Origin of the sequence: Scytonema sp. PRP1, assembly GCF_036697665.2 — a bacterium.
Classification (GTDB): Bacteria; Cyanobacteriota; Cyanobacteriia; order Cyanobacteriales; family Nostocaceae; genus Kalymmatonema; species Kalymmatonema gypsitolerans.
This window is the reverse complement of the sequence record NZ_JBAHYJ020000016.1, coordinates 57,672-107,862: the sequence shown is the minus strand read 5'-3', so window position 1 is coordinate 107,862 and position 50,191 is coordinate 57,672. Positions and strand designations below refer to the sequence as shown.

Below are 50,191 nucleotides of genomic sequence, written 5' to 3'. Positions count from 1 at the left end.
GAAAATGGTTTAGTTCCTGCACCTCGCTTTTTGAGACAAGCGGAACAAACAATCAAACATTTGAGTAAAAGGAAGCGTCGTAAACGTTCACCAAATTTCAAAAAGAAAGTAAAAGCTTCTAGAAGATGGAAAAAATTTCAAAAACTGGTTAGTAAGTTAAATCGTAAAGTTGCTAACCAAAGACAGAATTTTGTCCACCAGGAAACGACACGGATAATTAGCAGTAACAGCACGGTAGTAACTGAAAAACTAGAAGTTCAAAAAATGAGTGCCAAAGCTAAAAAAGGCAAGCGTAAAAAGCAAAAATCTGGTCTAAATAAATCGATTCTTGATGTTGGAATGGGGATGATAAAAGAATCTCTAAAAGCTAAATTATCAGATATTGGCGGCTTGTTTGTTGAGGTTCCTACTCGTAAAGTGAAACCATCTCAAACTTGCCCTAAATGTGGACATCAAGAAAAGAAGAGTTTAGCCCAAAGAACTCACGTTTGCAATAACTGCGGATATACTCAACAGCGTGATATCGCATCCGCAGAAGTAATGTTGCTTTGGCATTTCAACAATCTACAGGGGTTAGGAACTAGCCTCTTAGACGTAGATGATTCTGGCTCTACTTCAGGCACTCGTAAACGAAAGTCTGCGGGAAGTATGAAGCAACTAGGTCGTGTGAAACGTCAAAAATCTACCCTTACCGGACTGGATGTAGAAACCAGTCCTTCAACGAAGTAAGGGCTGGTAGTTCATGGAAAACATATCACTTACAAACAAGGATTGAGAAACGAGGTTGTTGCGGAGGGCGATTGCGCGTACCCAAAGGAAGCAGCTTCTAACCCTGACGGCGATCGCAGAACAATATGTGGCAAGAGAACGAGAAAAGAAAGGATTTATTGAAAAAATCCTTTTTGTGCTTACCAATAACTATAATTCTCTATTCGGCTCCTCAAATAAAGACAAAGCCTCTAAAATTCTAGATCAAGCGCTTCAAGTTGCTCAGTCAATGGCACCAAAACGTGCGACGCAGTGAATGAGTTCCTACTGCAAGTTATCGGGTAAGGAGGTCGTTGCCGAGGCCTCCGCCAAGTAAGAAGGTAGCGTTACCGACTGGATCAAACGCCGCTCAGATCATAGAGGAGCGAACTGTGAGTCATGAGTGTGATAAAAATTCTATTTTTGGTAATAACGGGTCAGAAACAATACCCACCCCACTAAAACCCCAGCGTTTGAGCAAACCTCCTATTTGAGAACCTGGAACAGATTCTATAGAAAAGCGATTTGCTACAGATGCAGCATGAGTGTTGAGGTAGCTGAGGGCATCAAAGTTTTCGCGAAACAATAATAAATAACCCAAAGCCTCCCGGTTGGGAAGAGCCGCGAGATAACGACCATCAGCTTTTGACCGCACCAGATAATAAACTTCGGAAAACATAGTTATTAATCATGAGTCATTAGTTATTGGTTTGGTACAAATGACAAAGGACGGTCAACAGGAGTGCGCCGTCCCTTGCATCTAGTTCGTTAATTAAGATTTTCTAAGCGAATGCGAGGATCACTCGCCTTAAGCAACAAGTCTGCTATCAAATTACCAACACTGAGCAGTACGGCGCTGATGACCAAACTTGCCATCACTAAATACAAATCTTGAGCCTGCACCGCTTGTAAAGTCAATCTCCCTAAACCGGGCCAGTTGAAGAAAAATTCTGCAATAAACGCACCACCCAATAAACCTGCTAACTCGAAACCTAACAAAGTCATCAAGGGGTTGATTGCATTGCGCAGAGCATGAACATAAATAACACGGTTTTCGGGCAGCCCTTTAGCACGAGCTGTTTGGATATAATCTTGGCGCAGCACATCCAATAATTCTCCCCGAGTGATGCGCTGTAAGCCAGCAAAGCTCGTGACACTCAAAGCAATAGTCGGTAGAATCATGTGCCAGCCAATATCGAGGATTTTACCAAACCAGTTGAGTTCGGCATGATTGATGCTGGTCATATCACCCACTGGGACGAGGGGCGAGAGGTTTTGAGCCAAAATGAGCAGCAATAAGGCAGTGATAAAACTGGGAAAGCCTTGTCCTGCGTAACTAATTACCTGCAAAACGCGGTCAACCCACTGGTTTTGTTTCACAGCCGCGACTATGCCCAAGGGGATGGCGATCGCCCACGTTACAATTAGAGAAGACACTGCCAACAACAAAGTTGCGGGTACCCGTTCCCACAACAGCGACGACACCGATCGTTGGTAAACAAAACTGGTGCCAAAGTCCCCCTGAGTGAGAATTCGCCACAGCCAAAGTCCAAATTGCTCAAGCCAAGACTTATCCAGACCAAACTGTCGTCTGAGTTCCTCAATTCTTTCTGGAGAAATCTTGGGGTTTTGCCGTAACGTATCTACATAATCCCCTGGAGCAAGTTGAATAATCACAAACGACAACGCCGACGCCAACAACAAAGTCAACAGCGCCTGCAACAGCCGTTTCATCACATAAATAAAAGTCTCACTTGTAACTAACTTTAAAAGCCAATCACGACCTGCATCCAAGGAAATTCGTGTAGTAGTCATTTGTGTGTCCTTTGTCATTAGTCATTCGTCCTTAGCCAAATGACTAATGACTATTGACTAGTATTCTAAAAGCGCGACGATGGGCACATCTGGCAGATGTTTCCGCCCTTGTAAATCCCGTAGCTCGATGATAAACCCAAAACCCTCAAGTTTGCAGCCAATTTTTTGGACTAGCTTTGCGGTTGCACCGGCAGTTCCACCTGTAGCTATCAAGTCGTCTACAATTAAAACTCGGCTACCTGGGTGCAAAGCGTCTTGGTGAATTTCCAAACGATCAGTACCGTACTCTAGTGCGTACTCAATTGAGTGAACTGCTGCTGGTAACTTACCAGGTTTACGGACAGGAATAAAACCAGCTCCTAATAGACAAGCAAGCGGTGCGCCAACAATAAAGCCCCGTGACTCTATTCCCACCACAAACTCTGGTCTCAGTCCAGTAGCTTCTATTTTTTGTGCAAACAGGTCAATCGTGTAGCGCAGTCCCTCTGGATCGCGCAGCAGCGTAGTGATATCGCGGAATAAAATTCCCGGTTTAGGAAAATCTGGAATGTCACGAATCAGAGACTTCAAATCCATAAAATAGAAAAAAGTTTTAGTACTGTGCAGTACAAGCTACAACCCTATTCGCCCGATTGCAAGCTCCTGGTTAAACAAGGCGCACCTTCCCGGAAAAATCGTACACTAAAATGTCATACGCTTGGTATTAGCCCTCAATAAACGTTATCCGTTGACAATGAGAGCAAATCTACAAGCCAACGATGTAATGATACTAACGACTGAGGTTCAGAGAAATGATGCTTTAAAAACTTTGATTCAAGGCAATACGGAAACAATCGTCTTGGAAGAGTAAGTAATGTATATATCAGCCAGACTTGCCGATCATGCCGTCAGTCTCATTCTTGACTGGTTGTCTATTTTAAATTAGTTTTACTTAGTTTGTTGCAGCCGTATAAGGTATTTATAATGAATGTTTCTGCTAGTGTCACGCAATTTAACAGTCCAACCCCCCAGTCTTTGCCGATGATTCTGGACTCTTTACCCGAACCGGCGATTGAGGGACAGGGATGTCCCCCTAAAGCCCGGTTGCAAATTGACCTCATTTTACTGGCAATTGAAGCATTAGAGCTTGGTGGCTCTGAAGCGATGTTGTCATTTGCTGAAGAGTTAGATCTTAAAGGAATTGTTAAAGATCGAGTAAATTTATGGCGAATGCGTAGCACTAACCCCATACGACGAGCACACCTGCGCCGCCCGCTGTCTATCATGGAAGCAAAAGCCTTAGTGGTCATTGCTTGCTACATCGCGCGGCGGTTAACAGTTGTTATTCGCCAATTGCTAATGATATATCAACAAATGGTTGAAAAACAGATTCCTTTGGAACAGAATTTGCGTCTATCTAACTATCTAGAACGGTTTAGAACTCATTTTAAGAGCCGAATGAATCTCCGGCGTTCTGGTGGTGTATTGGCATTAAATTCTGATGAAAAATTAGATGAGCTAGCTATAAGTTTGTTGGGACAATTACTATTCTGTACCGGCACAGCTGGAATGCAGCGGTTCTGGATTAGTCTTTTTGACGGTGAAGTGGAATGAATATTCAACGTAAGTATAGTTTACCTAATTGCACACTACTGTTGGAGGGTTTAAGTGATGCCTCAAGGGCGGCACATTTTCAGGAACTGCGCCCAGAGTTATCCATATTGGTAAATGCAGAATGCTATTTATCTGGCAATAGTAAACCAGTGGTAGGAGGGCGAGAATTTTTTGAAAGTTTGGTAAGAGCAGTGAGTGCGTATGCCCAAGAATTTTTGAGTACTGTGCCACACCCTCAAGCGCACAACTTTGAGTCCGAGTTAGTGCACTTCCAGAAAATCGACAGCAACCGACACAGGGTGATTATACATTCAGATACTGCATCACACTCAGTCGGGTCTAACCCCAATAATGGAAAGCAGCCGATACAACTTGATTTGAACACAGTGCAGCTGTTCGATTTGGTGGAAGCAATAGACCAATTTTTTGCAGATAGCCAAACTTTACCAGAGTTAACACTGCAATTACAACCAGTTGCCAGACGTCATGGCGGTGTCAATCAGGCGTTAGTCAAGCAGGCGGTGCCAGCGAGTGTGGGAGTGACGAGTTTGGCCGCCGCCGCCGTTGCTTTTACCATGATTCCAGTCCCGCAAGTGCGTCCGCCTCAACCACAGGCACAGAACGATGCAAATACAACCACCAATGTCAATAGTCCGGCAACGCCTGCACTTACCCCCACACCGACTCCTAATGAACAGATGGGCGCAAATGCCACATTGACGCCCACAGCAACTGCCCCAACTACGGCAAATTCCATTCTTACCCCTACGACATCTGCCTCAGTTGCACCAACTCCCACACCCGGAGCAGCGCCTGTTGTAAGGGATTTCGAAGCCCTTTTAAATACAGTTCCTGAAATTACTGATGCATCTCAACTGCGTGCATTGAACCGCGAAGTTTATAACCAAATTAATCCAAAGTGGGTTGAGCGCTCAGGATTGAATCAGGATTTGGTCTTTCGCTTGGGTGTGGCTCCGGATGGTGCGATTGTTGGATATAAAGCGGTAGATAAAGGGACGAATGATGCAGTGGAGAAAACTCCCTTACCAAGTCTACTTCAGAACCCGGCAAATCCTGCTTCGGGAACTAATGAAGCGATCGCCCAAAACACAGCGCCGCAAGCGCCTATCGCCCAATTTAAAGTCGTCTTTACGAACACAGGGGTGCTACAGGTTAGCCCTTGGCGAGGATACCCTAAAACACCAGATGTTGTCGGGACAAAAATCACAGACCCTAACGCAGTTAAGGATTTAAACCAGAAACTATATAATACCATCCGCCAAAATTGGACTACTTCTCCTTCTTTTGCGCGAGATTTGAAATATCGAGTGGCGGTCAACAAAGATGGCGTCATCGCTGACTATGAACCACTTAACCAAGGTGCCGTTGACTATTTTCGGGGAACACCTCTTCCTAAGATGTTCCAAGATGTCTACGGTTCATATCTAGCCCCTGCAAATAACAAAGAACCTCTGGCACACTACCAAGTGGTATTCAAGCCGAACGGCACGCTAGAGGTTATACCTTGGCGGGGATATCGTTAAAAAGGCAAAAGGGAAAAGTAAAAAGCTAAAAGAATTCCTTACTTTTTTCTTTTTACTTTTTACCAAGTCGCGCCCAGAATGCCCACACCACAATAGTAATGAATTGGTGATGCAACGCCAGAACCCTAGGTCGGCAGACCCTCCTGCAGTACTGCCTCATGAATCGGCGCTTTGTAAGTGTTTGGGGACTGGCGACGGTTGTTGGGGAAAAATTTCCTTTCTTTGAAAGGGGCAATGTTTCCCCGGACATAATTTTTCGCGTCTTACCTAATCCCCAGTCCCTAATCCCCAATCCCCTTCACTTACCGCGTAATTTTACCCATATAATTTCCCCATAATTGAGCAGCTTGAGCGCTACTTCCAGATGTGGGGGAATTGTTGTCGTTTCCCAGCCAAATACCAGTGACCAGTCTTTTACTGGGAACAAAGCCAATAAACCATAAGTCAACGTTTTTATCTGTTGTACCGGTTTTTCCTGCTTCCCCTAGTCCTATGGCAGCACTGCGACCAGTACCGCTTGTAACTACGCCGCGCAGTAATCGAGTCATTGTATCAGCTATGTTCGTTGGCAGGACTCGTTTATTAGCCTCTGCGTCTTGGTCATAAGAGTAAATCACGCGGCAAGTTTTAGGGTCATTCTGGTCACGGCACTCACTGCTATCTAAAATCCGGCTAATTGCATGAGGGCGATTCCATACACCGCCATTGCCAATAGCGCCAAATGCACCGGTCATCTCCATAACATTCACCACACTTTGACCCAGCACCAAGCCAGGAACTGGATCTAGCTTTGACCTCACCCCTAACTGTCGCGCCATTCCCACAACTTTATCCAGCCCGACTTCATGAGCAACCCTCAAAGCAATCGGGTTTTCAGATAAGGCAAGCCCCCTGGCAATGTCTAAACTACCAGCGCCAGTACGACAAGGTTTGTAGGTAAAGCCTTGCCAACGATAAGGGGCACAGGAATAAGACTTTTCCGGTGAAATTCCTTGCTCGAGAGCAGCTGCGTAAGCAAAAATTTTGAAGGTGGAACCTGGTTGTCTTTTTGCCTGAACAGCACGATTGAACTGGCTTGTTCTATAATCGGTGCCTCCTACCATTGCCAGGATTGCTCCATTGCTCGAATCTAGGGTAAGCATCGCTCCTTGGGAAAAATTAAAAGATGACTTACCAGTGCGGACATGATTACGCAATGCTACTTCTGCTTGTGCTTGAATGGCTGGATCGAGTTGGGTTTCAATGATAAAGTTCCCTTCTGTTGCCAGTTCCTTTCCCAGAATCTTTTCTAGTTCTTGGAAGACATAACTATAAAAATAAGGAGCAATTGTTTTTGCTTGCCGTTCGCAGACTTTGGGGCTAATTTCGATGGGCGATCGCCTAGAGCGGTTATACTCATCTTGTTTGATTTTGCCCATTTCCAGCATCCGCTTCAGTACGCGATTGCGGTATTCAATCGTTCTGAGGTTATTTTGGCTATCTCCTCGTGTACAATAATCGAAGCCGTTGGGAGCAGGTAAAATTGCCACTAATGTTGCAGCTTCAGACAGTGTCAATTCTTTTGCTGACTTGTCAAAGTAATAGCGAGCAGCATCTTCAAACCCTGAAGTATCAGCTCCTAAGAAAACCCGATTTAAATAAGTCAGCAAGATGTCATCTTTGCTGTAAAACGTTTCTAATTTCAGGGCAACCATCGCTTCTCGGAATTTGCGACCAAGCGAGTCTTGCCTGCCTACATAATCGCGGAACAAACTCCTCGCAACTTGCTGGGTGACTGTACTCGCCCCTTGTTGGACGTCACCACTTTGCGTGTTAATGAACACGGCTCGCAAAATCCCCAAGGGGTCAACTCCAAAGTGCCAGTAATAACGACTATCTTCTGAGGCAACGACTGCCGTTGGCAAGTAAGGACCAAACTCCTGCAACCGCTTCATATCTATATGAGCAGTCGTCCGAGGTTCGCGTAACTTCGTGGTGGCATCACGAGCATAAATTACCACGGGTGCTTGCGTTGGTCCGGGTAGGGGTTTGACATCAAATTTGAGCCATTCCACGCCAATGACGAGCGCCATCAGAGTTGTGAGTCCACCGACACCGTAACCAGCCCAAGTTCCTGCTGTTACATACCAAGGCGGTGGATCGACATATTGCAGTCTGACTGAGGCGGCGAGTTCTGGAGGTCCGAGGGTGAGAATATCGCCATGACGCAATTCCAAAGAAGTGATCCGACGCTTACCCCGATAAATGCCATTTGTAGAGTTTTCATCTTTAATGACAAAAATCGGTTGTCTTTGACTAGAATCCCGCGCTAAAGACAAATGAATTTGGCTAACAACTGGGTTGCGGACAACAATATCGCAGGATTTGGAACTGCGACCGATTATGTAGCGATCGCCCAACAACGGATACACCTCCGCCTTATCCGCCCCCGCATCCTGCACCCAAAGTTCTGGTACTTTGGCATTTGGTTTGAGCGCCAGTTTGGAAAAATCGACTCTAGCTTGAATTGTTTGTACTGCTTGAGTTATCTGACCAAGCAAAGTTTGTGGCTTTTGAGGCGGTTGGGGGAACTCATCGGCTATTCACACCACGTTTATTGGTAAGGAATCGGAGGCACTATAATCTCGCTGCTTGTATTCGACCATTGTACTCATAAGCCTATGAGGACGTTGGCTGCACCGAATTGTTCCCGATTCAATTTGACACTAAGATATATATATAATTTGACTTATGTTGTTAATTTTGTCACATCTTTATATATTGCTAGGATTTTGTCTTCTTTCCTTGTAGCCTTTGTCTAGTCTTTGTTTCATCTATTTAAGAAATGTAAACTTGCTACTTTTCATTTTGTATTTCTATTAACTAGCACTCGATAAATAAAACAGATAAAATTTCCCGTTTTAACACATAAGCACATTTTAAAGCAAAAATACAGATCTTCATTTAGGATGATTTTCTAGAAGCTAATGTTTTGGTTTAATAAGCGGAAGTATTCCGTTGAGGTGTGGAGGTTAAGTAATATGAACGGAAAATATCTAACCCTTATCGGTACAGCCTTGACTCTGGCTTTAACCAGCAACGTTGCTCTTGCCGAGTCAAGCAAATTCGAGACTGCTCAATCAGGTGGTCAACCAGGTGGTGAATCCACTCGCTCACCCGGAGAAGTCAAACTTTCACCAAGGGTAGACAAAAAAAAGTTTTGCACGGATTTCCCGCTTAACTCCCGTTGTCAAGGTGAAGCAGCATCTACACCAAGCTCTTCCGGTAGCAGTTCTGAAACACAAAAGCAACCTGCTGATGGCACCGTTCCTGGCAGCACAGCTATACCAGGCAAAGGACCAGCTGATACTGGCACCACAGGCAACCCTGACGGCAGCATTGACGTTACCCCGCCTCCTGGTGGCAACCCTAGCGTCCCCGGTAGTGGAAGTCAACAACAGACCCTACCTGGTGGTGCAGGCGATACTCAAACGACTCCATCAGGCGGTACAACAGGTGCTCCTGACAGCAACCCAGGCGGCACAGCTGTACCAGGTACAGCGCCCGCTGATCCTGGCACCACAGGCATCCCTGGCAGCGGTTCTACTGAAATTGCCCCGCCTCCTGGTGGCAACCCTGCTAACCCTGGCAGCAGTACTGATCCTACTGCTCCTGGCAGCAGCACTACCGATCCAACTTTATCTCCCTCTCAAGGTGGTTCAGGCTCTGGCACGACGCCTAACTCAGGTGGATCGAGGTAGTCGTCTCAACACTAGATTGGGCGTAATTTGACACTAGTTTGCGTCAGAAAATTGATACCCTTAGGCTAAAAGTCTGAGGATAGATAAAAAAGTCCGCCTGTGCGGACTTTTCATTTTTTAGCCTACGTTCACCGTAAGTTTTCAGCCACCCTTCCTTATAAGTCCTTGGGACAGGCTAGGCTAAGTACAGCATTTCATTAATTCGTAACGTTTTTAAAGGCACACAAGCGCTCTCGGTAAACGCAGCGAAAAGTTCTGCAGGAGGGTTTCCCAACCTAGGAAACTTTTCAAGACAAAGGTACGTAGAGTATTCGTTCTAATTTTCGCTATAAACTTATGCAATTATGTACTAAGGGAGTACCAAAAAATAAATTTTCCATTATGTAGGGTGGGTTAAGCGTACGACAATTAAGGTTTTACATGATAACTAAAGTGCGGCGTAACCCACCATTATTTGCGTCACTACAAATTGGAGATTTTTTTTAATTGCAAGTCCGTAATAAAGCAATAGGGTTCAGATAAAACCAAAAGCCTGACCATGACGGCGATGTAGAGACGTAGCATGCATCACTACACATCACCAAATTTCACCAAAAATCCTTAACAGCAACCGTATTGCCTAATAAAGTAGGGAATGAAACAGCCCTGCTACTAGGGAAGGGGGAAAATCAAGGTTCCTCTCTCCTAGAAAGAGAGAGGAATGGAAGCGAGGTTTTCCACAAATTGCGTGAAAAGTAACCGGAGTAGCCAGGCTTTTTTTCGTCAGGTCATCGTACTTCTACCTTTTACTTTTTATCGTCACCTGCGATTTGAAGTGGGAGTCTTTTGAAAGGTAGCAATGAGCAGGCAAACAATACCGATATTAATGAAGACATCTGCTAAATTAAAGACTGGAAAGTTAATCACTCGAAAATCAAGAAAATCAACGACGTAGCCCAGAACAAATCGGTCGATGCCATTACCGATCGCTCCACCTAAAATAAAGCCATAGCCTAGTTGCTCCCAAATATGTAACACCGGACCAAACGATGCCAGTGCTATTAATGCTAAACTCACTCCCAAAGATAGCCAGCGCAACCACTCTACTTTCCCTGCTAACAGACTAAAAGCTGCACCAGTGTTGGTAACGTAGGTGAAGTGAAATACCCCCGGTAGTAGTGCTTGTGTTTGTCCCAAGCTAAAAGTTTGCACCACCCAGTATTTTGTGAGTTGGTCTAAGAAAAAACCTAACAAGGCAGCAATCCAGAACAGGAGATTTTTTAAACGCATGGCGAATTTGTCATTTGTCATTTGTGAGCCAGCGCTGTAACGCCAGAAGTTCTGCAGGCAGTCAGACCAGTACCGCAGTTTCTTACGGAGGGAAACCCTCCTCAGAACTGCTCGCTGCAGGAGGGTTTCCCAGAGCAGGTAACTGGCGTTGGCGCAGCCTCTCCAAAGGAGATATCCGAAGGGGTTTCCCAACAAGCGGAAATTTCGCTTAAGGTTTCCAACAAAGGTGGCGATTGGCGTAAGTGCGAAGGCGCTCTAGAGGAGATACCCGAAGGGTCATTTGTCATTTGCGCACACCACAAAGGACACACCACTAAAAACTCATCGCTAGTAAAACATTAGGTGGCGCAGCACATATGCTATTACAACGACAGCGCAAACTACCGATAGTTGTCCAGGCAGTGCCAACCAGGAGTATGTGAGCATTGCTTCTTGCATCAGAGACAGAGTTTCTGTTCCTTTCCATTGAAAAACATAGCTGATAATCAAATAAGTAATACCGCACAAGTGGACAGTTAACAAGCCACAAAAACAACTAAAGGCGAGAGTTTCTAGCCGAGGTCTCGCTTGAAAGGCAAAAAACCCACAAATCCAAGCTCCAGGGATAAAACCAAGCAAATAACCAAACTGGGACAGCTTCACATAACCAATGCCGCCACCGTCAGCAAACACAGGTAACAAAGTTAATCCCATCACTAAATATGCAATTTGCGAGAGCGCACCAGCATTCTTGCCCCCTAAACAACCAACGAGTAGCACCCCACCAATTTGATAGGTGACACCCACAGACAAAGTATGAATTCCATGCTGGCTCCAATTCCAAGGTAAGGTGGTGACATAGGCTTCTAGGAATGTACCACCCATCGTTAGCAGTAAGCCAATCATAGACCATAGTAATTGATTGGATGCGGCTAGCATTTACAAGGCACTCATGCAAAGGACTCTCGTACAAAAGTGTAAATAATAGTATTATTTTATTTCTTAATCTCTAATTGGAAAATAAGTAGCTAGGCAGGAATAAACAGAACTCTATTACAAAATATAAATATGGTCGAAACTCTTAGCAATCAACGCCACAGGACTTGGGGAAAACCCACCGCAATGCCTCCTAAGGACAAATGACTCAGGACAACCCTTTCCAATGACGTTTTTTCTTACCGACCCATTTATTTATATAATATGCACTTGGCAAACTTGACCCTCAAATTGTATAAAGCCTTCCTAAATAGTGAAGGAACTTGTGTTGTTGTCTGGTACGTACTTTTTTTCTGTCATATTCTGTTGAAATTTCAGCCGGATTGCTATTTTATAAATTTAAACAAGTTAAAAATGCTAATTTGAACACACCTAGTTATAGAATTGTTGTACTTTTTCATCCCTAAATAGGATGAACTTGATACATTACCATGGTTGTATAATATGTTTTATTAAAACATATGTACTAATGTATTATTTGTTTTCCGAATGAACTGATTGCAGTTACAAACTTTTGCCTAGAAAAGAATATTAAATTTTGCAATCCTAAAGTTAGATACAGTAGTCATTCCAAAGTCGTAATTCCATTTGTGTTAACCTGTTCTTTACTCTACAGCTGTATAGTATATACGCTTAGCAGGAAAATCACCAAAACGACACATCCATGCTTTTTCGTTCCCCTGTAACTAATCTTTCTCGTTTAACAAAAACAATTTCAGTAGTAGCACTGAGTACTACTTTGGCGGCTTGCGGTGGACAGCAAGCGCAAAACGGTGCTACCACTGGCGAATCCTCTCCTGGTGGTGCTACTAATACAACGGCTACTGCTCCAGGCAAACTAGACCTAGGTGGAAATGTAAGATTGAATGGGGCTGGTGCCACCTTCCCTGCACCGCTGTACCAAACTTGGTTCCAGGCTTTAAACCAGAAATATCCCAATCTCCAAGTCAACTATCAACCAGTTGGTAGCGGTGCTGGTATTGAGCAATTTACCAAAGGTCTTGTAGACTTTGGTGCCAGCGACGTTGCTATGACGGATGAAGAAATCCAAAAGGTCCAAAATGGTGTACTTTTGCTACCTATGACTGCGGGTAGCATTGTGCTGGCTTACAACCTGCCTGGTGTAGAGGGACTAAAGCTTCCACGGGATGTTTATAGTGGTATCTTCTTAGGCACAATTAAGTCTTGGAACGACCCGAAAATTGCTGCTGCTAACCCTGGTGCCAAGCTTCCCAACACGCCAATTACAACTGTGCATCGTTCTGAAGGTAGTGGCACCACGGGTGTATTTACGCAACACCTAAGTGCAATTAATCCAGAATGGAAGTCTAAAGTAGGCAGTGGTAAAACTGTCAACTGGCCTGCGGGAGTTGCTGCTAAGGGCAATGATGGTGTTACCGCCCAAATACAACAAACTCAAGGCTCACTTGGTTACGTCGAGTACGCTTACGCCAAAAATAGTAAACTCAATTTTGCTACTTTGGAAAATAAATCTAAGCAATTTGTTGCACCTAGCGATGAATCAGCAGCTAAAACCCTCGAAGCAGTAACCTTACCAGAAAATCTCCGTGCCTTCATTGCAGACCCAGAAGGTAACGATTCCTATCCGATTGTCACCTACACTTGGATTCTGGCTAACAAGAAATATGCTGATGCGACAAAAGCCAAAGCAGTAGAAGCCATGATTGAGTACGGCTTGACAGAAGGTCAAAAAATTGCTCCACAACTAGGCTACGTTCCTCTCCCTGCAAGCGTGGTTCAAAAAGTGACAACGGCTGCCGATACAATCAGCCCAGATTATAAAATTAGTGGGGGTGGCAGTGCTACTGGTGCCAGCGCTAGCAAATAGCACGCTTAGCTTTTTGAATGCCGTACACAGATGAATTTTGAATTTTGAATTTCTTGGTGTGGTTCGCTCCCACTTCTTCTGTCATTAATGGGTCTCGTCATGACTACACAAGCCCAGATTCCAATAGTTAAACCACCTTCTCAAGCAGAAAAGTCACTGGATCGTGGCTTTATTTGGCTGACTCGAATTTTTGCATTGGCGATTGCTGCCATCCTAGTATGGATAGCCGTTCAGGTTACCATTCAGGCATGGCCTGCTATCCAAAAGTATGGTGCTAGCTTTTTAGTTAACAGCACTTGGAACCCTGTAACAAGTGAATACGGGGCGCTACCGCAAATTTACGGCACTTTAGTGAGTGCTTTTATTGGTTTGTTGATAGCTGTACCAATTGGCGTTGGCACAGCTGTGTTGCTAAGCGAAAATTTCCTACCATCAAAAGTGCGGTTAGTGCTGGTTTTCTTGGTAGAACTGCTAGCAGCCATTCCTAGCATTGTGTATGGAATATGGGGATTTTTTGTTTTAGTTCCCCCGTTAACAAGCGTGGGAAAATTTCTCAATTCTTCCTTGGGCTTTTTGCCAATTTTTAGCACCGTTCCCGCAGGACCAAATATGTTGGCGGCTGGAGTCATCTTAGCCATTATGACTTTGCCCATCATCACAGCCATCTCTCGCGATGCGCTGATTTCCCTACCCCCTACTTTGCGTCAAGCAGCTCTGGGACTGGGAGCCACCCGTTGGGAGACAATTTTGAAGGTTCTCATCCCAGCTGCCTTTTCTGGCATTGTGAGTGCTGTGATGCTGGGACTCGGGCGGGCGATGGGAGAAACAATGGCTGTAACGATATTAATTGGAAACTCCAATAACGTTAACGCCTCGCTGTTTGCACCAGGCAATACGATTTCTTCTTTGTTGGCTAGTCAATTTTCAGAAGCCGGCGGACTGCAAATTGCAGCTTTAATGTACGCAGCGTTAATTCTGTTTGTTTTAACTTTTATTGTCAACATTTTGGCAGAGTTGATAGTACTACGAGTCAAGCGACTGTAGCATTTGGGTGTGTTAAAATATGACTTCTAGTTTTTCAGAGCAATCCTCTGGTGGATCCGGACGCAACAGTCTGGCTTACTCTCGCTCGTCTTCCCGGACGTTGTTTAACACGGTGATGACGGTTTTAGCATTTGTATGCGGGATATTGTCTCTTTTGCCGTTGCTGGCAGTGCTGATTTACGTCCTCTTGCGAGGCTTCAGCAGTTTTAATTTGAACATATTTACCCAATTACCACCGCCGCCGTTCGTACCGGGAGGAGGTTTTGGTCATGCCATTGTCGGAACAATAATAGTAGTAGCACTTGCTGCACTATTTAGCATTCCCTTTGGAGTTTTGGCAGCAATTTATTTGACAGAGTTTAGCTCTGGGAAAATATCTCGCTGGGTTCGGTTTGCTACCAATATTTTGAGCGGAGTTCCCTCGATTATTGCTGGAGTATTTGCTTATGCAGTTGTGGTCGTGACCACTGGTACATTCTCAGCTGTGGCTGGAGGAGTCGCTCTGGCAATTTTGATGTTGCCCATTATAGTGCGAACCACTGACGAATCCTTGCAATTAGTCTCACAAGATTTGCGCCAAGCCGCTACGGGGTTAGGAGCAACTAAGTTTCAAACAGTCTCCCAAGTGGTGTTACCAGCAGCTGTACCAGCAATTGTCACTGGGGTCACTTTGGCGATCGCTCGTGCGTCTGGAGAAACCGCACCTTTACTGTTTACGGCTTTAGCGTCTCAGTACTGGCCCAGTAGCTTATTCGCACCCACACCTTCTCTTGCTGTTTTTGTTTATAACTATGGCACTTCGCCGTATGCAAATTTGCAGTCACTTGCTTGGGCGGCGGCTTTGATTTTGGTGTTGTTAGTTCTGCTGACAAATATCATTGCCCGTTGGGCAACGAGTCGCACACTTAAATAAGAAAAGCAAGCTCGAACATTTAACTAAATTCAAGACAACAACCTTACTATTTATGACTACCGACACTAGAACCGGGAATCAAACGGATACCGTTTTTCGTACAGAGGGACTGAACGTATATTACGGAAATTTCTTGGCAGTACGCGATATTTGGCTGAATGTCCCTAGAAATAAAGTAGTAGCCTTTATTGGTCCTTCTGGATGTGGTAAGAGTACCTTGCTGCGCTGCTACAACCGCCTCAACGATCTCATTGAAAGTTTTCGAGCAGAAGGAAAAGTTTTTTACCAGGGTGAAGATTTGTACGCATCTCACATTGACCCCGTGGAAGTGCGTCGTCGGATTGGAATGGTGTTTCAAAAACCGAACCCTTTTCCAAAGTCAATTTATGACAATATCACCTTTGGTCCTAGGCTGAACAGCTACAAAGGTGATATGGATGAACTGGTAGAGCGATCGCTCAGACAAGCGGCTTTATGGGATGAAGTCAAAGATAAACTGCGGCAAAGTGGCTTGTCCCTCTCTGGTGGACAACAACAGCGCTTGTGTATTGCTCGGGCGATCGCAGTTCAGCCTGAAGTTATTTTAATGGATGAACCTTGTTCTGCTCTTGACCCTATCTCCACCCTCCGGGTTGAAGAACTGATTCACCAACTCAAAGAGCAATACACAATTATTATCGTGACTCACAATATGCAACAAGCTTCGCGGGTGTCTGATTTGACTGCCTTTTTTAACGTGCAAACGTCAGAAAAAGGAGGTCGTACCGGTTATCTTGTGGAGTTTGACCGCACAGAAGCAATTTTCCAGAATCCCAAACAGGAAGCTACTAAGGAATACGTCAGCGGTAAATTTGGTTGAAGATTTTATATTCCTATTCCTTTTGTCGCAATAAGTCGCAATAATTTAACAATGCAACATAAAGCTCTTCTGGTTTCTAGGCTTCACCTGGGAACTCTTTTTATATACTATCTTTTCTTCAAATAAAGCGGGCGGCGGGAATCGAACCCGCATTAATAGCTTGGAAGGCTATAGTTTTACCACTAAACTACGCCCGCAAATTTCCAACCCTAATAACGTAACATAATTCTAGCGAAAAATCAAGCTAGCGACGATTAATTCTTACACGTACAGGTAGATTGCTCAGTCGTGGGTTTTGCTTGCCAGTTGCAGGGTCTTTATCGGTTGCGGGGACAAATTTTTGACCTTGGAAAATTTCATCCGCATATTTCTGGTATTGACTTCTTTGCGCTAGCGGTATCTGTTCATCTACTTTAATGAAGATTAAGTTGCCTTTTTCATCAATTGTTAGCCATACTAAAAAATATACAGGCTGAACATCGCCTCCTGCGTCAGATAAAACGATATTTAATTCTTTTTGCCTGCTGTTGTCTTCAGGTTGAGCTAGGTTTTCTGGTATATCCCTCTTTAATTTATCAGCTTCTATATCCCAAGTCGCTACTCCTATTCCTGTGCCATTTTCCTCATTCAAAGGTGGCGACTGTTCTGGTTGTACTGGTGGAGCGATATCTTCTAATGGCGTTTCCTTTCCAACAGCGACTTCACCATCTGGTTTGGGAAGACTACTAGGTGTCTGTTGCGCTTCCTGTCTTTGGGGTGAGGAATCAGTAGCAGTTAAATCTGTGGGGTTATTCTGCGGATTTAAAGCCTGGTTTTGCTCGTCTAATTGTTGATTTGCTTCATTTTGAGTGTCTGTACTTGTACTGTCAGCAGTGTTAGGCTGTGGAGTTGGTTCTGGTTGTTGTGCTTGGGGAGTGACTTCTGGAGTCGGCTGTGGAGTTGGTTCTGGTTGTTGTGTTTGGGGAGTGACTTCTGAAGTCGGCTGTGGAGTTGGTTCTGGTTGTTGTGTTTGGGGAGTGAATTCTGGAGTCGGCTGTGGAGTTGGCTGTAGTTGATTTTGCTCAGGAGGCTGGGGTGAGGGTGCTGGTTCAGATGTTGGATCTTGTTGAGGCTTAGATTGTGTTTCTTGCTCGACAACCCGTTGTTGTGAAGATTGTTGGGTTGTTGTATCCTCTGCTTTAGGTTGAGAAGTCGTCGCTTTTTTGGTGTTATCGAAAGCGATCGCTCCTTCGGGTGTTGTGCGCAGCGCAATCGCGTTGCTATCTTCTACAGTAGAAGTCTTGGGAGTTAAATTCTCTTGAGGGGCTGGCTTTGATGATCTCGCTACAGATGACTTTCCTGTTGTGGAGGATCTTTTTGATGACACTGGCTTTGCTTTTGATGGCGCTTTTCCTCCTGACGAAATCTCCACAAAGTCTACTGGGATAGGATTTGAAGAACTTCGTTGCGACAGGCTATAGGAATTCGAGCGTAGCAACCAGAATAGCAGCAAGTGCAGGGTAACAGAAATTGCGGCTACAGAAATCCACAAACCAGGTGGATCGGTGTGTCGCCTCGATGCTTTATCTGGAATAGGAGTTTTATCAGCAACCGATTGTGCCATATTAAGCCATCTAAATCTCCGAGGTACTGTGACCATAAGCGCTAGCTTTGGTCGTAGGGGGATAGGAGGGTAATTGAGTGGGACTCGATGTCCCCAAAATTACCAAACCAGTATTTCGGGCAAGAATTCGACATTTTGAATCAGCAAATCTTCCTAGTCTTGACCAATTTGCATCGCTCAAAGAAAGATTCTTACCTGTATATCCTGAGCAGTATCCAATCACTTTCTTTATCTCTCCTTTGGATTTCGTTGAGTACTCAATCAAATCCCCTTTTCTAGCCTTAAATGGCGTAGTAGAGCCGCCGTAACGCTCCCTGATTCCGCCCTTGCCTGGTACGGCATCGTGTAAACGCCGTCGTGTAATTCGGGGTTTGGAAATAACCTTAAACACCGCATCCGTAATAGCTACTTCCCCCACCCAAATACACCCACGAGTATTAGCGGTGTAAAACGGTTTGTATTGGACAAAACGAGTAGCAGCAATAGCTACAGCATCAACAGCGTGAGTTTCTGGAGCTTGCAACGCCTTGTCTGATTTGTTCTTCATTAGCTGAAGATATTCACGAACTTGAGATGTTCCGTTCCCATCTTTGTGCCAACCTTCAATTGTGACAACGGTTGCGATGCTAGATAGCTGTTCAATCATCCATCCTTGACCTACCATTACTGGCGAGAAACCCTTACCCGATTTAGCGCCTTTGCGTCCGGATGTTTTATCTACATCGGCTCTAACTTTTTCTACCCTAATTTCTGAAATTGGGTAAATACGAGCAAGCTCAGAAATAACTCGTATTTCTAGCTGACGATTTGAGCGAATGGATGGGGCTAGCTTGGTTTTCTTGCGGTTAGAAAAACGCTTTTGGCGATGGTTCCTTAGTTTGAAAGCTTTGCTACGATTAATTCGTCTTCCCCTACGTCCGCGCCGAAGCATAGAACGGTAGAGCATTTTCTCTTTTATGCCAGCAATAGCTGTGCCTTGTTTTGGGATAAAGCCCATCACGACAATATGCGACATAAACAGCGTATATTTAGCTGACTGGACGGCGATGCCTGAGTAACGCTTTCCAGGGTCAGTGCCAACAACAATGCTTTGGGTTTTTGTGCCAGATGGCTTAAACAGTAATTGAACGCACCAAATACCTAAATCATTCCAAAACGGCTTCGCTTTCCCTTGCTTTATCCAACGCCTCGCACGAGATGCGGTTGTTGGCATTAGTGGTTCACCTGATGGTGAGATTACTGGAACTCTTAGGTTTTCTTTCTGCATGGATATAATCCTCGAAAGATAAAGTTTAAGTCACTTCCCTCATTCAGTAACGCGTGTCTTGGCTTGACCCAACCCCCTAAGATTCCAGAGGCTACAGATAATCCGAGCTAGTGAAGTACCCGGAAGTGTTAAACGCTACTGAACTTCTGAGGTGTTGAACACTTGCGTTCTAGGGTTATCTCCTAGAATCCGTTTCTATACCCTACGGGTTAGGAACGGTAGTTCAAGAGTCCTGATTCCTGAGTTAGTGTAGCACTGCCTTATCGCTTGTTGTGATTTCTCCGAATAATCACTAAGCAGTCTCAGTAATCATGAGCGATTATCGATTAGCTACGAGTTCTGGTTTAACAGCGAAGGTAAGAACAGTTTCGTCTACTCCTTTAAGTTGTAGCGGGCTGCATTTCGTCATTTCTTCATCCTCCAAATAATCTGCCACAGCCGCAGAAACCAGAATCGTACCGGGAACAGCAGCTTGTTGCAACCTTGCGGCAATATTTACGCTCGGACCAATTGCTGTATAGTCAGATCGTTCAGCGCTACCAAACATTCCCACAACTGCCGTACCCTGGTGGATACCACAGCGAAATTGTACAGCAGAACCTGCACCAAAAATACCCTGCTGTTTCCAGCGTTGGTTTAAATGTTCAAGCGATCGCAGCATTGCTCTTGCTGTGTTGATGGCGCGTCGCACCTGTTCGTTGGGTGTTAGTTCTTCTGGCGCTCCAAACAAAGCTAAAATAGCATCTCCCATAAATTTATCCACAGTGCCGCCGTTATCAAACACGACTCGCGTCATTTCTTCTAAATATTCATTGAGTAACTCTGCGACTCGCCGCGATCTCAGGGTATTTGCCAATTGGGTAAAACCCACAATGTCACTAAACAAAACTGTAATCAACCGTGGTTCCGGTTGCAAATCAAGAACTAGCTCTCCTGCAGCTGCTTTTTGCACCAAAGCAGGAGGCAAAAAGCGTTTGAGTACAGACTCTGTGAGGTAAGTGTTTAACTCGACAACTCGGCGTTCATTTTCCTTCAATGCTAAGAGATTCCGCACCTCTGCCAGAAGTTCCCGGTTATTAAATGGCTTAGACAAATAAGCATCTGCACCATGTTCTGTTCCTTCGATACGAGTTTCCTCATCTGCTTTTGCCGTTAGTAAGATGATTGGTATTCCTTTCAAATTTTCTTCGTTGCGAATCACTCGAATCATCTCTAACCCTGATATCACAGGCATCATCAAGTCGCTCACTATTAAACTAGGTACGATTTCCTTTGCTAAGTGCAAACCTTCTAAACCATTACAAGCAGTTTGCACTTGATAGTTGTTGGCACGTAAAATTCCGGAAACATAAGCTCGTAAATCTGGGTTGTCGTCTACAACTAAGATTAAATGCCCATTCTTGACTTTTGAATCTTGGGTATCAAAGTCTGTTGTATGACTTTCGTTGTCGTCACCTGTGAGTACCAATTCCAAATCAGCTAATTCCACACTAGCGCGGTTGGTGTTGGGCTGGCATGGTACTTCTAGTACTTGTTCTGCGCTCAAGTGAGTACTTCCAGGGAGAAGCCATACGGTAAAAGTAGTGCCTTTGCCGTAGACTGATTCTACCGTGACTTTACCGCCGTGAAGTTCCACCAATTCTTTGACTAAAGCCAAACCCAAACCACTTCCTTCATAAGAACGGTTTTCTGAGCCTTCAGCTTGGCGAAAACGCTCAAATAAGTGGGGAATTTTTTCTTTAACTATACCAATTCCGGTGTCTTGTACTTGCAATATGCACTTGTCGTCTACTGGTTGTACGTTAACCCGGATGCTTCCCCTGACGGCGTAAATTTCATAGCATTTGACAGGAGGTTGTAAACCACCTTGTCGAATTTTTCCATATCCAAGTACACAGTGGGACATTCTCCCATTTGAGTGAGCAGGTACAGTCTTTTTTTCTCACAGTAAGGGCGAAACGATTCTACAATTTGACTGACAAATTCAACTAAATTGCAGGGACGGAAACCAGGCTGCATCCTACCAGCGTCTAAGCGTTGCAGATCGAGTAATTGATTGACGAGTCGCAGTAGACGGCGGGAGTTACGCAAGGCGATCGCACTTTGAGCGTAGGACAACCCCTGCTTTGAGGCTACAGCCGCTTCTAATGGTCCTTGAATCAAGGTTATGGGAGTACGGAACTCATGGGAGATATTTTGAAAAAATTCGGTTTTTTGTCTATCTAATTCCAGTAAGCGCTCAGCTTGTTCACGGGTTTTTTGGTAAAGTCGAGACTGCTGCACGGCGATCGCCGCTTGAGCTGCGACTGCTTTTGCTAACTCAATTTCCGATGACATCCACTGACGTGGTTTATGACCTTCACGCAGCGTAATACTACCGATACTTTTGCCGTCAGCAAGTAAAGGAACAACCATGAGCGATCGCGTAGGCACCTTCAAAGGCAAATCAAATCCTTTCATTTCTGGAGGACACAGGTTCATGTCAGCAATAAGCACTGGCTGCTGTGTCTGCAACATTTCTTGGAGAATTGGATTTTCCTGAATAGGAGCTTGAGATTGAGGCAATTGTTGAGTATTAATGGTGTCAACACTACCCAAATTTTCCCGCTTTAAATTTTGAGAATTGTCATACAAGCCGACACACTGGACAAACTCATCTTCCTCTGTCCACAAAGACAGAACACAGCCATCTACTTCTAAAGCTTGTCCCAATTGTTGCGTAATAGCCGCAAAAATATCTTGAGGATTCAGGCTAGAGCGAATCGCACTAGTAATCGTATTAATCAGGGCTTCCCGTTGAGCAAGAGCGTGTACTTGCTCATAAGCACGAGCTTGGGACAAAGCTAAAGCAGCCTGATCTGCCACCATCATCACCAACTGCACCTCATCTTCTCCCCAAAGCCGAGGCGCTTTGCATTGATGCAGCGCCAGCACAGCCATCAGTTCTTGTCGGCAAATCAGTGGTACCACCAAGCTAGAGCAAATATTAGCAGCTGCAAAAGCTGCGGCGCGACTTTGCAACTGGGGATGATCACCTTGGATACACTTATCGCTTGCCACATCGTTAATAACGTGAACTTTGCGGGTTTCCCAGACTGTTTGAGCTAGCAACAGGTTGAGGGGAGGAGAGGATGAGGAGGATGAGGAAATAATTTCTCCCTTATATCCCCCCTCTTCCTCATTCTGGTAAATAAATCCTTCATCGACCAGTTGCTCATCTTGGAAGGGGCGCAGGAGGCAGACATCTACTTCCAGCATATGACCGACAGTTTGTACAATTGTTTGTAGGATTTGCCGATAGTCTAAAGCGCTGCGAATCGTATTTGTGATAATATTAAGTAATGATTCCTGACGGAGTGTGCGGTATAGTTCACGAGTGCGGGCTTTGAGAACATTGTGAGTATCCATTGCTTGGCGTACCACCGCTTTGAGTTCCTCTGTTTCCCACGGTTTGGTAACATATTTAAAGACCTTGCCAGAGTTTATTGCTTCCACCAGGTCTTCAACATCGGTATATCCTGTTAAAATAATCCGGATGATATCAGGATATTGAGTAGCTGTTAAACTCAAAAATTCCGTACCGCTCATCATTGGCATCCGCTGATCGCAGATAATGACTGACACATCTTTCTCTTGTGCTAGCAGATCCAATGCCACTGAACCAGAACTTGCTTTAAGCACCTTATAGTCGTCAGAAAAAGTGCGATAGAGCAATTCAAGGTTGTCAAGTTCGTCATCGACAACCAAAATTTTAGGCTGACTGTTTGCTTGGAATTTCATGCACCGTTTTCCTGCTGTAACGGCAGACGGATAGGTAATAATCTGATTGAGTAGAGATGTTTCTGAGTCTGTTGAGAGCACATTGCTAGCAATCCGACTGTTTGCCCACATAATATCAAGTCCGGATGAATACTTGTCATTTCCGTAAGAACCCCCTTTTCCAACCCCAAAGGGAACCCCTTTCCCCCTATCGCCAGAGGCGATCGTGAGTCCCCCGTAAAAATACGCCAGTGGGTACGGCCACGCTAGTCCCTAAGAGGGACGCTGCGCAAACGCTATCACCTCCCCTCCTCGCTTGCGCTTAGGGGCGGCGCGGAGTGGGGTGCAGTTAATGTGGAAATCATAATTAATTAGCCGGACATGATATGACTGCTCACAATCAAAGCTTTTACTGATACCCAATTGCCTCAATAGCTTATGTAGATTCCCATTTACTTTGGTGCACCCCAATTACATTGATGCTAAGCTTTCACCTTATATAGCAATCCTAAATGATAAGCCCTGAGTCTTTACGGATACGCTCTTGCAACGCAAACGCGCAGCGTGCGCCCTTAGCGCTCAGGTTAGGAGGAGGTATGGACTTTGCCTTCGGCTACGTAAAATTCTCTGTTCTGTGTTCTCTCTTTTCTTGGCGTTCTAGGCGTCCCTACGCTTTGATCGAGGGCAGGCTTGGCGGTAATAATGTAATAAATTTTATAAATCAAATAGGACTGCTATACAATAATTGCTTATACCAATTCTTTATGAAGATGCATAGAATATTAAAAAACGTAGACGGGCAGCGGCGTGCCGCAGGCTACCGCCAAGACGCCAAGAGCGCCAAGAATGGAGGTTATTTATTTAGTGCAGCTTCACATCAAATTGGTATTAGTTGCTAAACTTCTCCTTAGCGAACGAGAACTGTCAAACAAGGTATCCAGCACTCAAGGATGGCTGAAAAATCAACTTGTTGCCACATATGCAGTTTTCCCACCGTAGCAGTAACATTAACATTTGCACATAAGTTTTATTTAGAGCAATCATGGTAAAGTTTGCAATACAACAATAAAATTAAAGAGCAAAGTAAACAGCAAAGTATACTATTGAACAAATACCCACTAGCAATTTAGCAATCACGACGATCAGCCCGCTATGCTGAATCATTGCCCATAGTATAGGGTTCATAAGGACTCAGTCCTGAATTCTCAAAAAGTCCACCAGTTCCCTTGCATAAGTCAAGAACGAAACTTTTTCAATCATTGCTTTTATCCTACTAGGCACACAGCAATGTTTTGCTTAGAAACCAGATTTTGCCCTGATGTGTTTGTCAAAAAATTTTGTAGGCAATTCTTGTTGCAACATATTATACTACAAAAAACAGTGCGAGCTATGTTGCTATTTTGCTGATTGTTGGATATGCTCTGAAGCTTAGGTATAGAAGAACAATATCCAGTATCTATGAGCGAATTTAAAGTTTTCATACAGGTTTGATGGTGTTTTAGGAAATTTGAGAATATTTCTGTAGCATAAAATCAAAACTAAAGTAGCCTTGAAACCCTCGTTTTTTCACTCATCTCATCAAGAACCAGTCTCAGCCGCCGCCCTCCCAGCTTCCAGCCAATTCCAAATTCGTGCGGCGACCGCTGCTGATTTGACTAGTATGGCCCAAATTATTGCCGAAAGCTTTCACTCGCAAAATGGTTTATTCGGGTGGCTTTTTCCATTATTGCGTTTGGGTATATACGAAGATTTAAGGCATCGTTTGGCATCTCCTGCGCCTCATCACGTCTGTTTAGTTGCCGTTGACAGGGCTGCTGATGCCGCAAGTAACTTAGTTGGAACTGTAGAATTGGGTGTGCGTTTTAGTGATTCTTGGATACAAAGCGGTAAAAGTTTTCCTTACTTGTCTAATTTAGCTGTACACCCAAAATACCGCAGACAAGGCGCTGCTTCTGGGTTACTCACAGGTTGTGAAAAAGTAGCCCTTTCCTGGGGATTCCAAGATTTATACCTGCATGTTTTGGAAGATAACCATCACGCTGGGCTGCTCTATTCCAAGCTGGGATATCAGGTGCATAAAGTCGAATCTCATTTGGATGCATTCTTTTTAAGACGCTCACGCCAGATTCTTTTGCACAAGCACCTAAATCTTGACTCAGCTATTTGAATTCTCTTTTTTTGTGAGTCTTATGCCGTTTGGTGTAGGCTTCTAATATTTTTTGGTGCTAGCTTAACTGATAGCTTGAGTATATAAGGTAAGGCTATAGCATCTTCACATATCCAAAATTAAGATATTTGACGGTAACTAGAATACAATGGTCTCTTTAGGCACCATACATACACATAGAGGCTGCCATAAAGAATATTTTTATGAAAAATTTAGCTAAATTAAGTAAATATACTTGAAATAATATAATAATTTTTTTTATAATGCTTATATGGGTGTATAGCTATTAAAAAATATTTACAACAAGTATTTATAGAGTTTTTTATTATTATACAATATTTCTACCGTTAAAAAATAAGTAATGCTTTTTCTATAAAGATATTTATTAAAATATTAAAACAAAAATATTTATTTTTATTTATTGAAAGTTTTATGTATTGAGACGGGAAATATTAGATAATTAATCTAGTATTTAAATAAGAAAACAAATAGCAAAAATGTTCTATTTAAAAAAGACTATACAGTTATGACATCAGGCAAATAACGCTGATTTATTTTTCAAATCCTTACAAAAACTTCGTATTTTAGATATTTATCTTTATAAAAACTTTAACAAAATCCTCCTTGAGTTGAAGACAAATGCAGTTAAATCTCATAAAATATGATTACTCAATTACGAAACAAGGTCTATTTATTCTTACTCCAATTCACAAGCCAATTCCTAATAGTAAGAAAAACACAAAACGCTGATCGCGCAACAAATTCGTTTTCTATCTAAAGTGCAGCCAATTACCAAACTCATTCAAATTTTGAGAAAAGATGGATAGCGAAAAGCATCAACGCTATCAGACTGCCATGGTATCTACTTATTGTCCTGACACCAGTTTCCTTGACTATATTGTCATGCCAGATGGAACTGAGCAATCCTATGGCTCGGATCTTCTAACCATGCTGCTCAGTGGAAAAGTTTTCATGGTTAACAGTCGTAGGCGGAATGGTTTAATACTGTTCAAACGTTACCATGCTGAATTTGCTGGTCCTGGGGCGGCTGTAGGCGGCGATTACGACCGTGATTGTCAAGGAGCATTGCCCATAGGCAACCTGTCGTTATTAAATCCTGAGTCTCATGAGGAACGCCAGAAAGCGTACTTAATTAGGCGACAGTGGATTCGGTTAATCAAACAAATTACAGAAAACCCAGTACCAGCACAGCGAGTCCAGAAGATCCTAGACCAATTTGAACAATACTTTCCACCAGAAATGGTGACTCAATTGCCGGATGAAGCATTTGCCCTTTTAGTGGGCGTGCTGCCACAAACGGTGGCAATATTACGCCGTTTGGGCAGTGACATAGATGGCAGTTTTGATGAGTGAGTTTTAGCTGTTTTTCCTTGGATAACGCACAAGTCGAAACAGATGAATTTTACATATCTAACACCTACGAGAGTTTCATAAGTCGTAACAGAGTGCTTTTGTCTTAATATCTGTCAAAAACCTCTTGGGTAAAAATGATTTTGTCTGGTGCTCTACGCTTTAGATGCAAACAAAAAGACAAAAAAAAGATTTTTGCAAGAAATCTAAAGATTAAAATTTATTTAAATCAAGTAAAGCAGCTTGTAGCCGATTGAGTGTCCGGGCATTTTCCTGGGGAGTCCCTACAGTAATTCGCAATCCTCCGTTAATTTGCCGCACTAAAGTGCCAGCAGCTTTAAGATTTTGGTGAATAATTTTTACAGCAGCGTCTTGTGAGTGAGAACCATTTGTTTTGAGATGCACGTAAACAAAGTTCGTCGCGCTTTCCCAAACTTGTAATGTTGAGTGTTGAGATAAAGCTTGAATGAGTTTGGCTCGTTCATTGAGGGTTTGGGGAATTGACTCCAACAGGAGTGTGCGGTTTTCTAGAGCAACTGTTGCTGCCGCTAACGAGAAGCTGGGAAGATTATAGGGTAAGCGAACTTTTTCTAAAATGGCGATCAATTCAGGATGGGCAAGGCAGTAGCCTACTCGCAATGCAGCTAATCGGAAAGCTTTAGAAAACGTGCGTAACACCACCCAGTTAGGACGCTGTGCTAATTCAGCAGCAAGAGTGTGCTGACTAAATTCAAAGTAAGCTTCATCAATGACGACGAGAATATGCTCGTTCAGGCTTCTGATCCATGCTAACTCTGTCGTTGTTAAGGGATTCGCAGTGGGTGAATTGGGATGAACGACAAAAACTGCCCGGATGGGAGGATTTTGAGTTTGTTCTATAGCTACTTGGGCTGCTTGTAAATCAATTTCAAAATCTGCCTTTCTCCCTACCGTCACAACAGGAATGCCCAGAGTTTGCGCTAAAATAGCGTACATGGAAAAAGTAGGTTGAGCAATCAGAACGCAGCCCTCTGCCCCTAAACAACTCGCAATCAGTATCGAGCGTATCAGTTCATCTGAACCATTACCAACGGAAATATGGGAAGCACTGAAAACAGATGGCGAGAGGTTCGCTGACTCATTGACATATTGAGCGATCGCACTCTTGAGTTCTTCATGTCCGCCATCAGGATAACGGTTCGTCTCAATCAGTTGCTCAAAAGTCCCAGCCAATTTTTCTTTGATTTGTGGTGGCAAATCGTAGGGGCTTTCATTCGTATCCAGGCGATCAATTTGCGTTGATGGCTGGACACCTTGAGCAGTATTGCTGCTGGGGTGAGGTTTGTAAGCGGTAAATTGGGCTAAATCTGACCTAATAAATGGCAGCATGATTAGTCATTAGTCATTGGTCATTGGTCATTAGTAAAAAATAATCAACAAATCACTAAGTACAGGTTTGCATTAATTCGTAGCGTTTTAAAACGCAGAGGGACGCTGAGTCAGCGCAGAGTAACGCAGAGCCTTTCTGAAATTAATTCGTTACGAACTTGTGAAATTCTGTACTAAGAATTTTTGATTATACACCTTCACGGTAACTGGCAGAAGCTCCGAATTGCCTGCCAAATTTCTGACATAACATTACCTAAACCATGATCACTGTCGAGTTCCATGAACTCTACCCAAGGACGCTTTTGAGCAAAGTCCCGACTGGCTTGAATGGGAATCACATCATCGTGTCGTCCATGCAGGATAAGAGTGGGGATAAGGCGTTGCAATGCTTCCTCTTTGTATTGACTAGCGTCTTTTACGAAATCGTAACTTAGAGGAAGTTTTTGCTCCTCGCCATAGTGATAAACCATGAGATATTTTTCTTTTTGCCAACGCTGTACCGTCTCATCTCCTAACTTCGATAACCAATGAGATAAGAACCCAAAAGCTGGTGCTAAAAGGACGAGACGTTGCACTTGTGGATATTGCTGTCCCAGATGGGCGGCTGTCAAACCCCCTAAACTGGAACCTATCAGCGTGACTGGCGTAGAATTATGACTGAATTGGGACGCAACTTGAGTCAGCTGCCGAGTAATTGTTAAGTGAGAAAAATCGCCAGCATTCAAATCGGGAATTTTCAGCTTGATATTTGCTTGTGCAAAGCAAGTACGTATGTATTCTGCTTTGGCAGAATGAGGACTTGATGCAAAGCCGTGAAGGTAGATGTAGTGCAAAACAATTACCGCATGGTGACGAATTCTTCTGCTGATGTGGGATGGATACCAACAGTCGCATCAAAGTCTTTTTTGGTTGCGCCCATTTTCACAGCGATCGCCACGCCTTGAATAATCTCACCTGCGCTTTCACCCACCATGTGAGCGCCTAGCACTTTGTCGGTGTTGGCATCCACTACCAACTTCATCATTGTCTTTTCTGATGCACCTGTCAAACTGTGGAATAACGGGCGGAAGCGAGTGCGATAGGTTTTGACTGCGTCGTCTCCCAATTGAGAACGTGCTTGTGTTTCGGTCATACCGACTGTAGCGGCTTCGGGTGTGGAAAATACAGCTGTGGGAACATCTTCATGGCTAAATACACGGCGGTTGTTGCCAAATTCGCTATCTGCAAAAGCACGACCTTCGCCTATGGCTACAGGAGTAAGATTGATTCTGTCAGTAACATCACCTACAGCGAAAATATTCGGTTGAGAAGTTTGGCTGTATTCGTTAACAGCTATAGCATTCATGGTGCTGTACCCAGGTCCTTCGATGGAGCTGGGAACGATGTCAACTCCAGCGTTTTCTAAATTTAGTGCTTCGATATTAGGCGATCGACCTGTTGCAACTAAAAATACGTCGGCAATGATTGGTTCAGTATGTTCTCCAGATAACGTCAGCTTTAAGCCTTCTGGTACGCGTTCCACCGCTTCTACTAGGGTATTCTTGATGAATCGTACTCCGTGGTTGCTCATCCCTTCTTGTATCTCAAGCCGGATGTCTTCATCAAAACCTTTCAAAATCAAATCTTTGCGGATAATTTGCGTCACCTCACTGCCTAATCCACGCATAATAGAGGCAAATTCGCTGCCAATATAACCAGAACCAATGATGGCGATATGTTTTGGTTGTTCTTTGAGGTGAAAGATTTCGTTCGAGGTGATGGCATATTCCATCCCTGGTAAATCTGGTTTGATCGGACGTCCTCCCACAGCAATCAAAATTTTATCTGCTGTGACTTTTTGTCTTTGTACAGACGCGCCATGGCGCGTCTCAACCTCTACAGTGTGCGGATCGATCAGCGTAGCGCGACCTGGAATCAGTTGAACTCCTGCTTTTTCTAGGAAGTTGATGTGCAGTTGTGACAGTCGCCGAACTTCCTTATCTATTGTTGTGATGAAATGTTCCCAATCGAGTTGTGCTTTACCTACCTTCCAGCCATAGCCTGCTGCATGATCAAATAATGCCGGAAAGTGGGAGCCATAAACCATAAGTTTTTTGGGAACGCAGCCACGAATCACACAGGTTCCGCCCACCAAATCATTTTCGGCGATTGCTACTTTTGCCCCATAGCTTGCAGCGCGTTTGGAAGCAGCCAAACCCCCAGAACCGGCACCAATGACAAATAGGTCGTAATCATATGTCATATCAAGCTTTCCTTCTAGCATAATCAAAAAAATTTGATACCACTTTACCGACGAAACTCACATCTCGTAGGGTAAGATGGTATCCTTTTGAAAAAGGTCTTGAGGCAGGACTAATTTATTCCCTTAAGGGGACATAAGAAGAAACTCCTCAGCCGTTGTTGGATGAATGCCGATTGTCTCATCTAGGTCTTGCTTGGTAATACCCTTACGAATGGCAACAGCGAGACTTTGAATAATATCTGCTGCATGTTCACCAACCATGTGAGCGCCTAAAACACGCTCAGATTCACCTTCAACAACTATCTTAATGGTAGCTTGTTCGTTCTTATCAGTCAGTTGAGAGAGTAAAGGTTGAAAGCGATCGCAGTAGCATTTGACAGATGCACCAAATTTTTCGCGTGCTTTTGCCTCGGTCATACCTACACTTGCTGCTTCTGGGCGAGCAAAAACAGCAGAAGGCACTTGCTCATAATCGACTTTTTGCGGTTTTTTGCCAAAAACTGTATTGACAAAAGCAATACCTTCTGCCCTAGCTACTGGGGTTAATTGCAAACGATTTGTGCAATCACCTACGGCAAAAATATTTTCTGCAGTTGTGCGGCTGTATTCATCAACTTGGATTGCACCTTTTTCCCCAACTTCTACTCCAGCATTTTCTAAACGAAGGTTTTTGGTATTTGGGGCGCGCCCTGTAGCAACGAGTATAGTGTCTGCTGCAATTGTTTTTCGAGAGTCGCCAGTCGTGGTTAACAGCAGTCTTTCTTCTGAGTATTTGATTTGTTTAGCGGTGCTGTTGCCAATAAAGCGAATTCGCCGTTTGCTCAAACCTTCTTGAACGCCAATGCGGATGTCATCATCAAACCCTGATAAAATTGTCTCATCTTGATCGATAACTGTAACTTCACACCCAAAAGCATTCATCATGCTGGCAAATTCCACACCAATGTAGCCACCGCCAATAATTGCTAACCGTTGAGGTAAGTAGGGTAAGTGAAACATCTCGCGGGATGTGATGGCGTATTCAATGCCTGGGATGTTTGGTTTGATGGGATACCCGCCTACAGCAATTAAAATCTTGTCAGCTGTATATTCGGATTGATTAATCTCTACAGTATGAGCATCTCGCAAGGTGCCATCACCCCGAATGAGTTCAACTCCTGCTTTTTGCAACTGTTCAAAATAGGAGTGATGAATGGTTTCGATGTGCTGGTGTACGGAGTTGAGAAATTTTGTCCAGTCAAAGTAAGTTTCGCAGTCACTCCAACCGTAGCTTAGCGCCATTTGGTTTTGCAGCGCCAAGTCAGCAGCTTGGACAATCAGTTTTTTGGGTACGCAACCGCGATTGACACAAGTGCCACCAATCGCTTCTTTTTCAGCAATAGCGACACGCGCACCGTAGCTTGCTGCTTTTTTAGCTGCTGCTAGTCCTCCAGGACCAGCACCAATTACAAACAGATCGTAATTGAATGTCATGACTTTCGGGAAGAATGAAGAGCGAAAAACGGCTTTTTGGTTCTATCTTCGACTTATTCCAATCACAAGAGCATCTATCTTGATTTTGATTTCCATTGCTACTGGCACCAATTCATACCTAAGGCATAGGGTACACGTTTTTTGTTTTTAGTTCTTTTCAGGAAATGACACATCCTCCTATCGAAAGAAAATAATAAAGTTATACAGTAGTAGAAGATAAATTTTTGACAGTCACTCTGGCTTTACGTATACTCCCTTGGTAGGCTTGTGGCTCTCCTAGCAGCACTACCGAACACTGGAGTTGCCGTACCACGTCAGTCGTAACATCGCTGACGGCAACTTGACCTATACTTAAGCGACGACGACGCGATCGCAGGACGACAAGGTCACAGGATTTTGCTGTGTTGAGGATGGCACTCACCACATTATCCGCTGGCATAACTTTAATGTTGGTACGGCTTTGGGGGAAATGTCGGGAAACCAGCAGATCCAATTGCGATTTCATCCAGGCAATGCGGGCGTTTGAGGTACGGCGATCGCACACGTGCAGCAGCGTTACCTCTGCTTGATTGGCATCCGCCAGAATCTGAGCAAACCGCACAATCCGCACCGATTCTTGGGTGAGATTTTCAATAGGTATCAAAATACTGTGGATGTTGCTAGGGGAATCTAACAGACGGGTAACAGCCACAGGGCAATGAGATGCCCAAAGAACTCTATCAATGACACCACCAAACAGCCTGGCACGCAATCCTGTAGTTATGCCCCAGCCCATGACAATCAAGTTAGAGTTTTCCTCTCGGCTGGCGTGGCTAATACCTTGAGCAATACCCTGGTCGATGCGTGCCACAGGTTCCACTTCTACCCCAAATTCCCGACCAAGGTCTACAGCATTAGACAGAAGGTTTTTGCTTCGCTGGATGTCATTCTCCAACTCTGGTGCGTCCATGTGTAAATGAGCAGGCGTCACCGCCAAGGCGACTACTTTACCTGATTCGCGGCGCACAAACAGTGCCGCCATTTCAATTAAATTCCTTTCTGTTTCCGGGTTCCGAACAGGTACAACCACTGTCAACGCCTCGGCTGGGTCATTTTTCCAGTCAAGCATTGACTCAGTTGTTTCAGGAGTCGTGTCGCTTACGGTCAGCCCAGCCGCACTTCGGGCAGTGATTAAAGGTCCTAATGTCGCTGTCACTATCATCAGAACAATCACGGCATTCAGCACATTTTCAGTTAACAACCCTGCGCGATAGCCTACCAAAGTCGCCGCCAGCGTAGCCGCCACTTGTGGCAGAGATAGCGACCACATCGTAATCATCTCACGCCAGTTGTAGCGGTAAACCAACTTTGCCAGAAGTGCTGCTGCAAACTTACTGCTAATTAAACCTACTAAGATAGCCAAGGTCAGCCAGATAGAACTAATGCTGCTGATAAATGCCGGAATATCAATCAACAAGCCCAAGCTAACGAAGAAAATTGGGATGAACAGGACATTACCGACAAAGACCACCTTTTCTTTCACAGGTCCAGAACCGATAACCTCATTTACCGCTAATCCTGCTAGGAATGCCCCGACAATCTTTTCTACCCCAATAACTTCTGCTCCCAGTGCAGAAACAAAGACCACCAGCAGGATAAACAAAAATTGGTTTCCTTCTTCGTCTCCGGTTCGCCGAAAAAATTCATGCCCCAACCACTTAAAGCCGAACAGGATGATCGCAGAGTAGATAACTAGCCCCAGGAGCAGCTTGACTAGGCTAAACGTGGAAAATTCTCCTTGATGGATACCAATACATACCGCCAGTACCAGCAGTGAGCCGATGTCTGTAAAGATGGTTGCACCGATGGTGACAGTCACAGCTTCATTGTTAATCACTCCCAGCCGACTGATGATTGGGTATGCCAGCAGGGTGTGGGAGGCAAACAAAGAACCTATCAAAACAGAGCCATTCCAACCAAAACCAAACATCCGCCCCACTATTGTTCCAACAATCAACGGCACAAGGAAGGTAAACGTACCAAAGCCGATGGAACGATGCTTGGTTCGCTCAAACTGCTCCATGTCAATTTCCAGCCCCGCCACAAACATCAGGTAAATTAGACCAATGCCAGACAGTAGTTTGAGGGTTTCCGACTCATTATTGAGAAGATGAAATCCATGCGGTCCTAGGACGACACCTGCTGCAAGTAACCCCAGCAATCCAGGCAGCTTCAGTCGCTCAAAGATGAGAGGGACAATTAAGATGACCGTTAACAGTATGGCAAAAGAAACAATAGGTTCTAGATGCATTGATAACTCCTCACATAAGCTGCGGCTAGTTATTTGGTTAAGTACTTATTCATATCAAACTCACAAAAATTTATCTTCTGTCTTGGGATTGTATTGAGATTACAAGTGTAGAAATCTAGTCTTTAGGTTAGGAGATATAGTGCAAGCCTATCTAAATAAATTTTTCAATTATTTTTTCAATTATTAAGCGACACGCATCATACAAAACGGTATTTTTATAGACCATTTCTTGATTAAGTCGTCAAGATTGCAGGTTTAATACTCAAACAGGTCGGTAAATTATTATAGGGTATGAAGTCCGAAAAGCAATGCAATTTAACTTAGCTAGCCTGGTTTGGTGCAAAATTTTTAGTATGAAAAGCATCGAAGCTACAAGAACTTACCTGCAAATGCTATCACCCAATGAGCATAAGTCAGTCGTGAATATTGTAGGCGATCGCGTACATATCACCCAAATTTTTGATTGTCCTGCATCGTTCTACCGTTATCTGTATTGTGAAGTTGGACGTGAGTATCATTGGGTAGACCGTCGCAATTGGTCTGCTCAGCAGATTCAAGCCCACCTGAGTCAACCAGGCATTTCATTGTGGGTGCTTTACCTAAAATCCAGCAGCACTCACCAACTACCTAAAACGGGGATTTAAACCATTTCTCCGGGAAACATATGTTGTCACAACACGCGCACAGCCGAATACAGCAGCCACTCAAGGGAATCATGCTCTAGCTGTTTGTGAAATTGAGAACCATACACTCACAGAGTGGTTTGCTCGCCTGTGTTATGACGGCACAAAAATCCTCTGTCAATTCATGTTTGCCAGCATGGTAAGTACTTTTTGCCCTACCAATCAGCAAACAACGCCGCAGCAACTTCCAAAAACCACCATCGAACATCGAGTGCAATCTACCTTCCACGCTCCACATAAACTGCTTTGCTAAAAGGAGCTTACACCCTTGGTTAGATTTTGCCAGGAAAAATTTTTGGCAAATAGACAAAGTATTACAAATAATGTCCCCAATTTTTGCCAAGATATATTATTATTTCCAAACACAATCACTTGGCAGTCATCGGCATGAGTGAAAAAACAATAGAAACCTACGGCAAGGGTTTTCTAGTTCTACTTTTGCCTATTTCGTTCTTGATTATTTTCCTTGTTGCTACCTGGCGAATTTGGTTGGGTATCATCCTGCTCGTCCTGACTTTCAATGTCTGGCAACTTTACAGGTGGCAACAGTGGTGCCAAAAAGTTAACCCGACTTTCCATCAACTGATTCGGGAAAACCAAGGCAGGATTACGCCAATGGACTTGGCAATCAAGGGAAATTTTCCTGGCGAAGCAGCAAAACGCTATCTAGATACGAAAGCAGCAGAATTTGGTGCCAGCACCAGTAACTCGGAAGACGGAAGCAAAATCTATTACTTTATCACAGCGAGTACTTTAGGTAGCATACTTGACAGTAGCGAACCACCGAAAGAACTTGCTCCTCAACCAGTTGCCCAGCACGCCCTACCATTTCTAGCACCACCGCCACCCCAGGCACATCTGGAAGAACCAGAACCTGAATTACCACCGCAGCAGTCTACCCCAGAGGAAGCAAAAAAACCGCTGGAAAAACAATTGATTTTTGGCTCTCTGATTCAATCAGAACTTGCCAAGCGCCTCAATGTTTATTCCAGCACTGTTTATAAGCGGCGAGATGATCCAGATTTTCCAGAATGGAGTCGCACTAGGGATCCGGATGGCGTTGCTTGGAAATACTCAAGGAAAACTAAAGAGTTTTTCCCGGTTGAAGAAAGTAAAAGTTAAAAGGAAAAAGGCAAAAGTTCAAAGAAAGAAATTTCTTTTTACTTTTCCATTTTTCCCTGTAAACCTACAGCTTCTGAGATGGAATTTAATCCCGTTTGTTCTAGCTTAGACAGCAAACCTTTAAGAATATGGCGGTTCATGGCTGGACCTTCGTAAATCCAGCCTGTATATACTTGAATGAGGCAAGCACCAGCAGTGATTTTCTCCCAGGCATCTTCAGGAGTAAAAATGCCGCCAACGCCGATAATCGGTAATTCACCTGCTGTTTGCTGCCAAATAAAACGAATCACTTCGGTGGAGCGTTCCCTGACTGGGGCACCGCTAATACCACCAGCTTCTTGTTGAGGTGATTTGCCAGTTTGGGGAATCACTTGTGTTTTTAGTGCATCCCTACGGATAGTGGTGTTGGTGGCAATAATCCCGGCTAATTGATAGGTTTTTGCCAAGGAAATAATATCGGCGATCGCCTCCCATTCTAAGTCTGGAGCTATCTTGACAAAAATAGGTTTTTGTGTAGTATTTTCCTGTTGCAAAACTTCCAAGATAGAACTGAGCATGGCGGCATCTTGGAGCGATCGCAACCCAGGTGTATTAGGTGAAGAGACATTGACGACAAAATAATCTCCGTAATCCTTGAGTAAGCGAAAACTATTGAGATAATCCTTTGCGGCTTCTTCTAGAGGAGTTATCTTAGATTTTCCCAGATTGACACCTATAGGTATAGACAAGTTTAATTTCCTAACTTCTGCCAACCGCACTGCCATTGCTGCTGCACCTTGATTATTAAAGCCCATACGGTTGAGAGCAGCATTGTCCAATGGTAAGCGAAACAAGCGAGGACGGGGATTTCCTGGTTGTGGGTGAAAAGTGACAGTTCCCACTTCTGCAAAACCAAAGCCAAGTTTTGACCAAATTGGGACTGCAACGCCATCCTTATCAAACCCAGCCGCCAAACCTAAGGGGTTGGGGAAGCGTAGCCCGAAAAGATTTTGTTCTAGACGTGGATCAGACAGGCAAAATGACTGCTCTAGACGTTGGTTGATCCAGCTTGCAGGTGCTTGGTGGTCAGTTTTTCCTAACCAGTTTAAACTACGCATCGTTGAAGCGTGCAACCACTCTGGATCTGCTTTAAGCAAAGTGAACAAGAGGGGACGAAGTGCATCTTTATAAATATCCACAATCCAAAATTTAAATCGCTGCGTCTGGTTACTGTTATGGCGTCTTATATAGTAGCAATCTACGTTGACCGCTTGAATCACATATTGATGGGTAAAGGGGGGCATCACACCCAGCAGCAATACCACTTTTTTAAGACAAAAGGTAGTTCTCAGTCCTAGGAATTTGTTACAGCAAGTCGTGATTGAACAGCGTTTCTTGCGTGTAGCCGATTTACGGGCTGAAATCCGGGCTGAGGGATGGCAGGAAATAGCAGCAAAATTTCACGTGCCGCACCTGAGAACCGCGTACCTTATTATCAAGCAAATAAGCTGTGATACTTATACGTATGCCATAATAAATTAAATTACTTAAATACTAACTGCACAGCAATATTCATGCCAACTGTATAGTAATAAAAATGACTCTGTTTGTGTTTAAAATTCTGAACTGGCGTTAGGAGGCAAAAAGCACTTTGTCCCTAGATTTCTGGAGAGAAAACAACTTTCGACTTGAGCCTTGGGGGAGTGACTATCAACCCCCAATTGACCTTGAAGAACTTTCGGAATCTTCGAGTGAAGTTGACCCCACCGTAGAAGCGGCAGACTGGAGTCAATTTAAAACGACAACACCAGCTGAATTACCCCAGCAACTGATTTTTATTGATGGTCGTCGCCGCATAGATGCAGCCCTTGTCGGTGGTAGTGGCAATACTGTTAATTACGGAGTCTTTGGCACTATTGCCGTTGGTGCAGTGGTTGTCAATAGAACGAAGCGCACCGCCACCTGTACCCAGTTCATCATCCGCCGGATTTTGGGATTTGGCGGCGACCAGGAAGCGCCACTGACGGACATTGCTTGCCCCTTTGGAAGCGGAGCGAAATTAGTCTACGAGCCAGTCGAGCCTTACTCACAAAATAATCCTGAAATCCGCAAGAATCTGGTTCAGAATGCCATGCTCAAGGCAGAAGCGACTCTGACAGCCCAACAGTGTGCCATCCAACCAGACACCTTGGTCATTTGTGACGGGCGACTGTCCTATAATTCGCCAAGTTTGACACTGGGCTACGTTAAGACGATGCACAAAAACTATTTGAGCGAACAATATGCAGCCCTGTTGTGGGAATTAAAACCAGGAGAGCGAACTCCTATCTTCTTAATCAAAGAACAAAACCGACCTCACTGGAGTTGGTATCTCAAATCTGGTAAATACCAAATCTACCCTCAAAATTTGGGATACCACGATTTGCACGGCATTGTTCGCTTGGAATTATCCAGCGAAATTCCTCTAGAAACAGCCCAAAAGATAGCTGACCAAACTACCTATCTAATTCCTGAATATGCCTCCCATCCTTACAAAGACCCCCGCGCACCGCAAAACCTTACCCCCGTTGGCGCACTCGAACGAGAACTGGGACGACACATGGGCGATACAAATCTCATCAAACGGCGCGTGCAACACTTTTTGGCTTCCTTAGGAGTTATGTCATGACCACTCCCATTGGCTATGTTCTTGGCACTCAAGAAGCTACTCCTCTGGAATTTTGGGTAGCAGTGTTACCAGGTCAAGTTTTGCGACTCGATGATGTCATAAGCGTGCAAACTCATCGACCAGATGGCGGCGAAATTGTTAATTTTTATGGCGTTGTGGATCATGTCCGCACTTTACATGAAGGAACACAGTTTGACACAGACACCTTCCTAGTTAAAAGTGGTAGTTTGCCAGTAAATGTTTCTTACGCTGCTCATATCCAGGTAACGCGAATTGAACCAGAGGAATACTTACCGCCGCAACCAGGAGACACTGTAAACCTGGCTGTGGATGAAGATTTAAAACGTGCTTTGCACTTTGACGGTATGGAAAAACGCATTCCCGCAGGGACGATGCGTAACAGTAGCCCAGCTTATCTGAACTATGAATTTATCGATGGTACAAAAGGCGCTCACGTAAATATTTCTGGAGTGTCGGGAGTTGCAACTAAAACTTCTTATGCCTTATTCTTACTCCAAGGAATTTTAACTTCTGCCGCTTTGGGTTCGCATCGTGCTAACACCAAAGCGTTGATTTTTAACGTTAAAGGAGAAGATTTATTCTTCCTAGATAAGCCGAATGCCAAACTCCGGGAAGAAGATTTTGCAGAATATCAAAAATTGGGAATACCCGCAGAACCTTTTAAAGATGTGCGTTTTTGTGCTTCCCCCAGGAAAACTAGCCATGATGTAGATCCGCACTTAGATCAACGCGCTGATAATATTTCAGTTTACCTGTGGAGTATCAGGGAATTATGCCGCGATCGCCTTTTTAGCTTCCTCTTTGCTGGGGAAGATTTAGAAAGAGGAAATTTGGGATTTTTGGTATCTGTGGTAGAGGAAAGGTTAGCACGGTTAGCAGAAGAAAATGATAGAAATGATAAAAAAGCTAACCGCAAGCCTGCAGTGCATTTAGACGTAGAACCGTTTGGCACATCAGAAAAAAAGCACATTAAAACCTTTAGGGATTTAATTGAGTTCCTAGAAGATAAGCTGGTAGAAAATGTAGACAATGGCTGGCTAGGGCGAAATGTTGCCTCCACTGCTGAGGCTTTGATTCGTCGCGTGTGGGGAGTTCGTGACGAAATGGGACACTTAATTCGTGGAGATTTGCCAGCAGAACAAATTGCTAAATATCAACTTGACCCCCTTTCACCAGCGCACCAACTTACCATTGTTGACATTAACAAATTACGAGGAAAAGCGCAAAAGTTTGTTGTTGGTGTTTTGTTACAAAAACTATTTTCAGAAAAAGAAAAACGGGGACAATATCCGGTAGTTTTTATAGTACTCGATGAATTGAATAAGTACGCTCCCCGTGAAGGGCGTAGTCCGATTAAAAACTTGCTGGTAGAAATTGCAGAACGAGGTCGTTCTTTAGGAATTATCCTTATCGGCGCACAACAAACAGCCTCAGAAGTCGAGCGTCGTGTTGTCGGACAAGCAGCAATTCGTGTGGTAGGTAGACTCGATTCAGCAGAAGCAGAACGCCCAGAATATAACTTTCTCACAGGCGCTTGTCGCAAGCGTTCATTACTGCTGAAATCCGGCAGTATGTTTGTCCACCAACCAGAAGTTCCTTCCCCACTTCTCGTGAATTTCCCCTTCCCTCCTTATGCTACTCGTGAAAGCGAAGTTGCAATAACTGAAGACGATGATGAGGACATTGAATTTTAGTGAGTGCCAAAATATAAAATCAAAAATATAAAATTAATATGCGTCTAATTCATACATCTGACTGGCATTTAGGAAGACGATTAAAAGGCGAAGACCGTACTCCAGAAATTGCCGCTACACTTGATGAATTGCTCAAACAAGCCAAAGAGCTACAAGTTGATGCTGTATTGGTAGCGGGTGATATTTATGATGTACCAAATCCACCGGCTGAAGCTGAACAAGTCGCCTATAATTTTTTTTGCAAACTCAAAGAAGCTAAAATTCCAGCAGTTGTGATTGCTGGCAATCATGACTCAGCCTTTCGCATCGATGGTATTGCTAAAATCCTGTCTTATATTGGAGTTCAGGCATTAGGTAGACCTCAGAAAGCGAACAAAGGCGGAGTGATTAATCTCGATACCCCTAGCGGTAAATTGTGTGTAGCTGCAATGCCATTTGCCTCAGAGCGAAGATTGTTGAAATATCAGGGTAAGCGCATCTAATTTTGTACTTAAAATCAATACCTTCGTCAAAAAAAAAGGATGAATAGCAGCTCAAACGCAAAACCTCGAATACTCGTTCCACGAGGCGAACCGGATGAGGCTTCGCTCTGATAGGCGGTGTCGGGAACGGGCTAGAAAGATTTCTTGTCTGGCTGTGCGGTGATCGCAGCCCGCCCCGACACTGCGCATACGCCGCCTATCAGCATCCGGTTCTTAAATGTAGCAATATGCTAAAAACAAAGGCTCCCCAACTGGCTCTTGGCGGCAATATGTTCGTAGTTAGATGATTTGAGTATTAAATGTGTTAGGTAGTAGGCTAATAAGCAAGGCAATTATCTTAACATTAGAGGCAGTCTCATGACATCAGGTTTTAAATCTCCTCGCCTACAGACGACAAAATCAAAAACCTTGAGTATAGCCCATGCGACTGCACTTACAGAACAGATGGAATTAGTTTTTAGCGAGATAGAAGACCCCCGTGCAGCAAGAACCCGTGCCCATTTACTCACAGATATTTTGATTATTGGAATACTGTCTGTAATTGCAGGAGGTAAGGGATGGGAAGACATGGAAAATTATGGGTTGAGTAAATACGATTGGTTGAAGCAATTTTTAGCACTGCCAAATGGTATGCCCTGTCCAGATACGTTTCGACGAGTGTTTGAACGCATTAACCCAAAAGTTTTTGAGCGGTGTTTCCAACGTTGGGTACAATCTGTAGTAGATACAGTAGGGGCGCAGGTAATTCCAATTGATGGTAAGACCCTCAAAGGTTCCTACAACAGACAACAGGGAAAATCGGCTTTACATTTAGTTAGTGCATGGGCAAGCGAGCATCGTCTTGTCTTAGGTCAAGTTAAGGTAACAGATAAATCGAATGAAATAACAGCAATTCCTGCGTTATTAGAATTGCTTGATTTAGCAGGATGTATTCTTACCATCGATGCAATGGGCACACAAACTGCAATTGCTGCGACTATTTATCATGCAAAAGCTGATTATGTTCTAGCGCTCAAAGCTAATCATCCCACACTTCATAGACAAGTTAAAGATTGGTTTGACCAGATAATTGCCCAAGGGTTTGAAGGCATTACTCATAGTTATGACGAACGGGTAGAAAAAGGGCATCACCGTACTGAAAAACGGCAAGTTTGGTGTGTTCCTATTTCTCAACTATCACCTCTATACAATCAAGATGATTGGGTCGGGCTTAAATGTGTTGTCATGGTTGTGCGGGTACGACATCTATGGAATAAAACTACGCGCGAAGTTCAGTTTTATCTAACTAGTTTGGACTGTGATGCTCGTAAACTGGGGCAGGCTATCCGTTTGCATTGGGGTGTTGAAAATGGGTTGCATTGGACAATGGACGTCACTTTCTCTGAAGATGCTTGTCGCATTCGTACTGGTCATGCACCACAGAATTTGGCATTGCTACGACGCATTGCACTTAATGCTTTGAATCTAGAGCAATCTTTGAAACGTAGCAATCGCCAAAAATCGAATCGAGCTGCTATGGATAATAATTATATGCTGACTATTCTTTCTGCTTGTTTCTTCCAATATGATGTCTCTAAATCCGCTTGTCAATAGCATTTGAGATGCGCTTACCCTGGTTGAAATATGAAGATTTGTGGACAAAAGATGATTTAGAACAACGTCAGCATTACCGCTATTGTGTTCAAAAAATCCTGAATGATTTAGCAAAGGGATTTAGGAATGATAGCGTCAACGTGGTGATGGCACACATGACGATTGAAGGTTCTAATCGTGCTTATTCAGAAGTAGATTACTATACGCGAGATACATATATTCTCTCTGCACAAATGCTGCCTACTGAAGCCCAGTATATTGCATTAGGTCATATTCACAAACCTCAGCAAATATCTAACGCTGCACCGACTTATTATTCAGGTTCTTTGATTCAAGTTGACTTTGGTGAAGCTGGCGAAGAAAAAGGATTTTATTTAGTAGATGTTGAACCGGGGCGTCCTGCTAAACCTGAATTTCAACCTCTCCCTTGCCAGAAACCTTTAAAAGTACTTAAATGCGATGAAGCTAACTTAGAAGAAACTTTAGAAGCGAATCGAGAACATCCAGGATTTTTGAAGGTCATTGTCGAGCTTAATACACCCAAAATCGGTTTAGCTGAAATGGTACGAAAGGTATGCCCGCAAACTTTGATAATTGAGCCTAAGTACCCAAAATCTGAACTCGAAAAGCGCGTTGAGTTACAAGAAGGCTATCAATTTGATTCTGTCCAAGAGTTTCGCCGCTATTACTTGCAGCATCAAGGAATAGAAGTACCAACACCAGTTTTAGAAGCATTTAAGCAATTACACCAGGAGATGAGTGATGCGATCGCTTGAATTATCCCTCGAAAATTTCACCAGTTTTCGCTCTCGCCAAAACCTGGATTTTTCCAACTTGGATTTATTTGCCATCACAGGACCAACTGGAGCAGGTAAAACTTCTCTACTTGATGCTATCACTTTTGCACTTTACGGTCATGTGGCGCGGTTTGGCAAGGATGCAAAAGCCAGCGAACTAGTAAGTCAAGGTAAGGAAAATCTCAAAGTCAGTTTCCGATTTTCAGTGCGGGGAGTAGAGTACAGAGTCAGCCGCACTTGGCGCAAACGTGGCAAAACCGATGAAAGTAAAGCACTATTGGAAGTTTTACAAAATGGGACTGAGGAAAAGTTAGAGACGAAAGAAAAAAGTGTCACCAAACGTGTTGAAGAAATCTTGGGAATGGACTTTGACACTTTTACCCGTGTGATTTTGTTACCGCAAGGTAAGTTTGATGAATTTATCAAAGGTAATAAGGCTAAACGCCGGGAAATATTGCGTGAATTGGCTAGTTTTGAAATTTTTGAAAGGATGCGAAAACAAGCTAACGAACAAGCGAAAATACTTAAAAATGAGTATGAACTCTTAGAACGCCAGCGAACTGAGTTACAACTACCCAGTGAAGCTGAGGTTGCACAGAAGGAACAAAATTTAACAACTATTGAGCAACAGCTACCCACTCTCAATAATGAAGTATTAAAAGCGCAGAAGGCACTGGACGAAGCTGAAGAACTGTTCAAAAATATAAGCCGTTTGGTTAGCTTGCAAGAAGAGTTAAATAACCTTCAGGCAAAAAGTGTCGAAATTGAGGATTTGAAAGTGCGGTTGCAGCAAGCTCGGGCTGCTGATAAAATTCAAGACCAATATACTTTGTTACAAGATGCGAGAAATAGGGAAAAACAAGCTCAAGCAGCTACTTTATCAGCACAAAAGCATCTAAATCAAGCCAAACAGGAATTGGAAAAGCAGGGATGCAAGCTGGATGAAGCCTTAGCCTATCAAAAAGAAATGGAACCTCAGTTCAAAACACAGTCAGAGGCTTTAAATTCTGCGAAAAATTATGACGAACAACAAAAACAGTATCAGTTAGAGTTAAAAAGAGCTAAGAAAAATCAGGCACAAAGGCAAGATAATTTAGATTCGGTAGCACAAGTATTAAATAATACTGAAATTAAGCTACAAGAGGCTGTTCAGCAGGCGGAAGAAGCTGAAAGTGCGATCGCTCAATATTCTCCAGGAGGGACGCGCCTAGAGCAACTACAGCAAGTTTCACCCCTACTTGTAAGTTGGGAATTAGTAAGAGAACAGACTTTAAAAAGCCGCCGAAAGCAGGAAAACACAACTTCAGAAAAGCAACAAGCTGATACCACTTGTCAAGATGTAGTTGTTAAGTTAGAACAAGCACGATTAACACTACAACAAAGGGAAAGACTATTACAAGAAGCAGAAAATGCTAATAATTTAGCCATTCAAAATAACCACGCAGCGGCATTGCGCCAGATTCTTCATGATGGCGATAATTGTCCAGTTTGTAACGGTACCTACCGGGAAGCGCAGTTACTACCTCTACCAGAAGTAGCAATAGTAGATACAAAAGAATTGCGTGAGCAAAAATCCACAGCAGAAAAAGCGCAAAAAGCCGCAGAAAAAGCGGTAACAAAAGCAGAAACTACACTGGATAATTTCAAGCAGAAAGAATTGGAATGTAGCCAAGATTTAGCAGCAAATGAGGCTAAATTAGCTGATTTGCAACAACAAATTAGCACAGTTTTGCAAACAGATTCTTGGGAAGTCAATGCACTTAAGCAAGAACTAAAGGCACTGCAAGAAAGTGATAACAAATATAATGAAGCTTTGGCGAAACAGAAAGATGCAGTGGCGTTGGTGCGAGAAAGTCAACAAGCTAAAGAATCTGCCAGCAATACTCATGATACAGCGTCATCAGAATTTGAAGCTGCTAAACAGGAAGTGAAACGTTGGGAACAACAGTTAGAGCAAGTTGAAATTAAACTTCATGAAATAACTGGTGGTCAATCTTACACAGATTTACTCTCAGCATTAGAAAAAGAAAAGCAGGAACTAGAGAAACGACTACAAGACGTTAATAAGTCTTATCAAACAGCCCAGACAAGTGTAATTCAGTATAAAACTAAAAACGAAGAAGCTAATAAAATTGCAGAAGAAGCGCGTATCCAAAAGGAACAGTTAGAAATAAATTGGCAAGCTACACTCCGCCGCGCAGAATTTACCGAAGAGAGTTTTATTTCAGCCCAAGCAGAGTCTGTACAGCAAACCAATTGGCAGAAAAAAATTACAGAATACTCTAATGTCAAAGTTAAGTTAGAAACTCAAGTTGAGGAAGTAAAATCCCAAATTGGAACACGTACAACCGATGAATCAACTATCAACTCTCTGGGTGATGCTAAGATAGCAGCTTTCCAACAATTCCAGCAAGCGCAAGACCAACGTGCTAACTTATTAGCTTGGGTGCATGATGCTAAATCCAAGCAGAAGCAAGCTGAAAAACTAGAGGCAAATTTATCTTTTGTCAAGGAGAAATCTCAGATTTATTCTACCCTTGCCCGGAATTGTCAGACAGATGAATTTCAAGACATATATCCTAGAGCATCTGGAGGCTGAGTTGGTAACTCGCGCCACAAATTTATTACAGGAACTGACTGATTCTCGCTATGCGCTTAAAGTTCAAGATGGGGAAATACTGGGTTGAGGATAATTGGAACGGTGGTGAGTTAAGGCGAGTGCAAACTCTGTCTGGTGGTGAAACTTTTGCTACTTCCTTATCTATGGCACTGGCGCTGTCAGAAAAACTGTCTATGGGTGCAGAATTAGGCAGTTTATTTTTAGATGAAGGGTTTGGGACTCTAGATGCAGACACGCTAGAAACAGTTTACCAAATTCTCGAATCTTTGCGACAGCAAGACCGATTGATTGGAGTGATTACTCATGTTAAGGCATTGGGAGAGCGATTGCCGCAAGTAAAGGTTCGTAAGTCGCCAGAGGGTTCAAGGCTAGAAGTTGAGATATTTTGAAGGAACGCGGCAGCCTTTTTGAGCAATGTAAGTTGTGATTAAAACTGATAATGAGGGGTTTCACCCCACAATAAGTTACAAAAATTACCCTTAGGGTGTAGCAAACTAGTTATAATTATCTTCCAAATCTCAGAAATCCAGCTCAGTTCTGTTGCTTAATAATATGGGACGTGCTCGTTCTAAATCTGACTTGCCTACAAAAATTTGTCCGGTATGTCAGCGCCCTTTTACTTGGCGCAAAAAATGGGCAGAGTGCTGGGATGACGTAAAATACTGCTCAGAACGTTGCCGTCGTCGCCGTTCGTCGGCTAAAGATGAAACCAATGAATGCCCGTAAAGGTACGGAGAAATAAATAAAGAGATGGAGATCAAGGTACAACCTAAATTAATTATTCATGGGGGGGCTGGTAGTTCTCTGAAGGGAAAAGGAGGAGTTGAGACGGTACGCCGTTCTCTCTACCAAATTATAGAGGAAATCTATTCTCTCCTAGAATCCGGAATCAGTGCAAAAGAGGCGGTTGTGCGGGGTTGTCAAATGTTGGAAGACAACCCCCGCTTTAATGCTGGTACTGGTTCGGTGCTGCAATCGGATGGTCAAATCCGTATGAGTGCTTCCCTGATGGATGGTGCATCCCAAAGCTTTAGTGGGGTAATAAATGTTTCACGAGTGAAAAATCCCATTGACTTGGCGATCGCTCTCCAATCCTCTCCTGACCGTGTACTCTCAGATTATGGCGCAGCCGAACTAGCGCGGGAGTTACAAATCCCTAGCTACAATGGCTTAACCGAGTTGCGGTTGCAAGAGTGGATACAAGAGCGTCAAGACAATTTTAAAAGAACAATGGCTGGAGTGGTAGCAGAGGCAGAACTGGTGGAAACCAGCAATGCCCGACGCGGTACGATTGGAGTCGTCGCCCTAGATACTGAAGGAAGATTATCTGTAGGTACTTCTACAGGTGGCAAAGGATTTGAGCGGATTGGACGCGTCAGTGATTCTGCCATGCCAGCAGGAAACTACGCGACACAATATGCAGCCGTTAGTTGTACTGGTATTGGAGAAGACATTATTGATGAGTGTTTAGCACCACGAATTGTGGTGCGCGTCACTGACGGTATGTCCCTCAAAGAAGCAATGCAGCGTACATTTGCGGAAGCACACGAACACAAGCGGGATTTTGGAGCGATCGCCTTAGATGCCAGTGGGGCGATCGCTTGGGGGAAAACTAGCCAAGCTCTTCTCGCCGCATACCACAACGGCGAGAAGATTGGTGATACCTTAGAAGTTCCCGTTGGAACAGAAATTGGCTGTGTATTCAGTCCAGAGTGCTGAGATGATAAAGGGTTGCAAGTGACTTGGCACTCACAACTCTGTTTCAACTCCCAATTCAGCACTCAGTCCTCTTTTGTGGACTCAGGACTCTTTTTGCGCCACCCTGGTTTCACAACTTGACGAGCACGGGCAATCACCAGAGAATCATCAGGGACATCTTCTGTAACCGTGGAACCAGCCGCCACGTAGACATCGTCGCCCAGCGTCAAGGGAGCAACTAAAACGCTATTGGAACCAGTTTTGGTGCGATCGCCTATCTTGGTAGGATGTTTTTTCACACCGTCATAATTGGCGGTAATTGTACCTGCACCAATATTGACGCGACTTCCCGCAGTTGTATCACCCAAATACGACAAATGAGCAACATTGGTGCGATCGCCCAACTTGGTATTTTTCAATTCCACAAAATTTCCCACACGACAGCTAGCACCCACTTCCACATCACCGCGCAAATGAGTATAGGGACCAACTTGGCTTCCTGCCTGCACGATGCTATTTTTTACCACAGAATACATCAGTGTGACATTTTCGCCTAAGTGGCTATTTTCAATTAAACTTCCCGGTCCGATGCGACTTCCTGTCTGAATCACTGTATTACCCCGCAAGTGAGTTTGGGGTTCGATAATCACATCCGGCTCGATTTCTACAGTGTCATCAATTGTAATACTTGCTGGGTCAATGAGAGTGACACCTGCTGCCATCCATTTTTCTTTGACTCGCTTTTGCAAAATCTCGTATGCTGTTGCCAGTTGCAAGCGGTCATTAATGCCCAGAATTTCTTGGTCATCCTCCAGATCCACCGCCATCACTGGTTCTATTTGACTGACGGCATCCGTGAGGTAGTATTCTTTCTGAGAATTATTTGCTTGTAAATGAGGTAGAACTTTTGCCAAATCGTGCCAACGGAAGCAGTAAATTCCAGCATTAACGCGGTTATTTTGTTTTTGACTTGGTGTGCAATCTCGATCTTCAACAATTTGTTGCACAATATTGTCACTATTACAAAAAACGCGTCCGTAGCCTTTGGGATTATCTAAGTGTGCGGTGAGGATAGTGGCGGCGTTTTGGTGCTGAGTATGAGTTTGCAACAGATTTTTCAGAGTTTCTGTGCGAAGCAAAGGGACATCGCCGTATAACACGAGTAAATCGCCTGTGTAGCCCTCTAGGTGGGGGAGTAATTGCTGGATAGCATGACCTGTCCCCAGTTGCACAGTCTGTTCGACAAACTCCAAATCCGGAATTGATTGCATGGCTGCTTGCACTTCAACAGCTTGATACCCAACAATCACGATTTGCCGAGTCGGCGAAAGCGGTTTGACACTGTCGATAACTCGTCCAATGAGCGATCGCCCACCCAAAGAATGTAAAACCTTGGGCAGGTTTGATTTCATACGTGTTCCACGTCCCGCCGCCAGAATTGCTACAACAACCATAATTTAGCTATGAGTGAATTGCTTTGAATGCGCCTGCTCGCTTTGAGTGTAGGCTCAATTTATACTAACGCGCTCAGAAACCCAAAACCTAACTCACCCATAATTGCCAATCTTGAAAAGAAGCAATAAACTCTGTAAACTGCTGCATTAGTCTAGGATTACGCCATCCTAAGGCTGTTTCTTCCGCCATCACAGCCAAGGCTTCTTCTAGTGTAAAAGCTCTTTTGTACGGTCGTTCGCTGATCAGAGCATCAAAAATATCTATTATTTGAAATACTTGCGCTAGATAAGGAATGTCGTCTCCTACAAGTCCATGAGGGTATCCAGAACCGTCCCAACGCTCATGATGGTGGCGGATAATAGGAATCACACCTCGTATGTTGCGTAGTGGCTGGCAGATTTTTTCTCCAATCAAAACGTGTTGCTTCATAATATCCCACTCTTGTGCTGTGAATTTGCCTGTTTTCAGCAGCACTGCGTCTGGAATACCCACTTTGCCGATGTCATGCAGATAACCCCCCCACATCAAATCCCGAATTTGGTTGTGTGTGAGATTGAGATATTCACCAAAAGCTTTGCCGAACTTCACCAGCCGTTCACAGTGATCCCCGGTTTTGGGATCACGGCTTTCAATTGCCCTTGCTATAGAAAACAGCACTTGTTCAGTGTGGTCTAACTCTTCATTCAGACGCTTTTGTCTCACTAAAGATTTTACCCGCGCCGTCAACTCCAAACGGTCAAAAGGTTTACTGAGAAAATCATCTGCCCCAACTTCAATTCCTCGAATGCGTGATCGCCTGTCATTTAAACCAGTAATAAAAATTATTGGGATGAGTCTGGTATGTTCATTCTGCTTAAGCAACTGGCACACCTGAAATCCATCCATGTCTGGCATCATTACATCCAGTACAATCAGGTCTGGTGCTTTCTGTGCTACCAGTTCCACAGCAGTAAAACCACTGTCTGCTTCTATGACTTCGTTACCTTCCATAGCTAAAACGGCGACAGTAGCCATCCGACTGGCTGCATGGTCATCCACCACTAAAATTTTAGGCGCATCACAATCAAACTCATTCACTATCAGACCTTGGGCTTGTACCCTTTTAGAAACGAATAAATCATGAATAGAATTAACAAGATCATTCATCAAACAAGGCGCGGTTTCAGCCTTTTGTTGCATCATGTCTTTGTTGGATAAATCCAAAGAATAACTTTCTGCATCTTTGCTGACGAAGACGTTCTTAAAACCAATAATATTATCTTTAGAGCCTGTATACTTGGTTTTCGATTCAACCACAAGCGTACTCCACTTTAGAAATTGTTAACAGTAGATTTTTTCAAGCATCTTGTGAGTACTTGACTTTATGCATACCTTGCTTTTTAAAGCTTTTACACAAAATTTCTCTGTTTTTTTGCCTAAAAAGTATAATTTTTCTACTTTTAGAGCATTGGAAATATTGCTGCCCTATTTTCCTTCCTGTTTTTCCGGCAT

The 50,191-nt window shown here is 43.8% G+C and carries 43 protein-coding genes and 1 tRNA gene; 24 read left to right on the top strand and 20 right to left on the bottom strand.

The window, feature by feature from the left end:
* Positions 1-729, top strand: a 729-nt coding sequence (locus V5G28_RS02895) for an RNA-guided endonuclease InsQ/TnpB family protein (protein WP_332996733.1), incomplete at its 5' end; no start/stop codon positions are given.
* A 58-nt stretch (positions 730-787) separates the two neighbouring features.
* Complete coding sequence (locus tag V5G28_RS02890) at positions 788-1,024, top strand: hypothetical protein (RefSeq protein ID WP_332996731.1); 237 nt, start codon at positions 788-790, stop codon at positions 1,022-1,024.
* A gap of 120 nt (positions 1,025-1,144) precedes the next feature.
* Here V5G28_RS02890 and V5G28_RS02885 read toward each other — a convergent pair whose 3' ends face one another.
* The 3 genes from V5G28_RS02885 to V5G28_RS02875 all read right to left on the bottom strand — a co-directional run bounded on the left by V5G28_RS02885 (position 1,145) and on the right by V5G28_RS02875 (position 3,138).
* A complete protein-coding gene (locus tag V5G28_RS02885; protein WP_096569998.1) occupies positions 1,145-1,426 on the bottom strand; it encodes a hypothetical protein in 282 nt (93 codons plus the stop codon).
* A gap of 89 nt (positions 1,427-1,515) precedes the next feature.
* Positions 1,516-2,562: an ABC transporter permease gene (locus V5G28_RS02880; RefSeq protein ID WP_096571567.1), complete on the bottom strand. Its 1,047-nt coding sequence runs from the start codon at positions 2,560-2,562 to the stop codon at positions 1,516-1,518.
* 57 nt (positions 2,563-2,619) lie between these two features.
* Complete coding sequence (locus V5G28_RS02875; protein ID WP_332996728.1) at positions 2,620-3,138, bottom strand: adenine phosphoribosyltransferase; 519 nt, start codon at positions 3,136-3,138, stop codon at positions 2,620-2,622.
* Between the two features lie 387 nt (positions 3,139-3,525).
* Between V5G28_RS02875 and V5G28_RS02870 the strand changes: the two genes are divergently transcribed.
* The gene (locus tag V5G28_RS02870) at positions 3,526-4,155 is read left to right on the top strand and encodes a DUF3038 domain-containing protein (protein WP_332996726.1); all 630 of its coding nucleotides are present in this window, start codon (positions 3,526-3,528) and stop codon (positions 4,153-4,155) included.
* Positions 4,152-5,699, top strand: coding sequence for a DUF4335 domain-containing protein (locus V5G28_RS02865; protein WP_332996723.1), 1,548 nt, complete (start codon positions 4,152-4,154; stop codon positions 5,697-5,699). Before V5G28_RS02870 ends, V5G28_RS02865 begins: the two co-directional genes overlap by 4 nt.
* A 302-nt stretch (positions 5,700-6,001) precedes the next feature.
* Here the strand turns inward: V5G28_RS02865 and V5G28_RS02860 are convergent, their stop codons facing one another.
* Positions 6,002-8,239 carry a transglycosylase domain-containing protein gene (locus V5G28_RS02860; RefSeq protein WP_442994206.1) on the bottom strand — a complete coding sequence of 746 codons (2,238 nt, stop codon included), beginning with the start codon at positions 8,237-8,239 and terminating at the stop codon, positions 6,002-6,004.
* A gap of 480 nt (positions 8,240-8,719) precedes the next feature.
* Here V5G28_RS02860 and V5G28_RS02855 point away from each other — a divergent pair, with 480 nt between their 5' ends.
* On the top strand, positions 8,720-9,439 hold the full coding sequence (locus tag V5G28_RS02855; protein WP_332996721.1) for a hypothetical protein: 720 nt from the start codon (positions 8,720-8,722) through the stop codon (positions 9,437-9,439).
* 798 nt (positions 9,440-10,237) lie between these two features.
* On the opposite strand, the gene lspA is transcribed toward V5G28_RS02855, so the two are convergent.
* Positions 10,238-10,708, bottom strand: coding sequence for a signal peptidase II (lspA, locus tag V5G28_RS02850; RefSeq protein ID WP_096571571.1), 471 nt, complete (start codon positions 10,706-10,708; stop codon positions 10,238-10,240).
* Between the two features lie 23 nt (positions 10,709-10,731).
* Between lspA and V5G28_RS02845 the strand changes: the two genes are divergently transcribed.
* Positions 10,732-10,920, top strand: coding sequence for a hypothetical protein (locus V5G28_RS02845; RefSeq protein WP_336229538.1), 189 nt, complete (start codon positions 10,732-10,734; stop codon positions 10,918-10,920).
* Positions 10,921-11,035: 115 nt separating this feature from the next.
* On the opposite strand, the gene V5G28_RS02840 is transcribed toward V5G28_RS02845, so the two are convergent.
* Positions 11,036-11,626 (bottom strand): biotin transporter BioY, encoded by a 591-nt coding sequence (locus V5G28_RS02840; protein WP_096570008.1) that lies wholly within the window; start codon positions 11,624-11,626, stop codon positions 11,036-11,038.
* Positions 11,627-12,347: 721 nt separating this feature from the next.
* On the opposite strand from V5G28_RS02840, the gene pstS reads away from it, so the two are divergent.
* From pstS to pstB, 4 genes are all read left to right on the top strand, one after another.
* The gene (gene pstS, locus V5G28_RS02835; RefSeq protein WP_332996717.1) at positions 12,348-13,532 is read left to right on the top strand and encodes a phosphate ABC transporter substrate-binding protein PstS; all 1,185 of its coding nucleotides are present in this window, start codon (positions 12,348-12,350) and stop codon (positions 13,530-13,532) included.
* A gap of 99 nt (positions 13,533-13,631) precedes the next feature.
* On the top strand, positions 13,632-14,576 hold the full coding sequence (pstC, locus tag V5G28_RS02830; RefSeq protein ID WP_332996715.1) for a phosphate ABC transporter permease subunit PstC: 945 nt from the start codon (positions 13,632-13,634) through the stop codon (positions 14,574-14,576).
* Between the two features lie 19 nt (positions 14,577-14,595).
* Entirely contained in the window at positions 14,596-15,489 is an 894-nt protein-coding gene (gene pstA, locus V5G28_RS02825) for a phosphate ABC transporter permease PstA (RefSeq protein WP_096570013.1), read from the top strand.
* 52 nt (positions 15,490-15,541) lie between these two features.
* The gene (gene pstB, locus V5G28_RS02820; protein WP_332996712.1) at positions 15,542-16,348 is read left to right on the top strand and encodes a phosphate ABC transporter ATP-binding protein PstB; all 807 of its coding nucleotides are present in this window, start codon (positions 15,542-15,544) and stop codon (positions 16,346-16,348) included.
* 126 nt (positions 16,349-16,474) lie between these two features.
* Here the strand turns inward: pstB and V5G28_RS02815 are convergent.
* From V5G28_RS02815 to V5G28_RS36565, 5 genes are all read right to left on the bottom strand, one after another.
* A tRNA-Gly gene (locus tag V5G28_RS02815) sits at positions 16,475-16,545 on the bottom strand.
* Positions 16,546-16,592: 47 nt separating this feature from the next.
* Entirely contained in the window at positions 16,593-17,951 is a 1,359-nt protein-coding gene (locus V5G28_RS02810; protein WP_332996711.1) for a hypothetical protein, read from the bottom strand.
* A 10-nt stretch (positions 17,952-17,961) separates the two neighbouring features.
* Positions 17,962-19,218, bottom strand: a complete 1,257-nt coding sequence (locus V5G28_RS02805) for an RRXRR domain-containing protein (RefSeq protein ID WP_332996710.1) — start codon at positions 19,216-19,218, stop codon at positions 17,962-17,964.
* A 319-nt stretch (positions 19,219-19,537) separates the two neighbouring features.
* On the bottom strand, positions 19,538-21,124 hold the full coding sequence (locus tag V5G28_RS36570) for a response regulator (protein ID WP_442994205.1): 1,587 nt from the start codon (positions 21,122-21,124) through the stop codon (positions 19,538-19,540).
* Positions 21,007-23,109, bottom strand: a complete 2,103-nt coding sequence (locus V5G28_RS36565) for a GAF domain-containing protein (RefSeq protein ID WP_442994204.1) — start codon at positions 23,107-23,109, stop codon at positions 21,007-21,009. Before V5G28_RS36565 ends, V5G28_RS36570 begins: the two co-directional genes overlap by 118 nt.
* Positions 23,110-23,823: 714 nt before the next feature.
* Here V5G28_RS36565 and V5G28_RS02795 point away from each other — a divergent pair.
* The 3 genes from V5G28_RS02795 (at position 23,824) to V5G28_RS02785 (ending at position 26,518) form a co-directional block, all read left to right on the top strand.
* Complete coding sequence (locus V5G28_RS02795; protein ID WP_332996707.1) at positions 23,824-23,976, top strand: hypothetical protein; 153 nt, start codon at positions 23,824-23,826, stop codon at positions 23,974-23,976.
* A gap of 532 nt (positions 23,977-24,508) precedes the next feature.
* Positions 24,509-25,144, top strand: coding sequence for a GNAT family N-acetyltransferase (locus V5G28_RS02790; RefSeq protein ID WP_332996742.1), 636 nt, complete (start codon positions 24,509-24,511; stop codon positions 25,142-25,144).
* An 819-nt stretch (positions 25,145-25,963) separates the two neighbouring features.
* Positions 25,964-26,518 carry a hypothetical protein gene (locus tag V5G28_RS02785; RefSeq protein WP_332996705.1) on the top strand — a complete coding sequence of 185 codons (555 nt, stop codon included), beginning with the start codon at positions 25,964-25,966 and terminating at the stop codon, positions 26,516-26,518.
* 210 nt (positions 26,519-26,728) lie between these two features.
* Here V5G28_RS02785 and V5G28_RS02780 read toward each other — a convergent pair whose 3' ends face one another.
* From V5G28_RS02780 to V5G28_RS02760, 5 genes are all read right to left on the bottom strand, one after another.
* A complete protein-coding gene (locus V5G28_RS02780; protein WP_332996703.1) occupies positions 26,729-27,883 on the bottom strand; it encodes a histidinol-phosphate transaminase in 1,155 nt (384 codons plus the stop codon).
* A gap of 197 nt (positions 27,884-28,080) precedes the next feature.
* A complete protein-coding gene (locus tag V5G28_RS02775; RefSeq protein WP_096570031.1) occupies positions 28,081-28,722 on the bottom strand; it encodes a YqiA/YcfP family alpha/beta fold hydrolase in 642 nt (213 codons plus the stop codon).
* Positions 28,722-30,125, bottom strand: a complete 1,404-nt coding sequence (gene gor / locus V5G28_RS02770) for a glutathione-disulfide reductase (protein ID WP_332996701.1) — start codon at positions 30,123-30,125, stop codon at positions 28,722-28,724. The genes V5G28_RS02775 and gor overlap by 1 nt, the downstream gene beginning before the upstream one ends.
* Before the next feature lie 123 nt (positions 30,126-30,248).
* Positions 30,249-31,598 (bottom strand): glutathione-disulfide reductase, encoded by a 1,350-nt coding sequence (gene gorA / locus V5G28_RS02765; protein WP_332996699.1) that lies wholly within the window; start codon positions 31,596-31,598, stop codon positions 30,249-30,251.
* Between the two features lie 199 nt (positions 31,599-31,797).
* The gene (locus V5G28_RS02760; RefSeq protein WP_332996697.1) at positions 31,798-33,888 is read right to left on the bottom strand and encodes a cation:proton antiporter domain-containing protein; all 2,091 of its coding nucleotides are present in this window, start codon (positions 33,886-33,888) and stop codon (positions 31,798-31,800) included.
* Positions 33,889-34,241: 353 nt separating this feature from the next.
* Here V5G28_RS02760 and V5G28_RS02755 point away from each other — a divergent pair, with 353 nt between their 5' ends.
* Complete coding sequence (locus V5G28_RS02755; RefSeq protein ID WP_332996695.1) at positions 34,242-34,532, top strand: hypothetical protein; 291 nt, start codon at positions 34,242-34,244, stop codon at positions 34,530-34,532.
* A 76-nt stretch (positions 34,533-34,608) separates the two neighbouring features.
* On the opposite strand, the gene V5G28_RS02750 is transcribed toward V5G28_RS02755, so the two are convergent.
* Complete coding sequence (locus tag V5G28_RS02750) at positions 34,609-34,809, bottom strand: hypothetical protein (RefSeq protein WP_332996693.1); 201 nt, start codon at positions 34,807-34,809, stop codon at positions 34,609-34,611.
* 149 nt (positions 34,810-34,958) lie between these two features.
* On the opposite strand from V5G28_RS02750, the gene V5G28_RS02745 reads away from it, so the two are divergent.
* Positions 34,959-35,693: a hypothetical protein gene (locus tag V5G28_RS02745; protein WP_332996691.1), complete on the top strand. Its 735-nt coding sequence runs from the start codon at positions 34,959-34,961 to the stop codon at positions 35,691-35,693.
* 38 nt (positions 35,694-35,731) lie between these two features.
* On the opposite strand, the gene V5G28_RS02740 is transcribed toward V5G28_RS02745, so the two are convergent.
* Complete coding sequence (locus V5G28_RS02740; protein ID WP_336229536.1) at positions 35,732-36,871, bottom strand: quinone-dependent dihydroorotate dehydrogenase; 1,140 nt, start codon at positions 36,869-36,871, stop codon at positions 35,732-35,734.
* Positions 36,872-37,323: 452 nt separating this feature from the next.
* Between V5G28_RS02740 and V5G28_RS02730 the strand changes: the two genes are divergently transcribed.
* The 9 genes from V5G28_RS02730 (at position 37,324) to V5G28_RS02690 (ending at position 47,266) form a co-directional block, all read left to right on the top strand.
* The gene (locus tag V5G28_RS02730) at positions 37,324-38,340 is read left to right on the top strand and encodes a hypothetical protein (protein WP_332996687.1); all 1,017 of its coding nucleotides are present in this window, start codon (positions 37,324-37,326) and stop codon (positions 38,338-38,340) included.
* Entirely contained in the window at positions 38,337-40,055 is a 1,719-nt protein-coding gene (locus V5G28_RS02725; protein ID WP_332996685.1) for an ATP-binding protein, read from the top strand. Before V5G28_RS02730 ends, V5G28_RS02725 begins: the two co-directional genes overlap by 4 nt.
* A gap of 38 nt (positions 40,056-40,093) precedes the next feature.
* Complete coding sequence (locus V5G28_RS02720; protein ID WP_332996684.1) at positions 40,094-40,537, top strand: metallophosphoesterase family protein; 444 nt, start codon at positions 40,094-40,096, stop codon at positions 40,535-40,537.
* Between the two features lie 357 nt (positions 40,538-40,894).
* The gene (locus tag V5G28_RS02715) at positions 40,895-42,130 is read left to right on the top strand and encodes an ISAs1 family transposase (protein WP_442994203.1); all 1,236 of its coding nucleotides are present in this window, start codon (positions 40,895-40,897) and stop codon (positions 42,128-42,130) included.
* Between the two features lie 8 nt (positions 42,131-42,138).
* Entirely contained in the window at positions 42,139-42,906 is a 768-nt protein-coding gene (locus tag V5G28_RS02710) for a metallophosphoesterase family protein (protein WP_336229533.1), read from the top strand.
* Positions 42,893-45,526, top strand: coding sequence for an SMC family ATPase (locus V5G28_RS02705; RefSeq protein WP_336229531.1), 2,634 nt, complete (start codon positions 42,893-42,895; stop codon positions 45,524-45,526). The genes V5G28_RS02710 and V5G28_RS02705 overlap by 14 nt, the downstream gene beginning before the upstream one ends.
* 50 nt (positions 45,527-45,576) lie before the next feature.
* A complete protein-coding gene (locus V5G28_RS02700; RefSeq protein WP_336229530.1) occupies positions 45,577-45,936 on the top strand; it encodes an SbcC/MukB-like Walker B domain-containing protein in 360 nt (119 codons plus the stop codon).
* 163 nt (positions 45,937-46,099) lie between these two features.
* Positions 46,100-46,273 carry a DUF2256 domain-containing protein gene (locus tag V5G28_RS02695; RefSeq protein ID WP_332996677.1) on the top strand — a complete coding sequence of 58 codons (174 nt, stop codon included), beginning with the start codon at positions 46,100-46,102 and terminating at the stop codon, positions 46,271-46,273.
* A gap of 24 nt (positions 46,274-46,297) precedes the next feature.
* Positions 46,298-47,266: an isoaspartyl peptidase/L-asparaginase gene (locus V5G28_RS02690; RefSeq protein ID WP_096570053.1), complete on the top strand. Its 969-nt coding sequence runs from the start codon at positions 46,298-46,300 to the stop codon at positions 47,264-47,266.
* A gap of 62 nt (positions 47,267-47,328) precedes the next feature.
* Here the strand turns inward: V5G28_RS02690 and glmU are convergent, their stop codons facing one another.
* Both glmU and V5G28_RS02680 read right to left on the bottom strand, forming a co-directional pair.
* Positions 47,329-48,699 (bottom strand): bifunctional UDP-N-acetylglucosamine diphosphorylase/glucosamine-1-phosphate N-acetyltransferase GlmU, encoded by a 1,371-nt coding sequence (glmU, locus tag V5G28_RS02685; RefSeq protein WP_332996674.1) that lies wholly within the window; start codon positions 48,697-48,699, stop codon positions 47,329-47,331.
* Between the two features lie 88 nt (positions 48,700-48,787).
* Positions 48,788-49,996 (bottom strand): HD domain-containing phosphohydrolase, encoded by a 1,209-nt coding sequence (locus V5G28_RS02680; RefSeq protein WP_442994202.1) that lies wholly within the window; start codon positions 49,994-49,996, stop codon positions 48,788-48,790.
* Between the last annotated feature and the right edge of the window lie 195 nt (positions 49,997-50,191).

What these genes read in the sequence shown, in the direction of transcription:
- V5G28_RS02870 (WP_332996726.1), top strand. Translation starts at nt 3,526, where the DNA reads ATGAATGTTTCTGCTAGTGTCACGCAATTTAACAGTCCAACCCCCCAG.
- V5G28_RS02805 (WP_332996710.1), bottom strand. Translation starts at nt 19,218, where the DNA reads ATGCAGAAAGAAAACCTAAGAGTTCCAGTAATCTCACCATCAGGTGAA.
- V5G28_RS36570 (WP_442994205.1), bottom strand. Translation starts at nt 21,124, where the DNA reads ATGTCCCACTGTGTACTTGGATATGGAAAAATTCGACAAGGTGGTTTA.
- pstS (WP_332996717.1), top strand. Translation starts at nt 12,348, where the DNA reads ATGCTTTTTCGTTCCCCTGTAACTAATCTTTCTCGTTTAACAAAAACA.
- V5G28_RS36565 (WP_442994204.1), bottom strand. Translation starts at nt 23,109, where the DNA reads ATGTGGGCAAACAGTCGGATTGCTAGCAATGTGCTCTCAACAGACTCA.
- pstB (WP_332996712.1), top strand. Translation starts at nt 15,542, where the DNA reads ATGACTACCGACACTAGAACCGGGAATCAAACGGATACCGTTTTTCGT.
- V5G28_RS02705 (WP_336229531.1), top strand. Translation starts at nt 42,893, where the DNA reads ATGCGATCGCTTGAATTATCCCTCGAAAATTTCACCAGTTTTCGCTCT.
- V5G28_RS02785 (WP_332996705.1), top strand. Translation starts at nt 25,964, where the DNA reads ATGGATAGCGAAAAGCATCAACGCTATCAGACTGCCATGGTATCTACT.
- V5G28_RS02875 (WP_332996728.1), bottom strand. Translation starts at nt 3,138, where the DNA reads ATGGATTTGAAGTCTCTGATTCGTGACATTCCAGATTTTCCTAAACCG.
- glmU (WP_332996674.1), bottom strand. Translation starts at nt 48,699, where the DNA reads ATGGTTGTTGTAGCAATTCTGGCGGCGGGACGTGGAACACGTATGAAA.
- V5G28_RS02690 (WP_096570053.1), top strand. Translation starts at nt 46,298, where the DNA reads ATGGAGATCAAGGTACAACCTAAATTAATTATTCATGGGGGGGCTGGT.
- V5G28_RS02840 (WP_096570008.1), bottom strand. Translation starts at nt 11,626, where the DNA reads ATGCTAGCCGCATCCAATCAATTACTATGGTCTATGATTGGCTTACTG.
- V5G28_RS02865 (WP_332996723.1), top strand. Translation starts at nt 4,152, where the DNA reads ATGAATATTCAACGTAAGTATAGTTTACCTAATTGCACACTACTGTTG.
- V5G28_RS02760 (WP_332996697.1), bottom strand. Translation starts at nt 33,888, where the DNA reads ATGCATCTAGAACCTATTGTTTCTTTTGCCATACTGTTAACGGTCATC.
- V5G28_RS02755 (WP_332996695.1), top strand. Translation starts at nt 34,242, where the DNA reads ATGAAAAGCATCGAAGCTACAAGAACTTACCTGCAAATGCTATCACCC.
- V5G28_RS02855 (WP_332996721.1), top strand. Translation starts at nt 8,720, where the DNA reads ATGAACGGAAAATATCTAACCCTTATCGGTACAGCCTTGACTCTGGCT.
- V5G28_RS02880 (WP_096571567.1), bottom strand. Translation starts at nt 2,562, where the DNA reads ATGACTACTACACGAATTTCCTTGGATGCAGGTCGTGATTGGCTTTTA.
- V5G28_RS02750 (WP_332996693.1), bottom strand. Translation starts at nt 34,809, where the DNA reads ATGTGGAGCGTGGAAGGTAGATTGCACTCGATGTTCGATGGTGGTTTT.
- V5G28_RS02780 (WP_332996703.1), bottom strand. Translation starts at nt 27,883, where the DNA reads ATGCTGCCATTTATTAGGTCAGATTTAGCCCAATTTACCGCTTACAAA.
- V5G28_RS02695 (WP_332996677.1), top strand. Translation starts at nt 46,100, where the DNA reads ATGGGACGTGCTCGTTCTAAATCTGACTTGCCTACAAAAATTTGTCCG.
- pstA (WP_096570013.1), top strand. Translation starts at nt 14,596, where the DNA reads ATGACTTCTAGTTTTTCAGAGCAATCCTCTGGTGGATCCGGACGCAAC.
- gor (WP_332996701.1), bottom strand. Translation starts at nt 30,125, where the DNA reads ATGACATATGATTACGACCTATTTGTCATTGGTGCCGGTTCTGGGGGT.
- V5G28_RS02725 (WP_332996685.1), top strand. Translation starts at nt 38,337, where the DNA reads ATGACCACTCCCATTGGCTATGTTCTTGGCACTCAAGAAGCTACTCCT.
- V5G28_RS02795 (WP_332996707.1), top strand. Translation starts at nt 23,824, where the DNA reads ATGGAGGTTATTTATTTAGTGCAGCTTCACATCAAATTGGTATTAGTT.
- V5G28_RS02745 (WP_332996691.1), top strand. Translation starts at nt 34,959, where the DNA reads ATGAGTGAAAAAACAATAGAAACCTACGGCAAGGGTTTTCTAGTTCTA.
- V5G28_RS02700 (WP_336229530.1), top strand. Translation starts at nt 45,577, where the DNA reads ATGCGCTTAAAGTTCAAGATGGGGAAATACTGGGTTGAGGATAATTGG.
- V5G28_RS02885 (WP_096569998.1), bottom strand. Translation starts at nt 1,426, where the DNA reads ATGTTTTCCGAAGTTTATTATCTGGTGCGGTCAAAAGCTGATGGTCGT.
- V5G28_RS02810 (WP_332996711.1), bottom strand. Translation starts at nt 17,951, where the DNA reads ATGGCACAATCGGTTGCTGATAAAACTCCTATTCCAGATAAAGCATCG.
- lspA (WP_096571571.1), bottom strand. Translation starts at nt 10,708, where the DNA reads ATGCGTTTAAAAAATCTCCTGTTCTGGATTGCTGCCTTGTTAGGTTTT.
- pstC (WP_332996715.1), top strand. Translation starts at nt 13,632, where the DNA reads ATGACTACACAAGCCCAGATTCCAATAGTTAAACCACCTTCTCAAGCA.
- V5G28_RS02720 (WP_332996684.1), top strand. Translation starts at nt 40,094, where the DNA reads ATGCGTCTAATTCATACATCTGACTGGCATTTAGGAAGACGATTAAAA.
- V5G28_RS02715 (WP_442994203.1), top strand. Translation starts at nt 40,895, where the DNA reads ATGACATCAGGTTTTAAATCTCCTCGCCTACAGACGACAAAATCAAAA.
- gorA (WP_332996699.1), bottom strand. Translation starts at nt 31,598, where the DNA reads ATGACATTCAATTACGATCTGTTTGTAATTGGTGCTGGTCCTGGAGGA.
- V5G28_RS02710 (WP_336229533.1), top strand. Translation starts at nt 42,139, where the DNA reads ATGCGCTTACCCTGGTTGAAATATGAAGATTTGTGGACAAAAGATGAT.